The organism is Stenotrophomonas sp. C3(2023), assembly GCF_032911385.1.
Classification (GTDB): Bacteria; Pseudomonadota; Gammaproteobacteria; order Xanthomonadales; family Xanthomonadaceae; genus Stenotrophomonas.
In genome coordinates, this window is the sequence record NZ_JAWJLO010000001.1 from 1,495,752 (window position 1) to 1,553,422 (window position 57,671).

Consider the following 57,671-nt stretch of genomic DNA (forward strand, 5'->3'; position numbering starts at 1 on the left):
TTGAGGAAGGCGCCGCTGCCGAAGCGCTGTGCGATCGCCGGGTGGCGGTCGCGCAGGTGCACCAGGGTCAGCGGCCAGAAGATCACGAATGCACTGAACCCGGCCACTGCCACGCCGACAAAGCAGAGGGCAAAGAACAGGGTCATCGGCGCAGTGCCTCCGTGATCGGTGGAACGTGGTCGGCAGGAACGGCTTAGAACTCCGCGCTGCCCGGCGCACGCGGGTAGGGAATCGCATCGCGGATGTTGGACAGGCCGCAGACATAGACCACCAGGCGCTCGAAACCGAGACCGAAGCCAGCGTGTGGTACCGAGCCATAGCGGCGGAAGTCGCGGTACCAGCCGTAGTGCTCACGGTCCAGGCCGAACTGCGCCATGCGCGCGTCGAGTACGTCCAGGCGTTCCTCACGCTGGCTGCCGCCGATGATCTCGCCGATGCCCGGGGCCAGCACGTCCATCGCGGCCACGGTTTTGCCGTCGTCGTTCAGGCGCATGTAGAAGGCCTTGATGTGCTCGGGGTAGTTGGTCACCACCACCGGACGGCCGACGTGTTCCTCGGTCAGCCAGCGTTCGTGTTCGGTCTGCAGGTCCAGACCCCATTCCACCGGGAAGTCGAAGCTGCGACCGGCGTTCTGCAGCAGCTTCACCGCATCGGTGTAGTCGATCTGCTCGAACGGCGAGTTGATGAAACTCTCCAGCTTGGTGATCGCGTTCTTGTCCACGCGCTCGGCGATGAACGCCAGGTCGTCGCCGCGTTCGTCGAGCACCGCGCGGAACAGGTACTTGAGGAACTCTTCGGCAAGACGTGCGTCTTCGGCCAGATCGGCGAAGGCGATCTCAGGTTCGATCATCCAGAACTCGGCCAGATGGCGCGTGGTGTGGCTGTTCTCGGCGCGGAAGGTCGGCCCGAAGGTATACACCTTGCTCAGCGCAAGGCAGTAGGCCTCGACGTTGAGCTGGCCGGACACGGTAAGGAAGGTCTCCTTGCCGAAGAAATCGCGGCTGAAGTCGACCGCGCCCTTGTCGTCGCGCGGCAGGTTGACCATGTCCAGCGTGGACACACGGAACATCTGCCCGGCGCCTTCGGCATCGGAGGTGGTGATGATCGGCGTGCTGATCCAGTTGAAGCCGTTCTCGTGGAAGAAACGGTGTACGGCCTGGGCCAGGCAGTTGCGGATGCGGGTGACCGCGCCGAACAGATTGGTGCGCGGGCGCAGGTGGGCCACTTCGCGCAGGAACTCCGGCGTCATCGGCTTGGGCTGGATGGGATAGGTGAGGGGGTCTTCGACCCAGCCCACCACCTCGACCGCGCTGGCCTGGATCTCGAACGACTGGCCCTTGCCCTGCGACTTGACCAGGGTGCCGGTGGCGATCAGCGAGCAGCCGCTGCTGAGGCGCTTGATCTCGCCATGGTTGGCCAGCGCGTCGGTGGCCACCACCTGGATCGGGGCGAAGCAGGAGCCGTCAGAGACATTGATGAAGGCCAGGTTCGCCGAGCCGCGCACCGTGCGCACCCACCCGCGTACCGTGACTTCGCCGCCTTCCGGGATCTTCCCGGCAAGCGCATGTTCAACGCTGACCACCGTCATGACTTGAATCCTCTGCTGATCGACTCGATCTGTGAACACGGGAGTTTACCGGTTGCAGCGTTCCGCTTGCGAGGCATTTCTGTGGTGCCGGTGACCTTTATAATCGTTTGCCATGTTCCAAGGAGTTCTGCCATGGCTGTCAGCCTGACCCCTGTTGCCTTCGAGCGCGTCCAGCGTTTTGTCGCCCAGACCCCCGGCGCGTTGGGCCTGCGCTTTGGCGTGACCAGGACCGGCTGCTCGGGCTGGGGCCATGTGACCGACCTGGCGCGGGACCAGCGCGAGGGCGATGCGGTGTTCGAGCAGGACGGGGTACGCATCTACGTGGATGCGCAGAGCCTGCCGCTGGTGGATGGGACGGTGATCGACTTCGGCAAGCACGGGCTGAGCGAGACGTTCACATTCAGCAATCCGAATGCGACGGCCGAATGTGGCTGTGGCGAGAGCTTCACCACCGACGAAAACCACCGCTGAGGCCGGAGGGCCGGAACGGCCCTCCAGGCTGGGACGGAACAGGCTCTCGGTAGGTGACGACCGTTGGTCGTCACGCTTCTGATCCTGATCTGGACGCGACCGGGGCTGCCGCGCCCAGTCAACCCAGCCTCCGGCGTTTGCCCTGGCCAGCCGCGAGCAGCTAAGCCGTTGGCGGCCATCCTTAGCGGCACTGCGCCGCCAGCGGGCCCGCGTCACGGCGCTCCAGCGCGATCGAGATGCCCCACAGCAGCAGACCTGCAGCAGCGGTGGCGGCACCCACGTAGCCGGTGGATGCGTGACCGTAGCCGGCACCGATGGCCATGCCACCCAGCCACGGGCCGAGCGCATTGGCAGTGTTGAAGGCGGCATGGTTGGAGGCGGCTGCCAGTGTCTGGGCGTCCCCGGCCGCGTCCATCAGGCGGGTCTGCAGGGCCACGGCCAACGCGCCCATCGTGCCCACCGCGACGATCGCCGGGACCATCGCCCAGGCCGAATGGGCCGCCAGCGGGAACAGCAGCAGCACCACGATCGACCACAACAGCAGCACCCCGGCGGCGCGGAACTGCAGGCGGTCTACCAGCCAGCCACCGGCCATGTTGCCGATGATCGCGCCGATGCCGAAGAAGCCGACCGCCACCGGCATCCAACGCTCGGCCACGCCGGTGACGTTGACCAGCGTCGGCGCAAGATAGGTGAACACGCAGAACATCCCGGCAAAACCAATCGAGCCGATGGCCAGCGCCAGCCACACCTGTGGGCGGTTGAACGCGCGCAGTTCGCGCATCGGGGTGGTGCGCACCTCATGCGGGTCCGGCTGCAGGAAGCGCGCCACCATCACCACGGTGGCCAGCGCGAGCAGGCTGACCAGGGCGAAGGCCATGCGCCAGGTCATCTGCTGGCCCAGCCAGGTGGTCAACGGATTGCCGACCAGAATGGCGATGGACAGGCCCAGCAGCACCTTGGAAACCGCCGCGCCACGCTGTGCCGGCGGGCTGATGGACGCCGCCACCAGCATCGCCACGCCGAAGTAGGCGCCGTGCGGCAGCCCTGCGACGAAGCGGGCCAGCAGCATGCTGTGATAGGTCGGCGCCAGTGCGCTGGCCAGATTGCCCACGGCATAGAAGCCCATCAGGGACAGCAGCAGCGTCCGGCGGGTGAAGCTGGCGCCGGCAAAGGCGAGTATCGGCGCGCCCACCACGACACCGATCGCATAGGCGCTGATCAGATGGCCCACCTGGGCCTCGGTGATCGACAGGCCGCGGCTGATCTCCAGCATCAGGCCCATGCTGGCGAACTCGCTGGTGCCGATGGCGAAGCCGCCCAGTGACAGGGCCAATAGAATGAAAGTGCGCTGGCGCGGGCTCAGGGCCGAGGCCAGGGAGGGGGAGGGGCTCACGGGGGCGTGTCCATCAGGGGCGTGGTAACGGTTACATTCTACTGCTGCGGTGCAGCAATACCTAGCGTCGGCGCCCGCTGCGGGCTGAACGGCGTGTCCCGCGCGATGCCCTGCGGAGCCGGCGCGGCGGGTCCCCGCTTGCCCGGACGACGCCGGCGATGCATAATCGGCGGCTTCCTGCGCCCCCGGCGTGGGAACCCTTGCCCCACTGCTGCTTGACTGCGGGGGGCTGTCCGGCCCATTCGGGCCACATCCGAAAGGTATGAAAACATGAGTCGTCATTACGAAGTCGTGTTCCTGGTCCATCCGGACCAGAGCGAACAGGTCCCGGCCATGATCGAGCGCTACAAGTCGCTGGTCGAGAACGGCAACGGCACCATCCACCGTCTGGAAGACTGGGGCCGCCGTCAGCTGGCCTACCCGATCCAGAACCTGGTGAAGGCACATTACGTGCTGCTGAACATCGAAGCCGACCAGGCCGTGCTGAACGAGCTGGTCGAGAGCTTCCGCTTCAACGACGCCGTGCTGCGCAACCTGGTCATCAAGCGTGACGAGGCTGACACCGAGCAGTCGCTGATCATGAAGAGCAAGGACGAGAAGGGCGACAAGCCGGAGCGCGGTGAGCGCCGTCGTCGTGACGACGAAGAAGGCGAGTCCACCACCAACGCTGACAACGAAGCCGGCGACGACGCCGCTTCCGCTGCCTAAGGAGCCTTCCCATGTCCAAGTTCTTCCGTCGCCGCAAGTTCTGCAAGTTCACGGCTGAAGGTGTGAAGGAGATCGACTACAAGGATCTCAACACCCTGCGCCAGTACCTGACCGAGAACGGCAAGATCGTGCCGAGCCGCGTCACCGGTACCAAGTCGAAGTACCAGCGCCAGCTGGCAACGGCCGTCAAGCGCGCCCGTTTCCTGGCCCTGATCCCGTACACCGACAACCACGACGTCTGATGCACGGCGGGCGGCCCCGTGCCGCCCCCTGCGCCTGATATTCGGACAGCCAACCGCTGCGGGGCCGTGTGCCTCGCTAACGAATACTTATCTGGAGAAACACCATGCAGCTGATCCTCCTGCAGAAGGTCACCAACCTGGGCAACCTCGGCGACCTGGTCGACGTGAAGCCGGGCTACGGCCGTAACTTCCTGGTCCCGACCGGCAAGGCCGTTCCGGCCACCGCTACCAACAAGGCCGAGTTCGAAGCAAAGCGCGCCGAATACGAAGCCAAGGCCCAGTCCATCCACGCCGACGCTGAAGCCCGCAAGGCCAAGCTGGAAGGCCAGAGTGTGACCATCGCCGCCAACGCGTCGACCGAAGGCAAGCTGTACGGCTCGGTCGGCCCGCGCGACATCGCCGAAGCCTTCACCGCTGCCGGCCTGCCGCTGGAAAAGAGCGAAGTGATCCTCGGCGAAGGTGCCTTCCGCAACGTCGGCGAGTTCGACGTGCTGGTGCACCTGCACGCCGACGTCGAGACCTCCGTCAAGGTGGTCGTCGTCGCCGAAGCCTGATCCACGCCGCACGGTCTGGTATCAGAACAACGGGCGCCTTCGGGCGCCCGTTTTCGTTTGCCCGGGGGCGGGGCGGTTCCACGGCGATGGGTAGAAGCGCCGGGCCCCGGTATACTCGGGGCGTGACCCCTGTCCCGCCGTGTCTGATCCCTGTGGGATCAAGGGCCTGGGGGTGAAAGCAGGCCGCCCGGCGGCCCCGACCCGGAAACCCTATGCGTCTTTCCACCATCAAGCTGTCCGGCTTCAAGTCCTTCGTCGACCCGACCACCCTGCACCTGCCCACCAACATGACCGGTGTGGTCGGGCCCAACGGCTGCGGCAAGTCGAACATCATCGACGCCGTGCGCTGGGTGATGGGCGAAAGTTCCGCCAGCCGCCTGCGGGGTGATTCGCTCACCGACGTGATCTTCTCCGGTTCCTCGGCGCGCAAGCCGGTCTCGCAGGCGACCGTCGAGCTGATCTTCGACAACACGGACCACACCATCTCCGGCGAGTACGCCTCGTTCAACGAGATCTCGGTCAAGCGCACGGTCAGCCGCGACGGCAGCAGCAACTACTACCTCAATGGCACCAAGTGCCGTCGCCGCGACATCACCGACCTGTTCCTGGGGACCGGCCTGGGGCCGCGCAGCTACTCGATCATCGAGCAGGGGATGATCAGCCAGATCATCGAGGCCCGTCCCGAGGATCTGCGCGTCTATCTGGAAGAGGCCGCCGGCATCTCCAAGTACAAGGAACGGCGCAAGGAAACCGAGACGCGCATCCGCCACACCCGCGAGAATCTGGACCGGCTCAACGACCTGCGCGATGAAATCGGCAAGCAGCTGGAGCACCTCAAGCGCCAGGCCCGCCAGGCCGAGCAGTACCAGGCGCTGCAGGAAGAGCGCCGGATCAAGGACGCGCAGTGGAAGGCGCTGGAGTATCGCGGGCTGGACAGCCGCCTGGGCGCGTTGCGCGAGGGGTTGGCGCAGGAAGAGACCCGTCTGCAGCAGCTGATTGCCGAACAGCGCGACGCCGAAGCGCGCATCGAAACCTCCCGGGTGCGCCGTGAAGCGTCAGCCGAAGCGCTCAATGCCGCGCAGGCCGAGGTCTACCAGGTCGGCAGCACGCTGGCCCGGCTTGAACAGCAGATCCAGCATCAGCGTGAGCTGTCCCAGCGCCTGCACAAGGCCCGGGACGAAACCCAGCAGGCGCTGGCCGAGCTGGGCCAGCACATCAGTGGCGACGAAGCGCGGCTGGGGGTGCTGCGGGAAGCTGTGGAAACGGCCACGCCGCAGCTGGAACAGCTGCAGGAAGAAAACGAGATCAAGCAGGACGCTCTGCGCGAGGCCGAGGCACGGCTGGCCGATTGGCAGGCGCGCTGGGAACAGCACAACCGGCAGAGTTCGGAGGCCTCGCGCACCGGCGAGGTCGAGCGCACCCGCGTGGATTATCTGGACAAGCAGGTACTGGACGCCGACCGCCGACGGCAGTCGCTGCGGTCGGAGCTTTCCGGGCTCGATGTCGAAGCGCTGGAGCAGGCCTTCGAAGACCTGCACCTGCAGCAGGAAACGCACAAGAGCGCGCTGGATGAACTCAGCGAGCAGGTCGAGCTGCGCAAGCAGGAGGTCGCTGACGTGCAGGAACGCCAGCGGGGCAGCCAGGCCGAGCTGGCCGAGCTGCGCAAGCAGGCCAATGGCGTGCGGGGACGGCTGGCCTCGCTGGAAACGCTGCAGCAGGCCGCGCTGGGTCAGGAGCAGGGGGCTGCGGTGGCGTGGCTGCAGGCCCGTGGGCTGGATTCGGCCGCGCGCGTGGGCGAACGCCTGGTGGTCGAGCCGGGCTGGGAAAATGCCGTGGAAGCGGCGCTGGGCCAGCTGATCGAGGGTGTGCTGGTGCAGGCGCCCGAGCAGCTGGTCGAAGCGCTGGCCGAGCTGGGTGAGGGGCGCATCGCGCTGGTCGCCGACAGCGAAGACGCCCTGCAGGTAGCGTCCACCTCATTGGCTGCCAAGGTGCAGGGGCCGGTGGCGATCCGCCGCCTGCTGGCGCGCCTGCACGCCGCCGAAGACCTGGATGCTGCACGCCAGCTGCAGGCCGGGCTGGAAAACGGCGACTCGGTCATCACCCGCAACGGTGACCGGCTCGGACAGGGCTGGGTGCGGATGTCGCGCTCCGGCGCGGCCAAGCAGGGCGCGCTGCTGCGTGAGCGCGAGATTGTTGCCCTGCGCGAGGAGCTGGACACCCTGCAGGCACGCGACAACGAACTGGAAGCATCGCTGGCCGAGAGCCGCGACCAGCTGCGGGCCGCTGAGCAGCAGCGCGAAGACGTGCAGCGCGCCCTGTACCAGGCGCACCGCAGCGCATCGGAGCTGGCGGGCCAGCTTCAGAGCCAACAAGGCAGGGTTGAAGCCGCGCGCACCCGCATTGACCGGATTGAAGGCGAGCTGGCGCAGCTGCAGGAAGCGCTGGACGTCAATGCCGAGGCGGCCAGTGAAGCGCGCGCCCGGCTGGAAGACGCAGTAAGCAGCATGGGCGACCTCGAGTCGGTACGTGCAGCGCTGGAAAACGAACGTCGCCAGCTCACCGAGGCGCGTGATCGTGCACGGGACGCCGCCCGCGGGGTACGCGAAAGCGCCCATTCGCTGGCGCTGACGCTGGAGTCGCAGCGCGCCCAGATCGCTTCGCTCAGCCAGGCGCTGGAGCGCATGAGCAGCCAGCGTAGCCAGCTGGACTCGCGTCTGGGCGAGCTGCATGCCCAGCTCGACGATGGCCACTCGCCGGTAGAGGGTCTGCAGGCTGAGCACCAGCAGGCACTGGAGGCGCGGGTGCGTGCCGATGGCGTGCTGTCGCAGGCGCGTTCACTGCTTGATGGTATCGACGCGGAGCTGCGCGAGCTGGAGCAGACCCGGCATAAACGTGACGAACAGGCGCTTGCCCAGCGCGAGCGGATTTCGCAGCGGCGACTGGACCAGCAGGCGCTGGTGCTCAGTGCCGAAACCCTGGCTGCTGCGGTGGAAAAGGCGGGTTTCGTGCTGCAGGAGGTGGTGGCTGAACTGCCCGCCGACGCCCGGCTGGGCGACTGGGAGCAGGGCGTGCAGCAGATCGATGCACGCATGCGGCGTCTGGAGCCGGTCAACCTGGCGGCGATCCATGAGTATGGCGAGGCCTCGCAGCGCTCGGATTATCTCGAATCCCAGTTCGTCGACCTGACCACCGCGCTGGAAACCCTCGAGGACGCCATCCGCAAGATCGACCGCGAAACCCGCGGCCGCTTCAAGGACACCTTCGACCGCGTCAACGCAGGCGTGCAGTCGCTGTACCCGCGCCTGTTCGGCGGCGGCCACGCTTACCTTGAGCTCACCGGTGAGGACCTGCTGGACACGGGCGTCACCATCATGGCGCGGCCACCAGGCAAGCGCGTATCGAGCATCTCGCTGCTCTCTGGTGGCGAAAAGGCGATGACCGCCGTGGCGCTGGTGTTTGCGATCTTCCAGCTCAACCCGGCCCCGTTCTGCCTGCTCGACGAGGTCGACGCGCCCCTGGACGAAGCCAACGTCGGTCGTCTGGCCAACATGGTCAAGGAGATGAGCGAAAAGGTGCAGTTCCTGTTCGTCAGCCACAACAAGGCAACGATGGAGGCGGCCCACCAGCTGTCGGGAGTGACCATGCGCGAGCCGGGCGTCAGCCGTCTGGTCAGTGTGGATCTGGAAGAGGCGGCACGGCTGGCAGGCGCTGCCTGACCGGTGGCGCCTGGCCCGAGGGTGATGTCTTCACTGTCTGACTGTGCAAGACATGCGACAACATGCCATCCTTAACTGAACGAATTTAGCCGGAGACACCCTCAAATGACCGAAACCGCACTCCTGCGCATCGGCATCATGACCGCCGGCCTGCTGTTGATCGCCGCGATCTTCCTGTTTGGCCGTCCGAAGAAGAAAGCCCAAGGTCGTCGGCTCGACGACCAGGCCCCCGCCGCTGGCAAGGATGCCCGCCGTGAGCCGGTGCTGGCTGGTGAAGGTCCCGCTGCGGGCGAGGCCGACGGCGCTGCAGCCAGCGCCGAGGCAGCGGAGCAGGGAGATCCGGCGCTGGAAGGCACCGAGGCCGCTGCGGGCAGCGACCTGGGCAAGCGCACCACGCAGGATTTCGACAAGATCGTCTCGTTGTTCGTGGCCGCGCGGGCCGGCGAAACGCTGCGCGGCGAAGACATCGTGGTGGCCGCCGAAAAGACCGGCCTGGTCTTTGGCCACATGAACGTGTTCCACCGACTGGTGGAGGGCCACCCCGAGCGCGGGCCGATCTTCTCGATGGCCAGCATCATCAAGCCGGGCAGCTTCGACATGGCGACCATCCGCGAGCTGGAGACGCCAGCCATCGCCTTCTTCCTGACCCTGCCGGCGCCGCTGACCGCGCTGGATGCCTGGGAAAAGATGCTGCCCACCGTGCAGCGCATGGGTGAACTGCTTGATGGCGTGGTGTTGGACGATGGCCGCAACGCGCTCGGCCGCCAACGTATTGCCCACATCCGTGACGAGCTGCGCGCCTACGACCGCCAGCACCAGGCCCCGCCGCTGACCAAGCCCCCGCGCTGGTAAAGGTAATCACAGGCCATGCCCGTCACCGCACCAACGCCGGTAATGACGGGCCACGCCCGTCATCGCACCAACACCGGTAATGACGGACCATGCCCGTCACCGCACCAACGCCGGTAGTGACGGGCCATGCCCGTCATCGCACCAACGCCGGTAATGACGGACCATGCCCGTCACCGCACCAACACCGGTAGTGACGGACCATGCCCGTCACCGCACCAACACCGGTAGTGACGGGCCATGCCCGTCACCGCACCAACGCCGGTAGTGACGGGCCATGCCCGTCACCGCACCAACGCCGGTAGTGACGGGCCACGCCCGTCACCGCCTTCACCGTAATCCGCGACGCGCTGACGCCAGAGGCCTAAAGCGGCCACCTGCACCATCCGAAGCGATACTCTCCAACATGGCGGCAGAGTCCTGCCCGCAGTGGATTAGCCGCGATGTAACGCGCGTGCCGACGCACGCTGTCATCGTCGCGCAACGCGTGGTCGAAGTATCCCGCCTGCCAGAACGCACCCTGTACATTCATGCTCTGATGGATCATCCGGCCGCTGCGCGACTTCAGGCGCCCCACGCATCCGGCGAGGTCGCCACGGTCCAGGCGGAACAGCCAATGGAGATGGTCCGGCATCACCACCCAGGCCAGATTCAGGACGGCGCCATCACGTTCAGCCTCATCGATACATTGAACGACGACCTTTGCGTTCATGAGTTCAGCCAGCAGGGGCGTTCGTCCTGCTACCACCGTGGTGATCGCATAGATCTGGCCGCAAGCTGACAACCGGCCACGAGCGAGTCGCGAGCTGGACATGGGAACAGCGTGCTTGCGGTCTGTGCCTTTTCCTGTCCGCCGCAAGCCGAGCAACGTGCAGGAATACGGCGCGTTGCAGACCAGGGCATGGTCCGATGCTCGGCAATCCTGTCTGACTGCGCGCAGACGGCAGCGGGACACAGCCCCGCTCTACCCTGGCGCCATCGGCGCTAGAATCCCGGTCTGTCCACGAACCATCGGATCTGCATGACCACCCCCGCCGACCGCATCGAGGCGCTGCGCCGCCAGCTCACGCAGGCCAGCCAAGCCTACAACGAGCGCGATGAGCTGCTGATCCCGGACGCTGACTACGACGTGCTGATGCGGGAGCTGGAAGCGCTGGAACAGGCTCACCCCGAGCTCGCCAGTGCGGCATCGCCGACCGTGACGGTCGGCGGCCGGCCGTCCTCGCGCTTTGCCGAGGTGGTCCATGCCGTGCCCATGCTGTCGCTGGGCAACGCATTCAGTGATGAAGAAGTGGCAGACTTCGTCCGTCGCATCGATGAGCGTCTGGGCCGGGCCACGCTGGCGTTCTCGGCCGAGCCCAAGCTCGACGGTCTGGCCATCAGCCTGCGTTACGAGCAGGGCCGTTTCGTGCTCGGTGCCACGCGCGGTGACGGCAGCACCGGCGAAGATGTGAGCGCCAACCTTCGTCAGATTGCCGATATTCCGGACCAGCTGGCCGGCAGCGGCTGGCCGGCGGTGCTGGAGGTACGTGGTGAGGTCTACATGGCGCGCGCCGATTTCGAGGCCTACAACGAGCGTGCCCGCCTGCAGGGCGGCAAGGTGCTGGCGAACCCGCGCAATGGCGCGGCCGGCTCGCTGCGCCAGCTCGATCCGAAAATCAGCGCGCAGCGCCGCTTGAGCTTCTTCGCCTACGGTACCGGGCAGGTGGAGGGCGGCACGCTGCCCGACACCCATTCGGCTACCCTGGCGCAGCTTCGCCAGTGGGGCTTCCCGGTAAGTGACCTGTGCCAGGTCGTGCAGGACGTGACCGGGTTGCTGGCTTACTACCGTGACATCGGCGAGCGCCGCGATGGCCTGGCCTTTGACATCGACGGGGTGGTCTACAAACTGGACGATCGCGCGGGGCAGCAGGCCATGGGCTTTGTGGCACGCGCCCCGCGCTGGGCCATCGCGCACAAGTTCCCCGCGCAGGAACAAAGCACCACGGTCGAGGCCATCGAGATCCAGATCGGTCGCACCGGTGCGGCCACCCCGGTGGCGCGGCTTGCACCGGTCGCGGTGGCCGGAGTGATCGTCTCCAACGCGACCCTGCACAACGCCGACCAGATCCAGCGCCTGGACGTGCGCGTGGGCGATGCGGTGATCGTGCGCCGGGCCGGTGATGTCATTCCCGAGGTGGTCAGCGTCATCGCCGAGCGGCGTCCGCAAGGCACCACGCCGTGGCAGATGCCTACCCAGTGCCCTGTGTGCGGTGCCGAGATCGTGCGCGAAGAGGGCGCTGCGGTATGGCGCTGCTCGGGGGAACTGAGCTGCCCGGCGCAGCGCAAGGAAGCCATTGCGCACTTCGCTTCGCGCCGCGCCATGGATATCGACGGACTGGGCGGAAAGTACATCGAGACCCTGGTCGAGGCCGGCATCGTGCGTGGCGTGGCGGACCTGTACACCCTCAGCCGCGACACGCTGCTGCAGCTCAAGCTGGTACTGGATGCAGCAGATCCGTCGGCGCTGGCCGGCAGCTATGGCCCGCACCTGCCGCCGGAAGGCAGCGGCATCGTGCTCAACCGCGTGCTGGCGCTGGACGCCAACGAGGCCGGCTGGCGCGCAGCGGCGCTGGCGCAGCCGGTGCGCTTTGCATGGAATACAAAGAAGATCGCCACGCGCTGGGCCGACAACCTGATCGCGGCGATCGACAGCAGCCGTGAGGCACGCCTGGAGCGGGTGCTGTTCGCGCTCGGCATCGAGCACGTCGGTGAAAGCACGGCCAAAGCGCTGGCGCAGTGGTTTGGCAGCCTGGCGTTGATCCGTCGCCTGCCGTGGCCGCTGTTCAAGCGAGTACCGGACATCGGGGGCGAAGTGGCGCGCTCGCTGGGGCACTTCTTCGAGCAACCGGGCAACCAGCAGGCCATCGACGCGTTGATGGCCCAGATCCGGATCGGCGACGAGCATGCGCCCAGCGCGAAGCTGCGGCAGGGCCTGGACCGGGCGCAGCTGCTGGTGGACGCCGAGATTCCCGGCATCACCCGCCTGCGTGCGGAAAAGCTGGCCGCAGCGCTGCCCAGCGCGCAGGATCTGCTCGACGCCGAACATGGCCAGTTCGTCAATGCGGGTCTGCCCGACGACACCGCGCGCGGGCTGGCGCACTGGTTGGAGCAGGATCACCATGGCGCGCTGCTGCTGGCCAGCGAAGACGCGATGCGAACCCTGCTGGCGCAGGCGCCGGCACAGGCCGAGCAGGTCGGCGGCGTGCTCGAAGGGCAGACCGTGGTGCTCACCGGCACACTGACCGCCCTGACCCGCGATGTGGCCAAGGAGAAGCTGGAGGCGCTGGGCGCCAAAGTGGCTGGCAGCGTATCGAAGAAGACCTCGTTCGTGGTGGCCGGTGCCGAGGCCGGCTCCAAGCTCGACAAGGCGCAGGCGCTGGGCGTGGAAGTGTGGGATGAAGCACGCCTGCTGCAGTTTCTTGCCGACAACGACTGAATGAACCGTCGGGCGGCGCGCCCGGCGTTGGAACGACCTTGAGGACTGCCGATGCAGAATATACCGCTGGATTTCCGCGTTGCCACCGTGGCTGACCAATTGTTGCTGCTCACGCTGATGCGCGACTTCTACAGCGAAGATCAGATCGAGTTCGACCCGGCTCGGGTGCAGCGCGGCGTTGATGCGCTGCTGGCCGACCCACGCAATGGCGAGGCCCTGCTGTGGCTGGACCCGGATGGCCAGGTGATCGGCTATGCCGTGATCGCGATGGGCTTCAGTCTGGAGCAGGGCGGCCATTTCGTGCTGCTCGACGAGCTGTACCTGACCCCGGAAGGGCGCGGGCGGGGGCGCGGCAAACAGGCTCTGGCCCTGATCGAGCAGCGCGCGCGCGGCCGCGGCGTGAGTCGGCTGCGGCTGGAGGTGAACCATCACAACGCGCTGGCACGCCGTCTTTATCTGGCCACCGGCTACGTCGATGACACCCGCAGCCTGCTGACCCTGCCACTGGACCACGCGCAGGGCAGGCCGGCGTCGTGACTGCGGAACTGCACGACGCGCTGCGCCAGCGGGCCCAGCTCAATGCACTGATCCGCGCGTTTTTCAGCGAACGGGCCGTGCTTGAAGTGGAGACCCCGATCCTGTCGGCGGCCGGCAACACCGAGCCGAACATCGACAGCTTCCAGACCCGCTTCAGCGGCCACCGCGATGGCGGCGAGCCGTTGCGCTGGCTGCGGACCTCGCCGGAACACGCGCTCAAGCGTCTGCTGGCCGCCGGTGTCGGTGATTGCTACGAACTGGGCCGGGTGTTCCGCAATGGCGAGGCGGGCGGCCGCCACAACCCCGAGTTCACGATGCTGGAGTGGTACCGGGTCGGCTGGGACCACCACCGGCTGATCGAGGAAACCGCAGCGCTGGTCCAGCAGGCACTGGCGCTGGTGGGCCGGACAGCCACGCTGGACATCATCGACTACCGCAGTCTTTACCAGCGCCATCTCGGAATCGATCCATTCGCTGCCTCGTTGCCGGCGCTGCAGCAGGCGCTGGGCGAGGGCGTGGTTGACGGGGAGGGCCTGGGCCGTGATGACTGGCTGGATCTGCTGATGACCCATCACATCCAGCCGCAGTTTGATACGGCGGTGATGACCGTGGTGCACGACTGGCCGGCAAGTCAGGCGGCGCTGGCACGCGTGCGCCCGGGCGAGCCGCCGCTGGCCGAGCGCTTCGAGCTGTATCTGGGCGCGGTGGAGCTGGCCAACGGCTACCACGAGCTCAACGATGCGGCCGAGCAGCGCGCGCGTTTCGCGCATGACCTTCAACGGCGGCGCGCGCGCGGGCAGGTTTTGCCGCCGATCGACGAAGCGCTGCTGCAGGCGTTGCCGCAGCTGCCGGCATGTGCCGGCGTGGCCGTGGGCGTGGACCGACTGCTGATGGCGATGAACCATACCGGCCGCATCGCCGACGTGCTGGCGTTCGAATTCGCCTGTTCCTGAACGACGCACCCCGCGCTTGCGCTCGTACTGACGATGATGCTCTTATCACGTCCGGTGCCACATGCTGGTGCCGAGCGTCCAGGTAGCGGGTGGGGTTGTCCTTGAACAAGGTGGTGGCAGGCTGGGTGCCGGGTGCGGGGGCCCTGTTGCTTTGGGCAGCGCTGGCCGTGCCCGCGGCTGCGCAGGACGACGATGCCTACGCCGCGGACGTGGTGCGCTGTCAGTCCAGGGGGCTGGAGTGGAATCACTGTGAGGTTGATGTCACCCGTGGCGTGGAGCTGGTACGGCAGCTGTCTGAAGCCTCGTGCGTGCGCGGCAGCCAGTGGGGCACCGATCGCACCGGCATCTGGGTCAGCCTGGGCTGCCGTGCCGAATTCCGTGTACGCAGCGCGCCGCCCGAGTCTGCAAAAGCCCGTCTGGTGCGGCGCGTGGTGCGCTGCGAATCCAATGGCCGCCCGCAGAGCTGCCCGGTGCGGCTGGACGGCGCCGAGGTGCGCCTGCTTCGGCAGACCGGCGTGATGCCATGCCGCCAGGAGCAGACCTGGGGTTACCGGCGCAATGAGATCTGGACCACGCGCGGCTGCCAGGGCGAGTTCGAGGTGGCCGCTGCCGACGGCAGTGGCTTCGTCGACGTGCCGCGCCGCCTGTCATGCGATTCGAAGGATCGCCGCCGGCGCTTCTGCGGCGCAACCATCACCCAGGGCGCTACGCTGCTGAAGCAGCGTTCGGGGAGCGCGTGCGTGGAAGGCAGCGGCTGGGGCTGGGACCGCTTCGGGGTCTGGGTGGACAACGGTTGCCGCGCGGATTTCTCGGTGAACTGAGCCGGCCTTACAATGGGGCCATGAACGCTACCGATACCCTCGATTACGCCCGTTACGACCACATCCGCCCGATCCTGTGGACCGGCACTGATCTGCAGCTGCTGGACCAGCGCAAGCTGCCGTTCGTTGTCGAGCATGTCAGCTGCAGCAGCAGCGACGATGTGGCAGCGGCCATCCATGCACTGACCGTGCGTGGTGCGCCCGCCATCGGCATTGCCGCCGCCTGGGGCGTGGTGCTGGCCGGCCGTCAGGTGCAGGCAGACGACGGTGCGCAGGCGTTGGCACAGCTCGAACCGGCGCTGCAGCGCCTGAACGCTTCGCGGCCGACCGCGGTCAATCTGGCCTGGGCGTTGGCCCGCATGCGTGGAGTGCTGGCCGACGCCGGTGCAGACTGGCAGCAGCGTCTTGAGGCGCAGGCGCAGGCCATCGCCGAGGAAGACCTGGCGGCCAACCGCCACATGGGCGCGCTGGGTGCTGGGCTGATCGAAGCCGGCAGCGGCGTGCTGACCCATTGCAACACCGGGTCACTGGCCACCGCAGGGTTTGGCACCGCGCTGGGCGTGATCCGCGCTGGCATGGCCCAGCAGCGCATTGCCAGGGTGTTTGCCGGTGAGACCCGGCCGTGGCTGCAGGGCGCGCGGTTGACGGTGTGGGAGCTGCAGCAGGACGGCATCGATGCCACCTTGATCGCCGACTCCGCGGCAGCGCACCTGATGAAGACCGGCGCGGTGCAATGGGTGATCGTCGGCGCCGACCGGATCTGCGCCAACGGGGACACCGCCAACAAGATAGGCACCTATCAGCTGGCCATCGCCGCCCGTCATCATGGCGTTCGCTTCATGGTGGTGGCGCCGTCCTCCACGGTGGACATGGACACCGCCGACGGCCAGCAGATCGAGATCGAGCAGCGCGACCCGGGTGAACTGCATGGCGTGGGCGGGACGCGCACGGTGGCCGAGGGCATCGCGGCCTGGAACCCGGTGTTCGACGTCACCCCCGGCGAGCTGATCGATGCGATCGTGACCGAGCGCGGGGTGATCCTCAGCCCGACCGTGGACAGCATGCGCGCCGCCTTCGGCGCCTGATCCGGGGCCATCGGCACGTGCCGATGCCGGGCGTCGCCCGGTATCGGCCACAAAACAGCCTGACGGCAGCCTAAGTGCCTGATTTGCGCCAGTAAAAAGCCTGCCGGCATGAGCGGAAAACGCCCCCGTGTGGTAAACTCCAGCGGTTAATCGAGATTCCGTCGCGGCCTCCCTGAACCGGCTGGCGCGACGGACTGGACCGCTACCAGACAACGGAACCCGAATGGCAGAAACCGCCAAGGAAATCATCCAGGTCAACCTGGAAGACGAGATGCGCAAGAGCTACCTCGATTACGCCATGAGCGTGATCGTGGGCCGCGCCCTGCCAGACGCGCGCGACGGCCTCAAGCCGGTGCATCGCCGCGTGCTGTACGCGATGAACGAACTGAACGCGCACAGCAACAAGCCTTACTTCAAGTCGGCGCGTATCGTCGGTGACGTCATCGGTAAGTACCATCCGCATGGCGATCAGTCGGTGTACGACACGCTGGTGCGCATGGCGCAGCCGTTCTCGCTGCGCTACATGCTGGTGGACGGGCAGGGCAACTTCGGTTCGATCGACGGCGACTCGGCCGCGGCGATGCGTTACACCGAGGCGCGCATGTCGCGCCTGACGCATGAGCTGATGGCCGACATCGACAAGGAAACCGTCGATTTCCAGCCCAACTACGATGAGAAGGAGCTGGAGCCGACGGTCATGCCGACGCGGTTCCCGAACCTTCTGGTCAATGGCTCGGCCGGTATCGCGGTGGGCATGGCCACCAACATTCCGCCGCACAATCTGAGTGAGTCGATCAACGCGTGCATCGCACTGATCGACAATCCGCAGATCGACGTGGACGGGCTGATGGAGTACATCCCCGGTCCGGACTTCCCGACCGCCGGCATCATCAACGGCACCGCCGGCATCATCGCCGGCTACCGCACCGGCCGTGGCCGCGTGCGTATCCGGGCCAAGGCGGATGTGGAAGTGGCCGACAATGGCCGCGAGTCGATCATCGTCACCGAGATTCCTTACCAGGTGAACAAGGCGCGGCTGATCGAGAAGATCGCCGAGCTGGTCAAGGAAAAGAAGATCGAAGGCATCAGCGAGCTGCGCGATGAGTCCGACAAGGACGGCATGCGCATCTACATCGAAATCAAGCGCGGCGAGTCGGCCGAGGTTGTGCTCAACAACCTTTACCAGCAGACGCAGATGGAGTCGGTGTTCGGCATCAACATGGTGGCGCTGGTCGATGGCCGTCCGCAGTTGATGAACCTCAAGCAGATGCTTGAGGCGTTCGTGCGCCACCGCCGCGAAGTGGTCACCCGCCGCACCGTGTTCGAGCTGCGCAAGGCGCGCGCCCGCGCCCATGTGCTGGAAGGTCTGACCGTCGCGCTGGCCAACATCGACGAGATGATCGAGCTGATCAAGACCTCGTCCAACCCCAACGAAGCCCGCGAGCGCATGCTCGGCCGGCTGTGGGAACCGGGTCTGGTCGGCTCGATGCTGGGCGCGGCCGGTGCCGAAGCATCGCGCCCGGAAGACCTGCCCAAGGGGGTTGGCCTGATCGAGGGCGGCTACCAGCTGACCGAGATCCAGGCCACGCAGATCCTGGAAATGCGCCTGCACCGCCTGACCGGGCTGGAACAGGACCGCCTGACCGACGAATACAAGCAGCTGCTGGAAGTCATTGCCGGGCTGATCCACATCCTGGAAGATCCCGACCGCCTGCTGCAGGTGATCCGCGAGGAACTGATCAGCGTCAAGGCCGAGTTCGGCGACGAGCGTCGTACCGAAATCCGCCACAGCGAAGAAGATCTGGACATTCTCGATCTGATCGCCCCGGAAGACGTGGTGGTCACCGTATCGCACGCTGGCTACGTCAAGCGCCAGCCGGTGAGCGTGTATCGCGCGCAGCGCCGTGGTGGCCGTGGCCGCAGCGCGGCAGCGACCAAGGAAGAGGATTTCATCGAGCAGTTGTGGCTGGTCAACACGCACGACACGCTGCTGACCTTCACCAGTTCGGGCAAGGTGTTCTGGCTGCCGGTCTACCAGTTGCCCGAGGCCGGTTCCAATGCCCGTGGCCGACCGATCATCAACTGGATTCCGCTTGAACCCGGCGAGCGCGTACAGGCGGTGTTGCCGGTACGCGAATATGCCGAGGGCCAGTTCGTGTTCTTCGCCACCCGCAACGGCACGGTGAAGAAAACCCCGCTCAGCGAGTTTGCATTCCGCCTCGCGCGCGGCAAGATCGCCATCAATCTTGATGAGGGTGACGCGCTGGTCGGCGTCGGCCTGACCGACGGCGAGCGTGACATCCTGTTGTTTGCCTCCAACGGCAAGACCGTGCGCTTTGGCGAAGACAAGGTGCGCTCGATGGGCCGTACCGCCACCGGCGTGCGCGGCATCAGGATGCCGCCGGGCGAGGAGGTGGTGAGCCTGATCGTGGCAGAGAGCGCCGGCGGCAGCGAGGACGAGAACGAGGACGACAACGGTATCGAGGACGCCGTCGCCGCAGGTGATGGAGTGATCGACGGCGCCGACGATGCCAGCGTGCAGTACATCCTCACCGCTACCGAGAACGGCTATGGCAAGCGTACGCCGCTGCCGGACTACCCGCGCAAGGGGCGTGGCACCCAGGGTGTGATCGGCATCCAGACCAGCGAGCGCAATGGCAAGCTGGTGTCGGCCGTGCTCATGGGATCCAGCGACGAAGTGCTGCTGATCTCCGACGGTGGCACCCTGGTGCGCACCCGCGGTTCGGAAATCAGCCGTGTGGGTCGCAACACCCAGGGCGTCACCCTGATCCGCCTGTCCAAGGACGAAAAGCTGCAGGCGGTGGAGCGGATGGATGCTTCGATCGTTGCCGACGACGACGAAACGGCGGCTGTCGCCGGGCCGGTGACCGATGCAGCCGTCGAGCCGGCAGGTGAGACGCCGCAGGATTAAGCAGGTTCCTGCCCGTTACGTTCCAGGACAACGCCGGCCCCGTGCCGGCGTTGTCCGTTGCCAGGCCCGTAGTGCCGGGCTCTGCCCGGCAGGACGCATCGCAGGCCCTTCAGCCGGGCAGAGCCCGGCTCTACGTCGGCTTCCCACACCGTAATCATCGGTGCCCTGCTATCGAAATGCATCGCTGCATGCCACGCTCGCCCCATGGCAAGCCCTGCACTCCAGCGCGGACGCTTTTCGTCCATCGGTTGCTGCTACGTGGTAACCACCGTTACGCACAAACGCCACCGCCATCTGGCAGATCCTCGCGCAGCGACGGAACTGCAGCACTGGATCGCACACGCCGATACCCAAGACCTGACCCGGACACACGCGTGGGTAATCATGCCTGACCACCTGCACTGGATGTTCACCCTCAGAACCGGTGCCTTGGAGCAGGCCGTGCGTACCGTGAAATCACGCACCGCCAAAGCGATCAATCAGCGATGCGGCTTACACGGCGCGTTCTGGCAGGCAGGCTATTACGACCAGTTGCAGCGTGACGAACGACAGTGGCGCCAACAGGCGCTCTACATTGTGAACAACCCTGTTCGCGCGGGCCTGGTCAGCGCGTTGAACGATTACCCCTACCTCTGGTGCCGTTGGACCCCGTAGTGCCGGGCTCTGCCCGGCAGGAGACATCGCGGCGCCTTCAGCCCGTAGTGCCGGGCTCTGCCCGGCAGGAGACATCGCGGCGCCTTCAGCCTGTAGTGCCGGGCTCTGCCCGGCAGGAGACATCGCGGCGCCTTCAGCCGGGCAGAGCCCGGCGCTACTCGTTCCGTTGCGGGATGATCCGGGGCTGGGCGTCGTACCAGTCGCGGGCGCCAGCAAGGTGCCAATGGCGCTGGTTGCCGTCCAGCTCGATACCGGCACCCAGCACACCCCAGCGCAGATACAGGTCGCCCCGTCGACCAGCCTTGCCCAGGTCCAGCCTGCCGCGCAGCGAAAGACGGTCGTTCTCTGCCTGCAGGTCATCGATCTGCAGCTGTCCCTGCTGCTGCCATCGCAGCTGGCCGGTGGCGGCCACCTCGCCGGAGTCGATCAGGCCCAGCACCCAGCGCGGGGCCTTGCTGCGCTCGCCGAACACATCGAGCACCGGGCCCGCGTCCCGCAGGCGGATGTCGGCCTGCGCACTGGCGTGCAGCGGGGCGGCGGCCGAGAGCTGACCGCTGCGGATATCGACCTCACCCCACCAGCCCGCATCGTCTCCATCACCCACCTGCACGTCCTGCAGCCGCAACGTCGTGCCTGCCAGATCAAACTGCTTCTGCTCGAAGTCGGCCCGCGCCAGCCGTGCCTGCAGCCGCGCGTCCGCCCTGACGGGCAGCCCGGCGACCTCCAGGCGGGCGCCTTGTCCGCGCAGGTCGGCGCGGCCGTTGGCCACCGCCCCCGAGGTGTCCAGTGCCATATCACCGCTCAGCAGGCCGGTGCCTCCCAGCAGCTGTACCTGCGCATTGCCCAGATAACGGTTGTAACGGGCCAGGTCCGGCACGCGCGCATCGCGGAAACGCAAGCTGACCTCACCGCCTTCCTTGAGCTGCTGCAGGCGCGCATCACCACGGAAGCGCAGGGCTAGATCCTTGCCGTCAAACAGGATCTGACGCGGCGCATCGTGCGGCGCGGCCTGGAAGCGGGCGATGTCCACATCCAGCTGCACCTGCGGCGTGCGCCCTTCGATGATCCGTCCAGACGCCTGCGCATCGCCCTGCATGCGCACCTGCGCCACTTCGGCGACGGCGGCAACGCGGGGAATCCGCGCGCTGCTGCCGGGCATCAGCTGGCCGCGTTCCAGGCGTACATCAGCCTGCACCTGGCCACCCCCTTGCAGCGCAAACCAGGGCTTGCGAACGATCAGATCGCTGATCCAGTTCAGTGAATCGAAGTGCCAGGCCGCCTGCACCTGACCTGAGGTACGCGGCAGCAGTTCGGACAGCGCCGTGAACGGAATCTCCCGGCCAGCCACGCGCAGGTCCGCTTGCACCCGGTTGGCATCGGCGTTTCGACCGGGCAGGCGTGCCTGCAGCCGGATGTCCTCGGCGACATTCATCTGCACCGCCAACAGGCCCTGCGCCGGCGCATCGTCGCCGGCCTGCAAGGGCAGGCGCCAGGTCAGCGCGCTGCCCGGCCGCAGCGCGCCATGGTCCATCGCCAGATCTGCCTGCAGGCGGGCCGTGGAGGGCACGGTGGCCACCGAGGCCTGGTCGCCACTGGTATCGATGCGCAGCGCCTGGCTGCGGCCGTCGATCTTCAACGTCGCTGTGAGCAGTTCCAGCTTGGCGATACCCGGTGCCTGGTCGCGGAAATGTCGCGGGTAACGGGCACTGGCCTGCAGGTCCGCCTCATCCAGCAGCGTGGTGCCATCCCAGCTGATGCGCGCATGCTGGAAGTGCGCCTGGGACGGCAGCAGTTCGGAAGGGCCGCCGCGGATCTGTTTGACGAAGCCGACCGTCGCGCTGGCCGGTCCGGTCACCAGCAGCTTGCCGAACTCGCCGCTGCGGACGCTGTCGCTGTGGATCTCGTCCATCCGTACCGTCCACCCTTCGGTGCTCTGCGGTGGCGGCTCGATACGCTGGTCCACCCGCTTGATCACGGCGCGCGCGCCATAGGCATCGGTGCGGGGAATGCGCAGCTCCCGGCGCAGCAGTGCCGGCAGTGACAGCCGTGCGCTCGCGCGCTCTGCGCTGTAGATCATCAGCGTGTTGCCGGCATGCACACGCACATGCACGTTCCACACCACCGCGTGACCAGGCACCAGGGTGATAGCAGGGCCCGTGCGCAGCTGGAATTTCTCCGGCTTGCGGTTGGTCGCCATGTCGAACAATGGCGTATTGAGGAAGATGTTGCCCGCCAGCAGATACAGCAGGTAGAGCGCCAGCAGCGCCACCACGGTCCAGCGCAGCGGCCGCGGCCAGGTGCGTACACGGGCCCGCAGTCGGGCGGGCGGGAAGCCACGCAGGGAAAACCGGGGCATGGGCGAGGAGGTCGACGACGAAGATATACACACTATCGTCAGCGTGACGGCGCGGGGGCGTGAAGGCTGGCCATATCCTGTGCAGCCGCCCAGGCATGACGTCCCGCCCGTGTGCAACCCGCGCTGAGCAGCTAAGCTGGACCGTCCAATACATGACCGTGGAGCTTTCCATGTCTCACCGTACCGTGCCGGCTCGCGCCCTCGCACTCGGCATCTCGCTGGCGCTGGCCGGCACCGTCGCCGCTGCGCCCCCGGCAAGCAACCCGCTGCTCACGCGCACACCGGAGGCATTGGAGCCGGCCCAGGTGAAGCAGCTGCAGGGGCTGGCAGCCGATTATGGTCAGCTCGGTTTTTACCAGCAGGCCAATGCGGCCCTGCCGCAGGTCGGTCCGGGTGAGCAGCGCGTGGTGTTCTTCGGCGACTCGATTACCCAGGGCTGGGGCGAGCATGACAGCAGCGCATTCTTCCCCGGCAAGGGCTACCTCAACCGCGGCATTTCCGGGCAGACAACCGCGCAGATGCTGGTGCGCTTCCGCCAGGATGTGATCGACCTGAAACCCGCTGCGGTGGTCATTCTGGCCGGCACCAACGACATCGCCGGCAATACCGGCGCGGTGACCCCGGCGCAGATCGCGGCCAATCTGCAGTCGATGGCCGACCTGGCCCGTGCCCACGGCATCGCGGTCGTGCTGTGCTCGGTGTTGCCGGTCAGCGACTATCCCTGGCAGCCGGGCATTGCGCCCGCCCAGACCGTGGTCGATCTCAACGCGATGCTGCAGCAGTATGCCGACGCCGAGGGCCTCACCTACGTCGACTACCACGCCGCGATGCGCAACGCGCAGGGCGGTCTGGATGCCGCGTTGGCCGCTGACGGCGTGCACCCTACCGCCAGCGGCTATGCGCTGATGGCACCGCTGGCCGAAGCGGGACTGAGGCAGGCACTGCGCCCCCGCTGATGTGCCGCCGCGCGGCGGGCAGGGCGAGCGCCGGCTGTGTTACCGTCGGCGCGTCGCAGTACAGCTGCAGCGCCTGGCAGCGCATCGCGCTGGCAGGTCGGACAACAGGTGTTGAACCGGTGTCTCTACAGAGGATGTAGCCCATGGGTCTGCTCGCAAAGCAAACCGCGTTGACCGCGCTGGCGATTGCCGCACTGATGTCACCGCAGGCCGACGCCTGCACCCGCCTGGTCTATTCGGGCCACGACGGCGATGTCATCACCGCGCGCTCGATGGACTGGAAAAGCGACATCGCCACCAACCTGTGGATCTTCCCCCGGGGCATGGCCCGCAATGGCGAGGTCGGCACGAACTCCCTGCGCTGGACTTCCAAATACGGCAGCGTGATTGCCAGCGGTTACGATATTTCCTCTACCGACGGCATGAACGAGCGCGGGCTGGCCGCCAATCTGCTGTGGCTGGTCGAGTCGCAGTACCCGGCAGCGGACAGGCGCAAGCCCGGCCTGGCCATTTCGTTGTGGGCGCAGTACGTGCTGGACAACTTCGCCACCGTCGACGAAGCAGTGACGGCGCTGCGCGCCGAGCCCTATGCGCTGGTGACCGACAAACTGCCCGGCGAATCCCGGCTCGCCACGTTGCATCTGTCTCTGTCCGATGCCAGCGGTGACAGCGCCATCATCGAGTACATCGACGGCCGGCAGGTCATCCACCATGACCGCCGTTACCAGGTGATGACCAACTCGCCCACCTTCGATCAGCAGCTGGCACTGAATACCTATTGGCAGCAGATCGGTGGGACCACGATGCTGCCGGGCACCAACCGCTCGGCCGATCGCTTCGCGCGTGCCAGCTTCTACGTCAATGCCATCCCGAAAAGCGAAGACCCGGTGGTGGCGCTGGCCAGTGTGTTCAGCGTCATCCGCAACGTGTCGGTGCCGTTTGGCATCACCACCGAGGGCGAACCGAACATCTCCTCCACGCGCTGGCGCACGGTGGCTGACCACAAGCGCAGGCTGTACTTCTTCGAGTCGGCGCTGACGCCCAATACGTTCTGGGTTGATCTCAACCAGGTCGATTTTGCCGCCGACACCGGCAAGGTGCTGAAGCTGGATCTGGGCCGTGACCAGCGCAACACCTATTCGGGCAACGCGCTGGCCAGTTTCGTTGCAAGCCAGCCGTTCGCGTTTCTGGGCACCACGCGCTGATGCAGCCGCCCGCTGGGGCGGTTATGCTGGTGTTCGATTGCAAGGGAGCTGGACAGATGGACAGAAAACACGCCGACGCGATGGCCGACGCCGTGCTGGCGGAGCCGACCGCGCAGCAGCGCGCACGCCAGCAGCGGCTGCAGCAGCAACGCGCGGCCGCGGCCGAGCAGTTGGCGCGCAAGCGCGTGGTGGCCTGGCTCAGTCTGGCTGGCATGGTCACCGGCGCCGGTCTGGCCTGGGCCGCCGCCGAGCCGGTGGTGACCGGCCTGCTCTGGGGCGGGTTGGGCAGTGCCAGTCTGGGGTGGTTGATCGTCGGTCTGTCCGCGCCGCGCGGCAGGTGACGACCGTCGCTCTTCACGTTCGATCCGGCAGGTGACGACCGTTGGTCGTCACGCGGGGCGTTGCCGCGGGGCAGAGCCCCGCTCTACAGATGCACGCGCAGCCCGGCGTAGAGGCCAAACCCTTCGCCCGGCGTTGAGCGCGCCACATCGCGCCCCGCATCGTCATAGCCGGGGGTCACGGTGGCAGCGTAGCGACGATCGCCGAGGTTGCGCAGTTCCAGCCAGCCCTGCCAGCGGCCGCCGGGAGCGTCAAAGCCGAACCGGCCACCAAAGATCAGATGCCCCTCGGCGCGGTAGCTGTTGGCGTAGTCGACAAACATCGACGAGCCGTACCCGCTGTTGAGCGCGGCATACAGCCCCGAACCGTGGTCGTAGCGCACCTCGCCCTGATAGTAGTGACGCGGAAGCCCGGGCAGTACGCTGCTGCCAAATCGCGCATCGTGACGGTAGCGGAAATCACTAAAGGTGTAAGCCTGACGTAGCGAGACGCGGCTGCGGCCACCTTGCCACAGCGTGCTGTCCAGTGCCGCCTCGATCCCACGGTGCACCGTGGGGCTGGCGTTGTTCTCGGCGATGAACAGGTTCGGCGCTGGCACCAGCTCCACGCTCAGCAGTTCATGGCGCACGTGTGCGTAATAGCCGGTCAGTTCCCAGCGTCCCCATGCAGCATCGCCGCGCGCGCCCAGTTCAAGCGTGCCTGCGGTCTGGTTGTCCAGTTCGACAGGTGCACGCTGGCGTCCGCCCGAAGCGCCAGTGCCGGCGGCGAAGTACTGGTTCGAGCCCCAGATCATCGACCACGGATGTGCAGCTTCGACCGAACGGCTGAGGTTGCCGAACCACTGCAGGTCCGGCCGCTGCTGCCAGGTGAAGCCGACCCGCGGCGCGTAGTCCCAGTCCAGTCGACGCAGGCGCGGCTGGCCGCCTGGCCAAGTGACCTGCACATCGCGTCGGGTCTGGATCAGGGCCAGACCGGTCTGGAGCTGCAGCGCATCGCTCAACGAAAGCGTGTTGCCCACGTGCAGCACACTGTCGCTGCCGTGATGGGAAAAGCGGCGGGTGAGCGTGCCGGCTGCGTAACCGTTGCTGGCAAAGCGCAGCGTCTCGCGCGCATCGGCCTGCAGGTCGTGGGTGATGCGCAGCCCTGCGGTGCTCACCGCCGGCAGGCCGAACAACCGGTGCCGGCGGCTGTAGTCCAGTGTGGCGTTGAGGTTGGCGTAGTCCAGCTGCTGGCGGTACAGGCTTTCCTGCAGGTCCATCGGATAGCGGTGATAGGCCACCCCGGCCTGCAGCGAGGCGTCCGCATCGATCTGCCAGGTGGTCAGGCTGCCGAGCCACAGGCTGCCGGGCTGCGGTCGCCGGGCATCGATGGCAAGGTTGGCCGGGTTGGCCTGGCGCGGGCTGCTGCGGATCTGTGCGCGGGTCAGCCGCCCCGGCGTCTGGTGGTTGGTCTCACGGTAGCGCAGCAACAGCCGCGTCTGCAGCGCAGGGGAGAGCTGCCACCCCAGATTGGCCATCGCGCCTTTGCCGTCGCCGGCGCCGTGCTGCTGGTACCCGTCAAACAGGTTCTGCGTATAGGCAAGATAATAGTCGAGTGCGCCGTCGGTGCCGCCGTAGCCGACACCTGCCTTCTGATAGCCGTAGCTGCCAGCCTCGTAGTGCAGCTCCAGCCCGGGCGACTGTTGGCCTGTGCGGCTGACGTAGTTGATGGCCCCGCCCAGCGCCAGCGCGCCGCGCTCCATTCCGTTGGCTCCGCGCAGCACCTCGACCCGGCTCAGCCACAGCGGCTCAAGCAGCTCGTAAGGTGTGCCGCCCGGGCCGGTCAGTGGCAGTCCGTCGAGCGAAACCGCAATGCCTGACGCATGCGCGCCGGGACCACGGTTGATGCCCGAGCCGCGGATGGACACCTTGGCGCCTTCGTTGCCCGGCGACTGTGCATTGATGCCGGCCTGGTAGGCGAGCACGTCGGCACTGCCGCCGACACGGCCACGTGCCACCTGCTGCAGATCGATCACATTGCCCGCACCGGGGACACGGGCCAGCGCTTTGCGTGCCTGATCGGTGGAGTCGGGGGCGACCACGTGGACCGCGTCGAGGGTGGTAGCCGGATCGCTCTGGGCCGCTTGGGCGGCGATGGAAATCAAGACGCTGGAGAGGGCGAGCGTGAGACGGGCAGGGCGGGACATCGGCTGTAACATCGCTGTAAACCAAAAAGTAGGCGCGAAAGTTAACAGGGAGGGCGCGCGCCTGCAATCCGGTCCTGCCGGGATATGCCCGGCAGCTTCACGTGCAGCGGGGCAGAGCCCCGCTCTACGTCGGGGCAAATTCAAACGCAGCGGGGCAGAGCCCCGCCCTACGCCGATGCGTTACAGAATGCCTGGCAGGTCCAGGCCTTTCTCTTTCGCGCACTCGCGGGCGATGGCGTAGCCCGCGTCGGCATGGCGCATCACTCCGGTGGCCGGGTCGTTCCACAGTACCCGGGCAATGCGCTTGGCCGCCGCTTCGCTGCCGTCGCAGACAATGACCATGCCCGCGTGCTGCGAGAAGCCCATGCCGACGCCGCCGCCATGATGCAGCGAGACCCAGGTCGCGCCGCTGGCCGTGTTGAGCAGCGCGTTGAGCAGCGGCCAGTCGGACACCGCGTCGGAGCCGTCGGCCATCGCCTCGGTCTCGCGGTTGGGCGAGGCCACGCTGCCACTGTCCAGATGGTCACGCCCGATGACCACCGGCGCTTTCAGTTCGCCGTTGGCCACCATCTCGTTGAAGGCCAGCCCCAAGCGGTCGCGGTCGCCCAGCCCCACCCAGCAGATGCGTGCGGGCAGACCCTGGAACTTGATCTTCTCGGCGGCCATGTCCAGCCAGCGATGCAGATGCGGGTTGTCCGGGATGAGCTCCTTGACCTTGGCATCGGTCCTGGCGATGTCCTCCGGGTCACCGCTGAGCGCGGCCCAGCGGAACGGGCCGATGCCGCGGCAGAACAGTGGACGGATGTAGGCAGGGACGAATCCGGGGAAGTCAAAGGCATTGGCCACGCCTTCCTCCAGTGCCATCTGGCGCAGGTTGTTGCCGTAGTCCACGGTCGGCACGCCCAGCGCGTGGAAGCCGAGCATCGCGCGGATGTGGTTGGCCATCGAGGCACGCGCGGCTTTTTCCACTTCCTTGGGCGCGCGCACGCGCTTGTCGTCCCATTGCGCCACGCTCCAGCCCTGCGGCAGGTACCCGTTGACCGGATCGTGCGCGGAGGTCTGGTCGGTCAGCAGGTCCGGCTTGACCCCGCGCGCCAGCAGTTCGGTCAGCACATCGGCCACGTTGCCCAGCAGGCCCACCGACAGGGGCTTGCGGGTGTGGCAGCTTTCCTCGATCAGGCGCAGCGCCTCGTCCAGGTTGTCGGTCCAGGTATCCAGGTAGCCGGTGCGCAGACGCATGTCGATGCTGCTCTGGCGGCATTCCACGGCCAGGCAGGACGCGCCGGCCATCACTGCAGCCAGCGGCTGAGCGCCGCCCATGCCGCCCAGCCCGCCGGTGAACAGCCACTTGCCGGCCAGGCTGCCACCGAAGTGCTGGCGGCCCATTTCCACGAAGGTCTCATAGGTGCCCTGCACGATGCCTTGGGCGCCGATGTAGATCCAGCTGCCGGCGGTCATCTGGCCGTACATGGCCAGCCCCTTGCGATCCAGTTCGTTGAAATGATCCCAGTTGGCCCAGCGCGGCACCAGGTTGGAGTTGGCGATCAGCACGCGCGGCGCATCGGCATGGGTGCGGAACACACCGACCGGCTTGCCCGACTGCACCAGCAGGGTCTGGTCGTCATCGAGCCGCTTGAGTGTGTCCACGATGCGGTCGAAGCTCTCCCAGTCACGCGCCGCGCGCCCGATGCCGCCATACACCACCAGTTCCTCGGGACGTTCGGCGACATCGGGGTGCAGATTGTTCATCAGCATCCGCAGCGGCGCTTCGGTCAGCCAGCTGCGGGCGGTAAGCGCGCTGCCGGTGGGCGCGGCGATGGTGCGGGAAGGGTCGTTGCGGTTCATGCGGCACTCCGGGTCCGTGCGAATTCGAGGCAGGCGTCCAGCACCTGGGCCAGGGTATGGCGCAGCGGTGTGGCGTGGTCAGGGTCCAGCGGCGAAGGCCAGCTGTGCTCGTCAAGCTGGTCGGCGGCAGGCTCGTGCATGTAGCCACGGCAGGCCAGCTCCATCTGCAGGCTGTGCACGCCGTCGGCGGTGTTGCTGTAGTGGCGCGTGATCCAGCCGCCCTTGAAGCGCCCATTGCGCACGTGGCTCATGCCGCTGAGCGCGCACAGGTTTTCCACGACGTCGGCCAGCGCGTTGTCGCAGGACGTGTCCGGCGTGCCGTCGGGGCCGGCCGTGCCGAGATTGAACTGCGGCAGCTGGCCGTCGAACAGGTGCGGAATCTGCGAGCGGATCGAATGGGCGTCGTAGACCACCACGCAGCCATGGTGCTGGCGCAGGCGCGCGATCTGCGCAGCCAGTGCATCGTGGTAGGGCTGGAAGTAGTGCAGCCGCCTGCGCTGGATTTCGTCAGCGTCCGGCTCGCGTCCAGCACGGTACAGCGGCTGGTTGTCGAACGTGGTCAACGGGCACAGCCCGGTGGTGTTCTGGCCCGGGTAGAGTGACACGCCACTCGGGTCGCGGTTGAGGTCGATGACCGAGCGCGAGATCGCCGAGCGCACGGTGGTGGCGCCCATCTGCTGGGCAAACGCATACAGCTCGTGCACCCACCAGTCGGCGTCACGGCGGGCCAGCCATGGGCTCAGAAAGTCTTTGGCCAACTCGGCCGGCAGCGCACTGCCCGTGTGCGGGAAGCTCAGCACCAGCGGTGCATCGCCTTCGTGGACTTCCAGCCAGTCGGGAGGCAGGCTCATGCACGCGCCTCGACGTTGGGCAGCAGCTGCCCAAGGCCTTCGGCGAGTGCGCCGCTGCGGACCAGGTCGGTGGCCGCCTGCATGTCCGGGTGGAAGTAACGGTCTTCCTGCAGCGTGGGCACCTGCGCGCGAAGGCGACCGCGCACGCGCTCGAGCATGCCGCTGGACTGCAGCGGGGCATGGAAATCACAGCCCTGGGCGGCCGCGAGCAGTTCGATGCCGACCACATTGGCGGCATTCTCGGCCATCTGCAGCAGGCGTCGGGCGCCGTGCGCGGCCATCGAGACATGGTCTTCCTGATTGGCCGAGGTCGGAATGGAATCGACACTGGCCGGGTAGGCGCGCTGCTTGTTTTCCGATACCAGGGCGGCGGCAGTCACCTGCGGAATCATGAAGCCCGAGTTGAGGCCCGGCTGCGGGGTCAGGAACGCGGGCAGGCCGGACAGGGCCGGGTCCACCAGCATGGCGGTGCGGCGTTCACTGATCGAGCCGATCTCGCATACCGCCATGGCCAGCATGTCGGCGGCGAATGCCACCGGTTCGGCATGGAAATTGCCGCCGGACAGCGCTTCGCCCGTGTCGGTGAACACCAGCGGGTTGTCCGACACTCCGTTGGCCTCGATCTCCAGCGTGGTCGCGGCCTGGCGCATGATGTCCAGCGCCGCGCCCATCACCTGTGGCTGGCAGCGCAGGCAGTACGGATCCTGCACGCGTACGTCGTTGTCGCGGTGCGATTCGCGGATCGACGAGTCCTGCATCAGGGCACGCAGCGCTGCCGCCGTGGCGATCTGCCCGGGCTGGCCGCGGATGGCGTGGATGCGCGGATCAAACGGGGTGTCCGAGCCCTTGGCCGCTTCGACCGACAGCGCGCCGGTGACCAATGCGGCCTGGAAGACGCGCTCGATCTCGAACAGCCCGGCCAGCGCGTAGGCGGTGGAGTACTGCGTACCGTTGAGCAGGGCCAGACCTTCCTTCGCGCCCAGCTCCACCGGCTGCAGGCCGGCGCGCGCCAACGCGTCGGCAGCCGGCAGCCGCTCACCGGCGTGGAACGCTTCGCCCACCCCGATCATCACCCCGGCCAGATGCGAGAGCGGGGCCAGGTCGCCGGATGCGCCGACCGAGCCTTGTGCCGGCACCAGCGGGATCACCTCGTTGACCAGCATCGCTTCAAGCAGCGCCAACGTCGGTTCAGCGATGCCCGAGGCCCCCTGGGCCAGGCTGACCAGCTTCAGCGCCATCATCAGGCGCACCACCGGAAGCGGCATCGGTTCGCCAACCCCGGCAGCGTGGGAGAGCACGATGTTCCGCTGCAGCGTGGCCAGTTCATGGGCGGCCACGCGCACACTGGCCAGCTTGCCAAAGCCGGTGTTGATGCCATACACCGGTTCACCCTTGGCCACGATCGCCGCCACCGTGGTCGCGCTGGCGCGCACGGCGGGCAGCGCAGCGGGGTCGAGCCGCGCCGTGGCGCCGCGGTAAAGCTGCCGCCACTGCGCCAGCGTCACGCGACCGGGCTGAAGAACCAGGGAAGTGCTCATGTGTTGCTCCATCAAGCGGGGTCGAGCTGACCGCGCACCACGCGCGAATGCAGCGGATTGAAACCAATGCGGTAGACCAGATCTGCCGGGGCGTCGATGTCCCAGATCGCCAGATCGCAGTCCATGCCCACCGCGAGCTGGCCGATGCGATCGGCGCGTCCCAGGGCGCGGGCGGCGTTGCGGGTGAAGCCAGCGATGCACTCGGCCACGGTCAGCCGGAACAGCGTGGCGCCCATGTTCATCGCCAGCAGCGGACTGGTCAGTGGTGAGGTGCCGGGGTTGCAGTCGGTGGCCAGGGCCAGCGGCACTCCCGCCGTGCGCAGCGCCTGCACCGGAGGCAGGGTGGTGTCGCGGGTGAAGTAGAACGCGCCCGGCAGCAGCACGGCGGTGGTGCCTGCAGCCGCCATCGCGGCGATGCCGGCCGCATCCAGATGTTCGATGTGGTCGGCCGAGAGCGCGCCGAAGCTGGCTGCGAGTTCCGCACCCCGCTGGTTGCTCAACTGTTCGGCATGGATCTTCACCGCCAGCCCGTGCGCGCACGCGGCTTCAAACACCTGGCGCGCCTGCGCTGGCGAGAAGGCGATGTTCTCGCAGAACACATCCACCGCTTCGGCCAGGCCCTCGGCGGCGATGGTGGGGATCATCCGGGCGCAGACCTCGTCGATGTATTCCTGCGCCTGGCGGCCCGGCGGGACCGCGTGCGCGCCGAGGAAGGTCGGCACCACGTTGACCGCCATTTCCCTGCCCAGCGACCGGGCGACCTGCAGCTGTTTGCGCTCATCGTCCAGCGTCAGCCCGTAACCGGACTTTATCTCCACTGTGGTCACGCCTTCGGCGCGCATCGCGCGCAGGCGCGGACGGCTCTGTGCGGCCAGCTGCTCGGCCGTTGCCTGCCGCGTGGCGTGCACGGTGGACACAATGCCACCGCCGGCGCGGGCGATCTCGGCGTAGCTCACACCCTGCAGGCGCTGCTCGAACTCATTGGCCCGGTTGCCGGCGTAGACCAGGTGGGTATGGCAGTCGATCAGGCCCGGCGAGACCCACCGGCCCTGACCGTCGATGCGCTGTGCGGCCCGCAGGTGGTCGGCGCTGCCGGCCTGGCCGACATGCACGATCCGGCCCTGATCAGCGGCCAGTACGCCGTCCTCGATGACGCCGAGGGCTTCACCCTGCAGGGTCATCAGGCGGACGTTGAACCACAGGGTGTCGCAGTGCATGGCAGGAACCCGACGCGTGTGCTTATATGTCTATACAATATAGGCCGCACTTTCGAGTTGTCCAGATGACCAGCGCACCTGCATCGACCTTCACCCTGCATGCCGACCACGCCCTGCTTCCCTCAGGGTGGGCGCGCAAGGTGCGCATCACGGTTGCGCAGGGGCGGATCGCGGCAGTCGACGCCGGCCACGCGGCTGCACACGGGGATATCGCCACCGACGTGCTGGTGCCGGGCCTGCCCAATCTGCACAGTCACGCGTTCCAGCGCGGCATGGCCGGGCTCACCGAGATCGGCGGCGGACAAGGCGACAGCTTCTGGAGCTGGCGTGAGCTGATGTACCGGTTCCTTGCCACCCTGCGGCCCGAGGCGATGGAGGCCATCGCCGCCCAGGCTTTCATGGAGATGCTGGAAACCGGCTCGACCCGGGTCGGTGAGTTCCACTATCTGCACCACGATGCCGACGGCGCACCGTACGTACAGCGCGCGCAGATGTGTGAGCGGCTGGCGGCGGCCGCCGCGCAGACCGGCATCGGCCTGACCCTGCTGCCGGTGTTCTATGCGCACGCCGACTTCGGTGGTGCGCCGCCGAACCCGGCGCAGCGGCGATTGATCCATGACGTAGAGGGTTTTGCGCGGTTGCTGGAGGGTGCGCGCGCTGCGCTGGCGCCGCTGCCCGACGCGGTGCTCGGCATCGCGCCGCACAGCCTGCGCGCGGTGACCGGGCAGGAGCTGGCCGCGTTGCTGCCGCTCAACGACGGTCCGGTGCACATCCATATCGCCGAGCAGGTGCGCGAAGTCGAGTCCTGTGTGGCCTGGAGCGGCCTGCGCCCGGTGCAGTGGCTGTACGAACACGTCGCTGTGGATGCGCGCTGGTGCCTGGTGCATGCCACCCATATCGACCAAGCCGAGCGCGCCCGGATGGTGGCCAGCGGTGCGGTGGCCGGGCTTTGTCCGATCACCGAGGCCAACCTCGGCGACGGCCTGTTTCCCATGCAGGCGTTCGCGCGCGAGGGCGGCCGATTCGGGGTGGGCTCGGATTCGAACGTGCTGATCGATGCGGCGCAGGAGCTGCGCCTGCTCGAGTATGGCCAGCGGCTGACCCTGCGGGGGCGCAACGTGCTGGCACCGGATGCCACGCGCAGCAGCGGCCGTTTCCTGTTCGAGGGCGCACTCAATGGTGGGGCGCAGGCGCTGGGCGTGGCGGCCGGCCTTCAGGTCGGCGCGAGCGCCGACCTGCTCGAGCTTGATGCCGGACACCCCGCGATGCTGGGCCGACAGGGCGACGCGCTGCTTGACAGCTGGGTATTCGCCGCACGTAATGGCGCACTGCGCACGGTCTGGCGCCACGGTCAGTGCTGGGTGAGCGAAGGCCGCCATATCCAGCGCGACACCATCACCGCCCGGTTTGCCCAGGCACTGCATGGCCTGCTGGCCTGACCGGGCACTACCGATCACTGCAAGGAGTCTGCCGCGTTGTGACTGCACGCAAGTCCGCCACGCTCAACCAGCGCATCCGTAGCGACCTGGAGCACCGCATCCTCAGTGGTCAGTGGGCGCCGGGCTTCCGCATTCCGTATGAGCACGAGCTGATGGAGCAGTACGGCTGCTCGCGGATGACGGTGAACAAGGTGCTCACTGCGTTGGCCGAAAGCGGGATGATCGAACGCCGCCGCCGTGCCGGATCCTTCGTGGCGCGGCAGTCGCCGCATCTGGAGCAGGTGGCACTGGAGATTCCGGACATCGCCCTGCAGGTGGCAGCCACCGGGCATGCTTATGCCTACCGACTGCTGCAGCGCGAGCTGCGTGCGGCCAGGGCCGACGATGCGGGCGAGCAGGAGCTGGCCGGCAGCGGCGAAGTGCTGGCGATGCGCTGCCTGCACCTGGCCGACGCGCGTCCACTGGCACTGGAACATCGGCTGATCAGCCCGGCCGGTGTGCCTCAGGTGCTGGAGGTGGACTTCGCCGCGACCGCACCGGGCAGCTGGCTGCTGCAGAACGTGTCATGGACGCGCGCGCAGCACCGCATCAGCGCCTGGGGGGCCGATGCAGCCAGCGCCGCGTTGCTGGAAGTGGCCCCGGGAACCGCCTGTCTGGTGATCGAGCGGCACACCTGGCGCGGCGAACAGGCCATCACCCGGGTCAGGCAGATATTTCTCGGCGACGCCTGGGACCTGGTCGCCCGCTTCGCACCGGGCCGCTGAGCCGGCACCGCACCCGCCGGCCCTGGTAGGTGACGACCGTTGGTCGTCACGCCATTGCCCGGGCCTTGGTAGGTGACGACCGTTGGTCGTCACGCCGTTGCACCAGACGGTTCAGAGCGTGGCGCACTGCCGCCAGCGCACCGGCTCATCCACACCCGGACGCGCATTGAGCTGGATGCGCACCGTGCGCAGTGCAGGGTAGCGCAGCACTTCGGCACAGATCAGCGGCCAGATGCGTTCGATATCGCCAGTGCGGTTGATCGCCAGCGTCTGCCGCGTCTGCCAGATACCACTGGCCACGCCGGGAAGCCGCGTGAGCGCCCGCGATAATTCATGCTGGTAGCGCTCCAGCGTCTGCGGATCAGGGTTGAAGTCTTCGCGCGCCGAGGGCGCCTCGTTCGCCCGTGGCACAGGCGTTGCCTCAAGCGGCGCAGCCACCACCGGCGCCTGAACCGCTGCCGCGGCGCGAGCGGTCACCGGCGTCGCCACCGCTGCGCTCGAGGCCCTGCCGCTCACCATCGTCTGATAACCCACGCCCGCCAGCAGGCCCAGCGTACTGGCGGCCAGCGCGGCGATCAGCGTGCGGCGGGTCGCCTCATGGCGTGCCGTGCGCCGCACCTGCGACTCGATGTCACCGGGCAGATACGGTTGCAGCAGCTGCCAAAGCGGGGGGCCATCGATGATCTCCACGCCCTGCTTGACCGCGTTGGACTGGCCATCACCTTCCACCCGCCCTTCGGTGATCAGGATCCCGCCGCGCGCGCCACTGAGCCGGGCCGCAGCACCGAGTTCGTTGATGGCCGCCGTACCGATGCGGTAGGCCAACCCATGCTTGCACGACACCAGCCAGCTGCCCTGTGCGTCGGCGAGCATGAAGTCCGTCTGCGGCCCCAAGGGCGCTCCCGGTTCGGCATCGGTTTCCTGCAGCCCGCGCTGCTCGCGCAGGGCGCGGGTCACCAGTTCGGAAAACTCACGCCAGCGCAGACCTGCCAGCGCCTGCAGGCCCAGCGACATTTCCTTGCGGCGACGCTTGACCAGCCAGAGATAGGCGGCAGCCAGGGAAAAGGCGATCAACGCCAGCGACAGGGCCAGAATCCAGGAGAGCATGCAGACGGGAAGGGGAACGACCGGATGTTGATGACAGTGTAAATGCGGGCGCAGTCGCGGGTTGCGCGTTTCACGCGCTGTTTTGTGACCCGGTGCGGAAAACCACGCACGAAAAACCCGCCGCTGCCAGAACCGTGAGGGGAGGGAACAAACGGCGGAGCAGGGCGGGTTGTGTTCGATTGTGCCCGGGCGTTTGCTGCGTTGCAATACGCTGCACTTGCCGGATAACGCCTCTGCGCCGGTTCGGCACCGGCGCAGCGCCGCCGCCTTACTGCGACTGATGGCTGCCCGGGGTGGGCTCCCCACTGGCCGGGCTGGCCGCATGACTCTCCAGACGGTTCAGGCGCACATTGAGCGCATCGATACGCGCATTGAGGGCGTCGACGTCGGTGGCGCTGGGGACGTGCAGGCGCTTGAGCACACCCTGCACCTTGTCATCAAAGGCCTTCTCGACCTTGTCCCAGGTGCCCGATGCCTTCTGACGCGCTTCGCCGAGCTGCTCTTCGACGTTGTCGCGCCAGTTCGGGCCCTGCTCGCCACCGCGCTCACGACGACGCGCATCCCAGGCCTCGCCTTCCTTCACCAGGCCATCGAAGAAGCGGCTGCCCTCGGCCTGCGCGCGCCCGAAGGCACCCAGGCCAGCCAGCCAGATCTGCTGGGCCGAATCGCTGAAACGACGGGAGAACCGCTCGGCCTGGTCCTGGAAGGAGGCCTTGTCATCGCCATCGCGGGGATCGTGCTCGTCGTACTGGTTCATTGCCGGCTCCTTGTGGGGAATCATGCGGGCAAGCCTACCGGCCCCGGCGATTGCAGCATGTGATGGAGCGCGCGTGGCAGCAGTGGGATTCAGCCCAGCTTTTCCTTCAGTACGCGCTGGATCTCGCTTTCCACCATGCCTTTCATGGCCGAGAGCAGAAAGCCGAGCTTGGCCGTCACCCGCACCGCCCCCTGCTCCAGCGCAATCGCGCCATCGACGCCGCTGCCGTTGAAGTCCAGAACGTCGCCGCGCCAAGTCGACTGCAGGCCAAAACGCTCGGACAGTTTGTCGGCAACCTGCTCGATGGCCTGTCGCGCCTGGTCGTGGGGCAGGGCATGGGCGTGGCGGACATCGATGTTGGACATGGGGGTTCCTGTCTGGCGGTAGTTGGCGTGAGGGTCTGCATTGTGCGCATGCGCGCTGCAAAGGCCAAGCGAATGCGGGTGCTGCTTCTGCACCGGCAGACAACCTGCTAGTCTGCGCCGGTGTATACCCTGCAGCTTCATTTCAGCCCCCCTTCCCAACCCGACTGGCCGCTCAAGGTCGGCGTGCAGCGCATCGTGCGCCTGGCAAACGGCAGCATTGCGGTGGTCGACAGCAGCCACGGCAGCCTGCTGTTGGCCCAGCTCAGTCTCGACGATCGCGGTCTGTGGTTGCAGGTGGCTGCCGGTGTACGTGGCATTCATGTAAACGCGCGGCCGGTACGACGCATGGCGCTGTTGCGCGCCGGCGATGCGATCCATGTGGAGGGCGTGCAGCTGCTGGTGCTGGGCCAGGCCGAGGGTGTGGCACACGCACCTGCGCCGGTGGAATCGGCAGCCGTCGATGACGGCAGCCTGCTGCGCGGTGTGGGCGGGCATCATCATGGTCGCAGCTTCACGCTGCAGCGTCCGCGCATTGTGGGTCGCGGAGCGGATGCGGATATCGACATCGACGAGCCGACCTTCGCTGTACAGCATGCGCGCATCGAGCGGCATGGCGCGCGCGTACTGCTGCGTGATCTGGGCAGCAGTGACGGCAGCCGGGTCAATGGCGTGGCGGTCCGCCACTGTTGGCTGCATGCTGGTGACCAAGTGGTGTTCGAGGGCCAGCATCGGTATGTGCTGGAGGCGCCCAACGATCCGCGGCATCGTCAGCGCCTGCTCGACGCGGGAGCCGAGGTCGAGGCGATTGCCGAGGCGGCTGAGCCCATCGTGCGGCGACGGGTGCGTCGTTGGCCGTGGTTGTTGGCCAGCGCGCTGTTCTTGGCAGGGGTGCTGAGTCTGCTGTTGTGGTTCGGCGCCCGGTGATGAGGTAGGGCCGGGCGCTGCCCGGCACCCGCGCCTGCGGCGGGCCTGGAGCCGGAGCCAGAGCGACGGCAACAGCAACGGCAACAGCGACGGCAACAGCAACAGCAACAGCAACAGCAACGGCGTGTCGTTGTCGTTGGGATGGCGGGCCAGGGTGGACTTGCGGGGGACGGCAAAAACTGCCCCTCCGGGGTCCGGCCCAGCCGCTGGGCGGCTGGGCGTTCGGGCGCTTGCGAAGCGGTGCTTCGCAAGCAAAGCGCCCTCACCCTGCGTGCCTTGTTTCGCGCCTTGCTCGTATGCGCTGTCCTGCGCATACGGCAAGACCGGGGTTAGGCTCCTGCCCAACCCGCCGGACGCATGCGTCCGGCCCATGGCGCTCGACACCCCCGCAAGCCCACCCCGGCCCGCCTCCGACACCGCCCGGCCGCCGCTTTGGTCCGGCCGTCGCTTTGGTAGGTGACGACCGTTGGTCGTCACGCTTCGATTTGGCGGGTCACGGAGCCTCGCCTTCGTGCGGGCCGATGGATACGGATGCAACCAAATTTCCCTGCAAATCAAGGGCCGCAGGCTGGTGCGGTGCGGCATACTAGGGGACTGCTCCCACAGGTGTGACATGACGCGCGCTTACAACTTCAGTGCCGGCCCTGCGACATTGCCGGAATCGGTCCTGCGCCAGGCGCAGGCGGAAATGCTGGAATGGCAGGGTGCTGGCGCCTCCATCGTGGAGATGAGCCATCGCGGTGCCGAGTTCATGGCGGTGGCCGCGCAGGCCGAGGCCGATCTGCGCACGCTGCTGGAGGTGCCGGACGACTATGCCGTGCTGTTTCTTTCCGGCGGCGCCACGACGCAGCAGGCGCTGATTCCGCTCAACCTGGCCAGCGCCGGGCAGCGGGCCGACTATGTGCTCAGCGGCCACTGGGGCAAGACGGCGGTCAAGCAGGCCAGCCCCTACGTCGATGTCCACATCGCCGCCAGCAGCGAAGCGACCGGGTTCCGTGACGTGCCGCCGCCCGCTGATTGGCAGCTGTCGACCGATGCGGCCTATGTGCACATCACCGCCAACGAAACCATCCACGGTGTCCAATACCGTACGGTGCCCGACACGGGTGCGGTCCCGCTGGTGGCCGATTTCAGCTCGTCCATCGCCAGCGAGCCGCTGGATGTGCGCCGCTATGGGGTGATCTACGCCGGTGCGCAGAAAAACCTTGGGCCGGTCGGGCTGACCGTGGTGCTGATCCGCCGCGATCTGCTTGAGCGCAGCGGGCAGGCACGTGCGGACATCTTCGATTACCGCTCCCACGCCGCGCGCGATTCCATGCTCAACACCCCCCCCACCTGGAACTGGTACCTGGCCGGGCTGATGTTCAAATGGATGCTGGACGAGGGCGGCGTGCAGGTGTTTGCCGCGCGCAATGCCATCAAGGCCGGCCTGGTCTATGGCGCCATTGACACCTCTGGCGGCTTCTACCGAAACGAGGTGGTGCCCTCGGCACGTTCGCGGATGAACATTCCGTTCTTCCTGGCCGATGCCACGCTGGAGGCGCGCTTCGTTGCCGAGGCCAAGGCGGGCGGGCTGCTGGCGCTGAAGGGCCACAAAGCGGTCGGCGGTATCCGTGCGTCGCTGTACAACGCCATGCCGGTGGCCGGGGCGCAGGCGCTGGTTGCCTTCATGGCCGATTTCCAGCAGCGTCACGGTTGAGTATTTCCGGCGCGCGCCGCTCGCGCGTGCCTTCGCAGCAAGGATCATCAATGGCAAGCAAACCCGCCAGGCCGGCTTCGAAAGCCGCCACGTCCAAGACCCGGTCTGCTACCGCGCCGGCACCTGCCGCCAGCACCAAACCGGTGCTGTCGGATGTGCGCGCCAAGATCGACCAGATCGACCGTGACATCCAGGCGTTGATCGCCGAGCGCGCCCGCTTTGCCCATCAGGTCGGCAAGGCCAAGGGCAAGCTGGCCGCTGCAGTGGACTATTACCGCCCCGAGCGTGAGGCGCAGGTGCTGCGCATGGTGGTGGACCGCAACGAGGGCCCGCTCAGCGACGAGCTGCTGGTGCATGTCTACCGCGAGATCATGTCAGCCTGTCTTGCCCAGCAGGAACCGTTGAAGATCGGTTTCCTCGGCCCCGAGGGCACCTTCAGCCAGCAGGCCGTGCTCAAGCACTTTGGCCGCTCGGCACTGGGCCTGCCGATGGCCAGCATCGAGGAGGTGTTCCAGGAAGTTGAAGCGGGCAATGCCGACTTCGGCGTGGTGCCAGTGGAGAACTCCGGGCAGGGCACGATCCAGATCACCCTGGACATGTTCCTGACCTCCAACCTGAAAATCTGCGGCGAGGTGGAACTGCGCGTGCAGCAGTTCCTGATGTCGCGCAGCGGCCGGCTGGAAGACATCGAGCGCGTCTACGCGCATCCGCAGTCGTTCATGCAGACCTCGGCCTGGCTGCGCGCCAACCTGCCCAACGCCGAGAAGATCCCGGTTTCCAGCAATGCCGAAGGCGCGCGCCGGGCACGCAATGCCGATGATGCGGCCGCCATTGGCGGCGAGAGCGCAGGGCATGTGTACGGGCTGAAGAAGGTGGTGACCAGGCCCATCCAGAACGATGCCGACAACACCACCCGCTTCCTCGTGGTGGGCCGCACCATCTTCCCGACCTCTGGCCACGACCGCACCTCGGTGCTGGTGTTCATCCATGACAAGCCCGGTGCGCTGTTCGATGTGCTCAGCCCGTTCGCCCGCCACGGCATCAGCATGAACCGCATCGAGTCGCGTCCTTCGCATCACGGCAAGTGGGAATACGGCTTTTTCATCGACCTGGCCGGCCATATCGACGATGCGCCGATGCAGGCCGCGCTGGCCGAACTGGAAGCGCACTCGGCACAGATCAAGGTGCTCGGCTCCTATCCGGTGGCTGTGCCCTGATGGCCGAGACGGTCATGCGCCGTCTCCTTTGCAGCACCGCCGGCACGCCGGCGTCCATGGAACGATCAAGACGATGAGCAACGCGCAACACTGGATCGCCCGTAAGGGCACGCCGCTGCAGGGCAGCCTGACCATCCCGGGCGACAAGTCGGTTTCGCACCGGGCGGTGATGTTTGCCGCGCTGGCAGATGGCACCTCCACCATTGAAGGCTTCCTCGAAGGCGAAGACACCCGGGCCACGGCCCGTATCTTCAGCCAGCTCGGTGTGCGCATCGAAACGCCGTCGGCTTCGCGTCGGGTGGTGCATGGGGTGGGCATCGACGGCCTGCAGGCCCCGAGCGCGCCGCTGGACTGCGGTAACGCCGGTACCGGCATGCGGTTGCTGGCCGGGCTGCTGGCTGGCCAACGCTTTGACAGCACACTGGTCGGCGATGAGTCCCTCTCCGGGCGCCCGATGCGCCGCGTGACCGGCCCGCTGGCCCAGATGGGCGCACAGATCGACACGCAGGACGACGGCACCCCGCCGCTGCATGTGCATGGCGGCCAGCCGCTGCGCGGGATCGCGTTCGCCTCACCGGTGGCCAGTGCCCAGGTGAAGTCGGCGGTGCTGCTGGCCGGGCTGTACGCGCAGGGCGAAACGTCGGTGAGCGAACCGCATCCCACCCGCGACTACACCGAGCGCATGCTCGCCGCGTTCGGCGTGGATATCACGTTCTCTCCCGGCCAGGCGCGCCTGCGCGGCGGCCAGCGTCTGCACGCCACCGATATCGTGGTGCCGGCCGATTTTTCCTCGGCGGCCTTCTATCTGGTGGCCGCCAGCATCATCCCAGGCTCGGTGCTGCGCCTGAAGCAGGTGGGGCTCAATCCCCGTCGTACCGGCCTGCTGCACGCCCTGCGCCTGATGGGCGCGGACATCACCGAGGAAAACGCGGCCGAGCAGGGCGGTGAGCCGGTGGCCGATCTGGTCGTACGTCACGCGCCATTGAAGGGGGCGCGTATTCCCGAAGCGCTGGTGCCGGACATGATCGACGAGTTCCCGGCGCTGTTCGTGGCCGCCGCGGCCGCGCAGGGACATACCGTGGTCAGCGGCGCGGCCGAGCTGAGGGTCAAGGAATCCGATAGGCTCGCGGCGATGGCCACCGGCCTGCGCGCACTTGGCATGCGCGTGGATGAAACCGAAGACGGTGCCACGCTGCACGGCGGCGCCAACCTGGGCAGCGGCACCATCGAAAGCCATGGGGATCATCGCATCGCGATGGCCTTCGCCATTGCCGGCCAGATCAGCAGCGGTCAGGTGCGGATCAATGATGTCGCCAACGTAGCGACTTCATTCCCCGGCTTCGATGACCTCGCCAGGGGTGCCGGTTTCGCGCTGGAAAGCGCGCCCTGAATTACAGGGATACGCTGCCTGTGAGCCGCACGGAACGCTGATGAAAACGGGCCGACCCAAAGGCCGGCCCGTCGATAGTATCGGCGTTATAGCGGTTGCTTAGCGCGCGGTGCGGAAGTCGACCGGCACTCGGACCACGCTGGCCACTGCCTTGCCATCCTTCATCGCTGGCTCGAAGCGCCACTGATTCACCGCGCTGAGAACAGCACGATCCAGCTCGCGGCTGCGCTCGCCGCTGCGCGACACGATGGAGGCCTCATCAACCCGGCCATCCACACCGACCTTCAGGCTGGCCACCACACTGCCCTGCACGCCGTTGCGCAGGGCGATGGCGGGGTAGTCAGGCTTGGCGTTTGAGGCCAGCGGCTGGGCCTGACGGTCACGTACCGGTGCGGCCGCGCGCTGTGTGGGAGCCGTTGCACGTGGCTGGCTCGTCACTGCGCGTTCGGCAGCCGCGGCCGGCGCGGCGGGCAGCATGCGCTCGCTGGTCGGTGCCGCAGCAGTCGGCGCAGTGTTGTGGGTGCGCAGCCAGAGCAGTGCAGCGGCGAACATCGCCACGATCAAGGCAATCCACAGCAGGGGCGGGCTGCCACGGCGGCGTTGGGCGTCGTGAGCTTCGATATGTGAGGTACCCGCCATGTGCGGGGCTTGTGTAATGGGCATGGCCATACTCCTCTGGTTCAAGCGACGGCGACGCGTCGTTGGCCGGAAGTGTTGCCTGCGCGGGCTGTCTGGGGCGTAAGCGCCGCGTCAACGCAGCGCATAGGATTCAGGTTGGCGCAAAGCCAGGATTCAGGCTTCCGCCGCAAGAGCGCACTACTGGGCGGGCTTGAAATCAAACGGCACTTCGATGGTGCCGGGCGCCGGCTGACCGTTGCTCATCGCGGGGGTGAACCGCCACTGGCGTACCGCATCGGTGGCGGCACGATCCAGCTCGCGCGAACCGCTGCGCTCGATTACCGCCACGTTATACGGGCGGCCGGTCGCATCCACGTCCACCCGCAGCACCACCGTGCCCGCATCCCCCCGGCGCAAGGCGGCCGGCGGATACCGCGGCGGGGGCGACTGGCCGGCGATCGGCAGCGGGCGGTCATTGTTGACCGGCGAAGGCGTGCTTTCCGAAGGCAGGGGGGTAGCGTCCACCGTCGGCGGGGGCGGGGTGGCCTCCACCAGCTTGGGAACCTCTTCGTCGGCTGCCGGCGGGCGCGCATCGGGCATGTCGCTGGAACCGGCTGCGGCGGCGAGCGGCTCGGGCAGCGGCGCCAGGTCAACTGCATGCTCGGGCGCCGTGGCGGCCGGGTCGGCCTTGTAGAACCCCTTGTCGCGGTTTGCCAGCCAGACGGCACCAAACAGCAACAGGCCGGCGCCAAAGGCGATCCCGGCGATCTTCAGGCTGTTGCGGGGAATCTCCAGGGTGAACGACTTGCCGGACGATGAGCGGGAAGCAGGCATGGGGCTGACCAGTACGGAACACCACGATTCTGGCACAGCGCAAATGAACCAGCGGCAGAAATCGGCATAACAGGCGATAATCAGGCTCCCGTTACAGAACCGACCTTTCCCATGCTCGATCCAGCCCTGCTTCGCCAACAGCCCGCCGACCTTGCCGAGCGCCTGCGCTCCAGCCGCGGTTTCGAGCTGGACGTGTCCGCGCTGGAGTCGCTGGAAGCCGACCGCAAGCGCATCCAGGTGCGCACCCAGGAACTGCAGAGCCTGCGCAACAGCCGCTCCAAGGCGATCGGCCAGGCCAAGGCCAAGGGCGAAGATGTCTCGGCGATCATGGCCGAAGTCGCTGCCTTCGCTGACGAATTGAAGGCCTCGGAAGTGGCGCTGGACGAACTGCGCGAGAAGATCGACGCACTCGCCATGGTCATCCCGAACCTGCCTGCTGATGATGTGCCCGCCGGCGCTGATGAAAATGACAACGTCGAGCAGGCGCGCTGGGGTACCCCGCGCAGCTTCGACTTCAAGGTGCTGGACCATGTCGAGCTGGGCGCGCGCAATGGCTGGCTGGATGCTGAAACGGCAGCCAAGCTGTCCGGCTCGCGCTTCACCGTGCTGCGCGGGCCGATCGCCCGCCTGCACCGCGCGCTGGCCCAGTTCATGCTGGACCTGCACGTGGGCGAGCACGGCTATGAAGAAACCAACGTGCCGCTGCTGGTGAACGCCGAGTCGCTGCGCGGCACCGGCCAGCTGCCCAAGTTCGAGGACGACCTGTTCCAGACCGCCGTGGGTGACTCCCCGCGCTACCTGATTCCCACCTCAGAAGTGCCGCTGACCAACATCGTGCGCGAGGAGATCATCGACGCCGAGCGTCTGCCGCTGCGCATGACCGCCCACTCGATGTGCTTCCGCGCCGAGGCCGGCAGCGGCGGGCGCGACGTACGCGGGATGATCCGCCAGCATCAGTTCGAGAAGGTCGAGCTGGTCACCGCCTGCCGTGCCGAAGACAGCGAGGCCGAACATCAGCGCATGACCCGTTGCGCCGAAGTGGTGCTGGAAAAGCTGGGGCTGCCGTACCGCAAGGTGCTGCTGTGCACCGGTGACATGGGCTTCTCGGCGGTGAAGACCTACGACCTGGAAGTGTGGCTGCCCTCACAGGACACCTACCGCGAGATTTCCTCGTGCTCCAACACCGGCGATTTCCAGGCCCGGCGCATGCAGGCGCGCTGGCGCAATCCGGCCACCGGCAAGCCGGAGCTGCTGCACACGCTCAACGGCTCCGGTGTGGCGGTAGGCCGCGCCATGATCGCGGTGATGGAGAACTACCAGAACGCCGACGGCTCGGTCACCGTGCCGGACGTACTGCGCCCGTACATGGGCGGCCTGCAGACCATCGCCTGAGCGGCGCGCCGGCCGCCGCGCCCTGTCGTCTGCCTGACATACGTCGTAACAGAAACGGCCCTGCAGAGCAGGGCCGTGGGCGGGCTGGAACCTCGATGAAACGGGGGAGGGGAGAGGTCCAGCCCGGGCCGCCGGCCGACGAGGATCCGCCGACTGCCCTTGAACGTGCCCGACGCGATCAGGCCGCGGCCAGCTCCGCGTCCGGCAGCGATGCCAGCGCCGCGGCAATGGCGTCTTCGCGGTGCTTGGGCGAGAAGGCGATGCCTTCAGCGCGCACGTACTCGATCTCGTTGATGCCCATGAAGGCAAACAACTGGCGCAGCAACGGTTCCTGGAAGTCGGCCGGCGAGTCGGTGTAGATGCCGCCACGGCTGCTGACCACGATGACCCGCTTGCCACCGGCCAGGCCCACGGCGCCCGCCTCGGTGTACTTGAACGTGCGACCGGCCACGGCCACCCGGTCGATCCAGGCCTTGAGCGTGGAAGGAATGGTGAAGTTGTACATCGGCGCACCGATGACCAGCACGTCGGCGGCAAGGAACTCCTCCATCACCTTCTCCGCCTCGGTCGCCTCGGCCGCGTCAAGCTGTGCCAGCGAACCACTGCGCAGGTGCGGCAGCGGGTTGGCATCCAGGTCGCGATAGGTCACCTGCACGTCATCGGCCTGCGCCTGGAAGCGTGCCACCACCGCGGCGGTGAGCTGGCGGGACACCGAGTTTTCGCCAAGGACGCTGGCATCGAGATGGAGAAGCTTCATGGCAATCACCTGTTGTAGGGAGGGGCGGGATGTCCGCCGACAGGAGCCACGATAGAATGTTGCCAATTTAGGATAAAGGTGCTTGAATGCCACGTATTGTTCTACCCATGGAACTCGGGCATGCACGACCTCAACGATCTCTATTACTTTGCCATGGTCGTGGACCACGGCGGTTTCGCCGCAGCCGAACGCGCGCTGGGCATCCCCAAGTCCCGTCTGAGCCGACGCATCAGCCAGCTGGAGACGGATCTGGGCGTGCGCCTGTTGCAGCGCTCCACGCGCCGCTTCGCAGTGACCGACGTGGGCATGAGCGTACACCGTCATGCGCAGACCATGCTCGCCGAAGCGCAGGCCGCGCGCGAAGTGGTGGACCGCCTCAGCGCCGAACCGCGCGGCGTGGTGCGCGCCAGCGTGCCGGTGTCGCTGGCGCAGATGCAGCTGCCCAAGCTGCTGCCGAAGTTCCTTGAGCAGTATCCGAAGGTGCGCCTGCAGCTGAACATCAGCAACCGCCGCGTGGACATCATCAACGAAGGCTACGACGTCGCGCTGCGCGTGCGTTCGCGGCTGGACGACGACGGCAGCCTGGTGATGCGCAGCTTCGGCCAGGTGCAGGAGCTGCTGGTGGCCAGTCCCAAATACCTGGACCGTGCCGGGCGCCCGAAGGACCCGGACGAACTGACCAGCCACGTGACCCTGAGCATCAGCGAGGACGAAGCGCGCCAGCGCTGGGAGCTGCACGGGCCCGAGGGCGCCGTTCGCCGCGTGGACCTGCAGCCGCGTGTGGCCGGATTTGATTTTCCGCTGCTGCAGAGCATGGTCAAGGACGGTTTCGGCATCACCATGCTGCCAGAAACCGTCTGCGCCGAAGCCGTGCGCAACGGCGAGCTGGAAGTGGTGCTGCCCGACTGGTCGCTGCCGCAGGGCATCTGCCACGCCGTATTTGCCTCGCGTCGCGGCCTGCTTCCGGCGGTGCGGGTGTTCATCGACTTCCTGGCCGAGCACCTTCCCCCGCAGCTGGAAGCCTCCCGGCTGGACTGCGGCGGCGCCTGCGAGCGCGCCAAAGAGAAGATCAAGGCCAGCGCCCTGGGCGCCCTGGCCGTCGACGCCGGCTGACCGGCGCCGATGGTCTTGGGAAACCCGCGCTGACATGCGAGAATGCGCACCCGGCCCCGTGCCGGACCGCACAGGGAGAGATGGCCGAGCGGTTTAAGGCACCGGTCTTGAAAACCGGCGAAGGGTCAAACCTTCCGTGGGTTCGAATCCCACTCTCTCCGCCAGATACGCAAAGCGCCCCGGAAGGGGCGTTTTGCGTATCTGGCGGAGAGAGTGGCTGCCGAAGCTGTGCGGGTTCGACGGATTCGCCCGGAGCGAATCCGGACAGCCGCATGGCTGGCCCTGCAGCGCGTGCGCTGCAGGGTTGTGCCCATGGATGGGCACAACAATCCCACGCGGCGTATCCGGTCGCTGTTTGCCGCTCTCGCGCAAAGCGCCCCGGAAGGGGCGTTTTGCGTATATGTCGGAGAGAGTGGCTGCCGAAGCTGCGCGGGTTCGACGTGTGCCTCATACGGAAGTTCTACTGGTCAGACGTCAGCTCTTGATCAAAGACGCCCCTGAGGTTGGAAAACGCGATTCGCCCGATCGATCGCACTGTCTTCAGTCGGTTTCAGCTCGATTTCTCATCGGCGATGGCTCGTGATCATCCGTCAAAACGACCATGAAGAGCGAGCACCGTCACGCATCCAGATGCACATCGTTGAAGGGTGTGGTTGAAGTGCCGATAGTCGCGCACCCCATGACATCGGAAGTGCGCTGTGTCTTTGATAATTTGGCTGCGTGGATTGCCACCACTAACACTTGTGGCATCAATCTGCTTGACGCCTGATGCAGTCTTCGCGGAAGAAATAGGGCCGCGTTGGATAGTTGAAAATAGCGGCCGGTCCTACAGCTCCGAACGTGCGGCGCAGTCTGCGATTATTGGCGAGTTTGAGAAAGGCGGCGGTGCGCTTGCGTGGGGCCTTAGTCAGCAGAAATCGATAAAAGACGGAACACGTTATTACTACACGCCGCAACCTATGGCAGCCAGCTATTCTGAATGGGGTTTCTATGGGAAATCCGAGGCCGAGCTTGTTGAAGAGATGCGTAGAAAAAATGCCAGTGACGCAGGCTGCCCTGCAGCATCTGTAGAATACAAGTGGCCACCGGATGAACATGCCACAAGCAAGTGGACATCCGCCCGGATCACGCGCTACAGCTCGCCCCCCCGATGCGTGGCGCACAGAGTCCAGGAGCAGCTCTATGTTACCCGTGAGCGGTACTGCCCAAAGCAACGTTACGTGTGGAACGATCAACAACGGGCCTGCGTTCTTCACGCAAGCGTGTGGCTGGGCCAGTTCACCTATATAGGCGAGCGCCTCACCTCCGGCTGTACGGTGGGAAACCCATGTAATCCTGCCAACGGCGACAAGCACCAGACGGAGACGGATCTGGCGCTGTCCTGGCTGGCGTTCCGTCGCGATTACCACTCTGCCAATTCAACTGCCAACAGTGCCCTGGGGCCAGGCTGGACGCACCAGCACAATCTGCGACTTTCCTTCGACTGGAAAACGCCGGCGACCCTTACTGCCGCAGACGGCAGCCAGCGGGGCATCAGTAAGCGGGGAGACCTGTTCGTTCTCGATGACGAAAGTGGCGAAGTGCTACACCGTGAAGGCGACGACGTGCTTCTTCTGCGTGCCGATGACGTCCTGCGCTTCAATCGGGAAGGCTTGTTAACCGAGCGCCGCCATCGCAACGGCAGCGTGCTGGCGTACCGGTACAACGCGTCACAACAATTGGTTTCAATTACCGACTCAAGCGCAAGGTCCCTCGAGGTCACCTACGGAGCCGGTAGTGAGCGAAACCTCATCACCGCGCTTAGCGTGGATGGAAACGTACTGGTGCGCTATGGTTACACTGAAGGCCTGCTGGCCACCGTAACCTATGCCGATGGTAGCACTCGTCGGTATCACTACGAAAACCCCGATTTCCCCACTCATCTCACCGGCATCACCGCCGAGGACGGCCAGCGATTTAGCTGGTACGGCTACGACGCGAAGGGACGTGTGACCTGCAGCCAGCACTCGCCAGGCTGCGCCGACCTAGCGCTGGGCACCGCCGGCGTTCGCCTAGAGTACCCGGCCGATGGCTCCAGTATTGTCACCGATGCGCTGGGAAACAGAACGGTTTTCGGCTGGACTGGCGGAAGGACCGGTGTGCCGCGGCAGTTGTCCAGCATCATCGATGACGCAGGCACACAGAGCCGCCAGTACGAGGCCCAAGGCCAGCGACGGCTGCGCAGTGCAGTGGACCGCAACGGCGTCCGTACCCGCTACGACTACGCACAATCCAGCACCCAACGCAGCACCACGATCACCCAAGCTGACGACACCGCACACCAGCGCGTCACAACCCTGACATACGACCTAGCCAGCAACCGGCTTGCACATGTAGTACGTGCTGGCCGCAGGACGAAACATCTCTATAACGCCGCCCTGCAACCGACGCGGACCGAGACCCGGGACAGCAATGGCGTGCTGCTGCGCGCCTCGCAGATGGATTACTGCGAGGCCGCCAGCGCCGACTGTGGCTATGCCGGGCAGCTGCACCAGTACACCGACCCCAACGGCAACATCACGCGCTGGACCTACTACGGCAAGGATGATGCTGGCTGCAGCCCCGACGGCGACGGCAATCGCGGACGCTGTAACTATCGCATGGGCGATCTGCACCAGAGCATCAACGCGCTCGGGCAGGTCACCACCAACGAGGCATATGATGCGCTGGGGCGCGTACAGCGCCAACGCGATGCCAACGGTGTGCTCACCGAGTTCACGTATCACCCGCGCGGCTGGCTGGCCAGCGTGACTGTGCGTGGCGCATCAGCCGAGCAGGATCGCACGACCACGTTGGACTGGACCCCGTTCGGCAAGCTGCGGCGCGTGACCCGGCCTGAGGGCGGCAGCGTAACCTGGCTCTATAACAGCGCCCAGCAGTTGACCGATGTGGTCGACGGCGCCGGCAACAGCATCAGCTACACCCTGGACAAGCAGGGTAACCGCATCGGTGAGAGCTTCTTCGATCCCCAGGATCAGTTGCGATACGCCCTGGGCCGTACCTTCAACACGCTTGGGCTGATGGACAGCAGTGCCGATGCGGCCGGTAACATCACCCGCTACGCGTACGATCCTCAGGGCAACCTGGAGGAGATCGCCGATCCACTCGGACGCGTCACACGAACCCACTACGACGCGCTGGACCGCCCGGATCACATCACCGCCGACGCCACCGGTTTGAGCGCCATCGTCGCGATGGACCACACCGCAGACGACGCATTGCGCAGCTTTACCGACCCCAAGCGCCTGGTCACCCGATACGCGCATGATGCGTTGGGCCAAGCAAGTGGACTGCAGAGCCCGGACAGCGGCAATGCCGCGCTCAAGCGCGATGCCAATGGCAACGTCACCGAGCGCACCGACGCACGCGGTGTCACCACGACCTATCGCTACGATGCACTCGACCGCCTCACCTCCAGCAGCGGCCCCGATCCTGCGTTGGATGTGGCCTACCGCTACGATGTGGCAAACAGCGGCTGCCCGACGGAGGAGCGCTTTGCGGTGGGTCGGCTCAGCGAGGTCATTCATGCCCGCGGCAGCACAGTGTACTGCCATGATCGCTTCGGCCAGGTGACACGGAAGATTCAGACCGTGGACGGCCACAGTCTGCAGCTGCACTATGCGTACAACAAGGATGGGCAACGCATTGCCGTGGAGTTGCCCGATGGCAGCCGAGCAGAGTACCAACGGGCAACGCAGGGGGAGATCAGCGGGATCACCCTTCAGCGGCCGGGCGCGCAGCGCCAGACGCTGGTGCAGCAGGTGGAATATGCACTCTTCGGGCCAGTGACTGGCTGGACCTACGGCAATGGACGTCGCCTGCGGCGCCCACTGGACGCCAGCTACCGCGTGCAGGGCGTTGTAGATGCACGCCCGGGTGGCCTAGCGCTGGGCTACACCTACGACGCTGCCGGACAGTTGCAGACCCTGCACGAAGGCCCAGCCGGGCGCGTGCTGGCCAGCTACCAGTACGACGGGCTCGGTCGCCTCACGCAGGCCAGCAATGGCAAGGGCGAACCCCTGCAGCAGTACCGTTGGGATGGCACCGGCAACCGGATATCATCGGCCAATGACGACGGGACGCTGGCGTATCACTATCCAGCTACCAGCCACCGTCTGCAGAGTGCCGGGCAGGACGAGCGCAGCTACGACGCGAACGGCAACACCTTGTCCATGGGCAGCCATCGGATGACCTACAACGCGGCCAACCGCATGGAGGCGGTGTACCAAGGCGACACCTTGCAGGAGCGCTACAGCTACAACCACGTGGGCGAGCGCATTCTGCGCGAGCCCACCGACGGCGCGCCGGTGCAGACGCTGTATGACGAGCAGGGCCACTGGGTGGGCGACTACGCCGCCGACGGTAGCCCAATCAAGCAGGCAATCTGGCTCGACGATTACCCGGTAGCACTGCTCGGCCCGCAGACGCAGGCGGCATCACTGGCGTATGTCGAGCCCGACCACCTGGGCACACCCCGGGTGGTGATTGACAGCGAGCGCGACGTGGCGATCTGGCGCTGGCCGCTGGAACGGGATGCGTTTGGCGCGCATGCGCCAGAGGAAGATCCGGACGGCGACGGTGTGGCGTACGTACTGAACCTGCGCTTCCCGGGCCAGCAGTACACGCAGGCGACAGGGCTGTACTACAACTATCAGCGTGATCTGGATGCCACCACGGGGCGGTATGTGCAGAGTGATCCGATCGGGCTGGCGGGCGGGATCAGCACGTATGGGTATGTTGGGGGAAATCCGCTAGCGACCATGGACCCCGAGGGATTGGAGGGGATTGGACCGTGGTCATTTCCACCCGGGCCGGCGCGCGATAATTACATGAAGAGTTTGCAAGGGCCCCGAGGGCCGGACTTCATTGAAGCGTCTGCTTCCCTGTACTTCTTTCAATTGAGCTTTGCCATGAGTCGTAGTGGGCGTGTGTTCTATTCGAAAGGACTGGCGAGAGGATATCCAAACCCGGTTCGGGGCTTTGGTATCTCATTGGACGCGGGCTATCTTTTAAACTCATGTGCAGACGTGGATGACATGCGCGCTGCGTCGGACAGATTTCTAACGGGCCTTGGGTACTCAGTGTCTGCGGGCTATGGGTTAAGCCTCGGTGGCGCCTACTCGCCAGGCAACGGCGGGGCCGTGAAGTTGGGACTTGGGATGGGGGTCCAAGCATCGCCGGGGTCTTTCGCAGAAGCGACGGAATGGTCGGTGCCGGGATGGTGAGTCCAAGAGTAAGATTTGTATTGATGTGCATTGGTTTGTGTATGTTTGTGTGGGTAAACTCGCAATCCTACAAACATCAAAAGTACCTTGACTCGATTCCTTTCTATACCGAGACGCAGATGAAATTCGAACTGAAAAGATTCGTCTATGCTGCGAGCGGTGTCGAGGCAGGTGAGATCAGGCATTGGCAGAAATATAGGTCATATGCCTATGTGGCCTCTAAGGTTAACTCAATAAACCCTGTAGTCATCGACGACAACCGATTGCGGGATATTCGTTGGGAGCGCGTTTCGTCTGCAACGACGCGGGCAGGTACGCTTTACTGCAAGCCCCCGTTGGTTGCGGAGGTCACGGCGGATTCTTTGCGCACGCGTATGAATGTGTCAATGCGATGGGGGGATGCTGATTCAGTATGTGGAAGATAGCGTCTGTCCGGCAAAGCAGCTGGGCAATGGCTGCGTGGCCAGCTGGGCTCGTAAAGTGTTTTGAACTCTGCCTTGGCTCACTAGGGGAGTAACTTGAATGATCGATGTCGGCGTTGTTAAGAAACCAAAAGTCAGATTGCTCCTGACAATAGTCGCCTTGACCATGGTGGTGTCCGCAAACGTGGCGGGATACAGGCATCAAAAGTACTTGAACTCGATACCATTCTATAGCGAGGCGCAGCTGCGGTCTGAGCTTGAAAGGTTCGTCCACGCTGCGGTCGGCTCTGACGTCGCGATAGGCCGGGTCAGGCATGCACAAAAGTACAGGTCATACGCCTATCTTTACGCTGAGATTGAGCTGGCGCATCCCATCGTTATCAAGGAAGACGACCTCGCTGGAATCAGTTGGAAGCGTGCCTCATCACTCGCGGAGGGAACGAAGGCGGTGTACTGCAAGCCGCCTCTCGTCGCAGAGATAGCACTGGACCCGTCGCGCAGGCGGGCAGACGTTTCACTGCGCTGGGGAGATGCGGACTCAGCCCGGTGCTAGCGCGGGTGCACCAGGCGGACGCGGCTTGCTGGAATCTGCAAGCGCTCAATACTGTGAGAAAAGATGCGTGTGAAATGAGGCGTACAGCTATCGATGGGAGAATGAAGCGGGATATCGCAGCATTTTTGCTCGCGTTTATTGGCTTCGCGATGCTCGTGCTGCTCAGGAAGTTGCAGATATGGTCGGCTCCCTTGTACTTCATGTTTGCAATCTGGTTGCTGGGCGCAGCAGCTGTTGCTGATTTCTAGGGTCGCACTTGGGAAAAGCTTCGTGAGTCACGTGGCAAATGATTCAGGACACGGTTCGCCCATCGACAGCGAGAGTAACGGCGCTGTGGCGATCTCGCTTTGGCCACTGAAACGGTAGCCGTTTGGCGCCGATGTGCCGGAGGAACGCGCCGCGCTGTCTACGGCGTTGCAGGTCCTGTTCGACAGACAGGCGATGTCGGCGCGACGCTATCCGCACTCACAACTCAAGCGCCATGTCCCACCGATCCAGCCCCGCGCCATAACCATCCGGCGTCACCGCCGTTGCCACAAACCCAAAGCGCGCATAGAACCCCTGCGTGTGCTGGCTGGTATCCAGGACGATCCGCTCGACGCCGGGTGTCAGGCGCACAGCGTCCAGCCGCGCCAACAGCAGCTTCGTTCCCAGCCCCTGTCCATGCAGCGCTGGATCCACCATGCCCCAGCCCAGGCTGGCAGTTCGTCCATCCAGGCTGATCGAATGGCCTGCGCAGCCCACCACCTCACCGCACCGCTCAACAACGCAGTAGTGCCACTGGGCGGCGTGGTGGAGCAGAAAACGGACGAAATCAGGCCGTTCACTGGCGCCGAAGAACGTCGGCACATTGCGGTCGAACACGGCCAGGCACGCATCGCTGTCCTCAGGACGATACGGGCGAACCACGCGCTCGACTGCAGGCTGCATCACACGCACGGCGCGCTAGCGCCCGCCCTGGAACCGGAAGCTGAAGCGCGCCTGGGGTGCCGCGTCGCTGCCGTCGATGTGAGCCGGCGTCGCCTCCACCAGCGTCAACATGCCATCGGCAACAGGCACCGGCGTGCCGAGGGTGAGATCCATTTCCCTGGACCAACCGCCGCCCAATGCGGTCGCGCGGATGATCAATCGGCCGGCATGAACGCACTGGACGTCGGCAGGGCAGCGGCTGTCTTCGATGATCCGGTCAGGGCGGACCTGCAGACCATCGACGGCAGCCAGCTGACCCAGGCCCACGGGACCTTCGACCGGTGCGTGTGCAACGCGGCCCTTTGCCGCACAGCCGCCGAGCAACAGGGCGACGAGCGTGGGAAGCATCAGTGAGCGCATTGAGGTGTGTCCTTCTGAAACTGGCATGTCGTTGATCGGGCAATTGAACCACAGCTGGCCAGTCGTGTAGCAGGACAGGTTGCATCACCAGCACAGTCCGGCCCGGCGGATGCATGCGGTTGGATGCTCCCTGACACACCCACGTAACATGGCCCGCGCAGGCTACCGCGTTTGACGCCTCGCGGTAGCTGCCAAGCGGTGAACAGCCAACGCATCTGGGAAAAGAGCTTCGATCTGCGCCGCCGCTTGCTGCGCGGGTTCTTTGTCCGCCGCGGTGCGGCCCACGCTGACGCCGAGGACCTTGCGCAGGAGGTGTACCTGCGGCTGCTACGCACCACCGGCGAGCATGCCGCGGCCATCGAGAATCCGGAGGCCTATCTGTTCACTGTCGCGGCCAATCTGGCGCGTGAGCAGGCGCGCACCCGGGCCGCGCTGCCTGCACTGGACGATGTGGACCTGTTGGCTGAGGTGTTGGAGAGTGAACAGGACATCGAGGGCGAGTTCGAGCGCGCCCAGCGCTGGAGCGCGATCAGCGCGGCCATCGCTCGACTGCCGCTCACCACCCGACGCGTGATGGAGCTCCATTACCGCGAGGGCCTGGACTGCATGCGGATCAGTACGCAGCTTGATGTCTCGGTGCACATGATCCGCAAGCATGTCGGCAAAGGCCTCGCGGCCTGCCGCAGTGCGCTTGACTCCAGGGACGCGCCATGAACGCCCAGCAGGGTGCGCCTGCTTGCGCTGATCTTGCAGCGCAGGCCACTGCATGGTTTGTGCGCAACCGGCAGGGGCCGCTGAGCGCGCAGGAGAAGGCGGACCTGTTGATGTGGCTGCAGGGCTCGCCTGAGCATGTTCGAGCCTACCTGCGGGTGCTGCAACTGCACGGCGATGTCGGCGCGGCGATGGCGCGACCCGTGCGGGCCCTTGCTTCTGCCACGCAAGTACCCGCCGCGCGCGGCAAGGTTGTGTCCCTGTTCGGCGAAGCGCCAGCGCCCAGCGTGCCTTATCCGGTGCATCGGTATCGCCGCCGCGTGGTGGGAATGGCCGCCGCTGCCGGCCTTGTGGCCATCGGCATCGTGACGCTGCCTGTGCTCTGGCCGCAGACGCAGGTCTACAGCGCTGCGCATGGGCAGGTGCGCGAGCTGCGGCTGGCCGACAACACGCAGCTGCGGCTCAACGCTGACACTGAGGTACGGGTGCGCATGGGATGGCTGGCGCGACGGGTGGAACTGTTGCGCGGCGAAGCCAGCTTCGATATCGCCGCCGGTCGCCGTCCGTTCCGGGTCCAGGTGGACGGCCTGGAAATCCGGGATATCGGCACGGTGTTTGATGTATCGCGTCGCCTGCAGGACACCCGCGTCGGTGTGGTGTCCGGTGCGGTCGAGGTATGGAGTGGTATCCAGGGGCAGCGCCTGGCCCAGCTCACGGCTGGGGAAGTGGTGAAGGTAAGCCACGGCAGTCACGCCGTGCATGCGCTCGACGTGTCCGCCGAACAGCTGTTGGACTGGCAGCGTGGAAAGATCAGTTTCACCGACGAGCGGCTCGACGAGGTGGCAGCCGCATTCAACCGGCACAACCGGATCCAGGTCGTTGTGGAGGACGAGACGGCGGCAGCGGCGCGCCTCTCCGGCAGCCTCGATGCCAACCACATCGGTGCGCTGCACGCGGTTCTCGTACGCGATCCACGTTTTATCGTGCGCCGTAGCGACGAGCAGATACGCATTGCCGCTCGCTGAAGCGTCAAGGCGAAGGTTGTCAGAAAAAATTCATCGAATCTGCGTTCTCCACTTCGGCGCTCGGGCGCTCTTACTTGGCAGATGCTGCCGTCGATCACCGGCGTGGCCAGGCTTGCCCTTCCCAAGGAACCCAGATGCGCAACAAGCTCTACGTGTCGATGATGTTTGCTCTTTCACTGTGTGCGGCCAGCCCGGCCATGGCGGCGCCGGCTTCGCCACTGGATGCCACGCTGGCCGAGCCCATCGCGGCGCAGCCGCTGGCACGGGCGCTGGGTCAACTCTCGCGCAGCGCGGGCGTGCAGTTCCTCTACTCCCCCAGCGGTGCCGTGCCGATGGCCGCTGCGGTGCCGCAGGGCGCCACCGTCAAGCAGGCGCTGACCGCGTTGCTGGCAGGAACGGGACTGAGCTGGTCGGTGGTGGAGGGCAAGGTCATCGCGATTGATCCTGCGCCTGCGGTTCCAAAGGCGCCTGCAGCGTCCGCGCCGGTGCCGCGCCCGACCGCTGAGCACGGGCGGACAGCGCCAACACTTGACGCAGTACAGGTCATCGCCGCGCACGAAGTCATTGATCAGAAGCGGCAAGCGTCGGTGATCAAGGACTCGGTCATCTACGATGAGATGGACAGCTACGGCGATGAGACGCTGGCCGAGAGCCTGATGGCTGCTCCGGGTATCAGCGCTGTGGAGGACGCCGGCGAGCCGCGTTTCGTGACTGTTCGTGGCGTGCAGGCAAACCTCAACTACACCACCCTGGACGGCATTGCCATCGCCAGCGTCGGCAACAGCGGTTCGGGCGAGCGTCGCAACAACCTGCAGCTGATCCCCAGCGACATCGGCACGCGTACCGATATCTACAAGAGCTTCAGCGCCGAGCAGGCGCCAGATGCGATTGGTGGCGTCATCGACATCATCAGCCGCAGTGCGTTCGATCGCTCCGGCAGGTATGTCTTCGCCGACGTGGCGGGCATCTACTCGACGGCCGACACCGACGTAGGCCGCAGCGCCGGCGGAGATCACAAGACGCTGGGGCACTTCGGCAAGAGCGCCAAGGGCGTTTACTCCAACCAGTTCGGTGCCGACGACCAGTTTGGCGTGGTCGCGGTGGCGCGGTATGAGCAGCGCTCGCGCAACAGCATCAAGCGCTGGGTTGAAACCAATTACTACTTCGACGACAACGGCAAGTATCTCACCGACGGCAGCACGGACCCGGGCACGCTTGCAGGCTGGAATGGACTGCGTGCGCCTGGGAACTTCAGTACCGGCACCTACACCAACTACATCACCACCTTCGGCGGTTCGGCCAAGCTGGAGTGGCGACCGTCGGAGGACCCCTTCTACGCATCGCTGCTGCTGTACTCGTACCGGTTCTATGAGAACTCGACGATGAACAAGACCGACCTGTACTCCAACGCGAAGTTCCCATTGCGGGGCCAGACCGGGGACAGCGGAACCACACAGATCAACAGCATCTACATCAAGAACCGCCACGACCGGTGGGACCGCGCCAACCGTGGAG

47 protein-coding genes, 1 tRNA gene and 1 pseudogene (2 of these 49 cut by a window edge) are annotated in these 57,671 nt (G+C 66.2%); 31 read left to right on the plus strand and 18 right to left on the minus strand.

What is annotated here, in order from left to right; translation table 11 throughout:
* A protein-coding gene (locus tag RZA67_RS06510; protein WP_317211847.1) for a hypothetical protein crosses the window boundary here: on the minus strand, window positions 1-146 show its 5' end (the start). 154 nt of this gene lie to the left of the window's left edge; only the first 146 of its 300 coding nucleotides appear in the window; it begins with the start codon at window positions 144-146; its stop codon lies off the left edge, out of view.
* A 47-nt stretch (window positions 147-193) separates the two neighbouring features.
* Window positions 194-1,588, minus strand: coding sequence for an asparagine--tRNA ligase (gene asnS / locus RZA67_RS06515; RefSeq protein WP_317211850.1), 1,395 nt, complete (start codon window positions 1,586-1,588; stop codon window positions 194-196).
* Window positions 1,589-1,720: 132 nt separating this feature from the next.
* Here asnS and RZA67_RS06520 point away from each other — a divergent pair, with 132 nt between their 5' ends.
* Complete coding sequence (locus RZA67_RS06520) at window positions 1,721-2,059, plus strand: iron-sulfur cluster assembly accessory protein (protein ID WP_317211853.1); 339 nt, start codon at window positions 1,721-1,723, stop codon at window positions 2,057-2,059.
* A 181-nt stretch (window positions 2,060-2,240) separates the two neighbouring features.
* Here RZA67_RS06520 and RZA67_RS06525 read toward each other — a convergent pair whose 3' ends face one another.
* Window positions 2,241-3,455 (minus strand): MFS transporter, encoded by a 1,215-nt coding sequence (locus RZA67_RS06525; protein ID WP_317211854.1) that lies wholly within the window; start codon window positions 3,453-3,455, stop codon window positions 2,241-2,243.
* Between the two features lie 270 nt (window positions 3,456-3,725).
* Between RZA67_RS06525 and rpsF the strand changes: the two genes are divergently transcribed.
* The 5 genes from rpsF (at window position 3,726) to zipA (ending at window position 9,527) form a co-directional block, all read left to right on the plus strand.
* Complete coding sequence (gene rpsF, locus RZA67_RS06530) at window positions 3,726-4,163, plus strand: 30S ribosomal protein S6 (protein ID WP_317211856.1); 438 nt, start codon at window positions 3,726-3,728, stop codon at window positions 4,161-4,163.
* Window positions 4,164-4,174: 11 nt separating this feature from the next.
* A complete protein-coding gene (rpsR, locus tag RZA67_RS06535; RefSeq protein WP_002804494.1) occupies window positions 4,175-4,405 on the plus strand; it encodes a 30S ribosomal protein S18 in 231 nt (76 codons plus the stop codon).
* 104 nt (window positions 4,406-4,509) lie between these two features.
* Window positions 4,510-4,959, plus strand: coding sequence for a 50S ribosomal protein L9 (rplI, locus tag RZA67_RS06540; RefSeq protein ID WP_317211888.1), 450 nt, complete (start codon window positions 4,510-4,512; stop codon window positions 4,957-4,959).
* 212 nt (window positions 4,960-5,171) lie between these two features.
* Window positions 5,172-8,675: a chromosome segregation protein SMC gene (smc, locus tag RZA67_RS06545; protein ID WP_317211889.1), complete on the plus strand. Its 3,504-nt coding sequence runs from the start codon at window positions 5,172-5,174 to the stop codon at window positions 8,673-8,675.
* A gap of 105 nt (window positions 8,676-8,780) precedes the next feature.
* Complete coding sequence (gene zipA, locus RZA67_RS06550) at window positions 8,781-9,527, plus strand: cell division protein ZipA (RefSeq protein ID WP_317211890.1); 747 nt, start codon at window positions 8,781-8,783, stop codon at window positions 9,525-9,527.
* Between the two features lie 361 nt (window positions 9,528-9,888).
* On the opposite strand, the gene RZA67_RS06555 is transcribed toward zipA, so the two are convergent.
* Window positions 9,889-10,338, minus strand: a complete 450-nt coding sequence (locus RZA67_RS06555) for a transposase (RefSeq protein ID WP_317211891.1) — start codon at window positions 10,336-10,338, stop codon at window positions 9,889-9,891.
* Window positions 10,339-10,545: 207 nt separating this feature from the next.
* Between RZA67_RS06555 and ligA the strand changes: the two genes are divergently transcribed.
* From ligA to RZA67_RS06590, 7 genes are all read left to right on the plus strand, one after another.
* Window positions 10,546-13,002: an NAD-dependent DNA ligase LigA gene (gene ligA, locus RZA67_RS06560; protein ID WP_317211892.1), complete on the plus strand. Its 2,457-nt coding sequence runs from the start codon at window positions 10,546-10,548 to the stop codon at window positions 13,000-13,002.
* 51 nt (window positions 13,003-13,053) lie between these two features.
* Entirely contained in the window at window positions 13,054-13,539 is a 486-nt protein-coding gene (locus tag RZA67_RS06565) for a GNAT family N-acetyltransferase (protein ID WP_317211893.1), read from the plus strand.
* Entirely contained in the window at window positions 13,536-14,492 is a 957-nt protein-coding gene (gene epmA / locus RZA67_RS06570; protein WP_317211894.1) for an EF-P lysine aminoacylase EpmA, read from the plus strand. Before RZA67_RS06565 ends, epmA begins: the two co-directional genes overlap by 4 nt.
* A gap of 167 nt (window positions 14,493-14,659) precedes the next feature.
* Window positions 14,660-15,313, plus strand: a complete 654-nt coding sequence (locus RZA67_RS06575; RefSeq protein ID WP_317213927.1) for a DUF3011 domain-containing protein — start codon at window positions 14,660-14,662, stop codon at window positions 15,311-15,313.
* A 20-nt stretch (window positions 15,314-15,333) separates the two neighbouring features.
* The gene (gene mtnA / locus RZA67_RS06580) at window positions 15,334-16,398 is read left to right on the plus strand and encodes an S-methyl-5-thioribose-1-phosphate isomerase (protein WP_317211895.1); all 1,065 of its coding nucleotides are present in this window, start codon (window positions 15,334-15,336) and stop codon (window positions 16,396-16,398) included.
* Between the two features lie 223 nt (window positions 16,399-16,621).
* A complete protein-coding gene (gene gyrA / locus RZA67_RS06585; RefSeq protein WP_317211896.1) occupies window positions 16,622-19,330 on the plus strand; it encodes a DNA gyrase subunit A in 2,709 nt (902 codons plus the stop codon).
* A 204-nt stretch (window positions 19,331-19,534) separates the two neighbouring features.
* The gene (locus tag RZA67_RS06590) at window positions 19,535-19,984 is read left to right on the plus strand and encodes a transposase (protein WP_317211897.1); all 450 of its coding nucleotides are present in this window, start codon (window positions 19,535-19,537) and stop codon (window positions 19,982-19,984) included.
* Between the two features lie 154 nt (window positions 19,985-20,138).
* On the opposite strand, the gene RZA67_RS06595 is transcribed toward RZA67_RS06590, so the two are convergent.
* Window positions 20,139-22,340 carry a hypothetical protein gene (locus RZA67_RS06595; RefSeq protein ID WP_317211898.1) on the minus strand — a complete coding sequence of 734 codons (2,202 nt, stop codon included), beginning with the start codon at window positions 22,338-22,340 and terminating at the stop codon, window positions 20,139-20,141.
* A 170-nt stretch (window positions 22,341-22,510) separates the two neighbouring features.
* Between RZA67_RS06595 and RZA67_RS06600 the strand changes: the two genes are divergently transcribed.
* From RZA67_RS06600 to RZA67_RS06610, 3 genes are all read left to right on the plus strand, one after another.
* The gene (locus tag RZA67_RS06600) at window positions 22,511-23,296 is read left to right on the plus strand and encodes an SGNH/GDSL hydrolase family protein (RefSeq protein WP_317211899.1); all 786 of its coding nucleotides are present in this window, start codon (window positions 22,511-22,513) and stop codon (window positions 23,294-23,296) included.
* Between the two features lie 143 nt (window positions 23,297-23,439).
* Entirely contained in the window at window positions 23,440-24,501 is a 1,062-nt protein-coding gene (locus RZA67_RS06605; RefSeq protein WP_317211900.1) for a linear amide C-N hydrolase, read from the plus strand.
* 56 nt (window positions 24,502-24,557) lie between these two features.
* A complete protein-coding gene (locus RZA67_RS06610) occupies window positions 24,558-24,842 on the plus strand; it encodes a hypothetical protein (RefSeq protein ID WP_317211901.1) in 285 nt (94 codons plus the stop codon).
* Window positions 24,843-24,925: 83 nt separating this feature from the next.
* Here the strand turns inward: RZA67_RS06610 and RZA67_RS06615 are convergent, their stop codons facing one another.
* The 5 genes from RZA67_RS06615 to hutI form a co-directional block, all read right to left on the minus strand.
* The gene (locus RZA67_RS06615; protein ID WP_317211902.1) at window positions 24,926-27,025 is read right to left on the minus strand and encodes a TonB-dependent receptor; all 2,100 of its coding nucleotides are present in this window, start codon (window positions 27,023-27,025) and stop codon (window positions 24,926-24,928) included.
* 180 nt (window positions 27,026-27,205) lie between these two features.
* Window positions 27,206-28,870: a urocanate hydratase gene (hutU, locus tag RZA67_RS06620; protein WP_317211903.1), complete on the minus strand. Its 1,665-nt coding sequence runs from the start codon at window positions 28,868-28,870 to the stop codon at window positions 27,206-27,208.
* Window positions 28,867-29,721 (minus strand): N-formylglutamate deformylase, encoded by an 855-nt coding sequence (gene hutG, locus RZA67_RS06625; RefSeq protein ID WP_317211904.1) that lies wholly within the window; start codon window positions 29,719-29,721, stop codon window positions 28,867-28,869. Before hutG ends, hutU begins: the two co-directional genes overlap by 4 nt.
* Complete coding sequence (gene hutH, locus RZA67_RS06630; RefSeq protein ID WP_317211905.1) at window positions 29,718-31,259, minus strand: histidine ammonia-lyase; 1,542 nt, start codon at window positions 31,257-31,259, stop codon at window positions 29,718-29,720. The genes hutG and hutH overlap by 4 nt, the downstream gene beginning before the upstream one ends.
* Window positions 31,260-31,270: 11 nt before the next feature.
* Window positions 31,271-32,476: an imidazolonepropionase gene (hutI, locus tag RZA67_RS06635; RefSeq protein ID WP_317211906.1), complete on the minus strand. Its 1,206-nt coding sequence runs from the start codon at window positions 32,474-32,476 to the stop codon at window positions 31,271-31,273.
* Between the two features lie 65 nt (window positions 32,477-32,541).
* Between hutI and RZA67_RS06640 the strand changes: the two genes are divergently transcribed.
* Together RZA67_RS06640 and hutC are read left to right on the plus strand one after the other, a co-directional pair.
* The gene (locus tag RZA67_RS06640; RefSeq protein ID WP_317211907.1) at window positions 32,542-33,915 is read left to right on the plus strand and encodes a formimidoylglutamate deiminase; all 1,374 of its coding nucleotides are present in this window, start codon (window positions 32,542-32,544) and stop codon (window positions 33,913-33,915) included.
* Window positions 33,899-34,679, plus strand: a pseudogene (gene hutC / locus RZA67_RS06645) (histidine utilization repressor). The gene RZA67_RS06640 and the pseudogene hutC overlap by 17 nt, the downstream one beginning before the upstream one ends.
* A gap of 111 nt (window positions 34,680-34,790) precedes the next feature.
* Here hutC and RZA67_RS06650 read toward each other — a convergent pair.
* The 3 genes from RZA67_RS06650 to RZA67_RS06660 all read right to left on the minus strand — a co-directional run bounded on the left by RZA67_RS06650 (window position 34,791) and on the right by RZA67_RS06660 (window position 36,908).
* Complete coding sequence (locus RZA67_RS06650; protein ID WP_317211908.1) at window positions 34,791-35,786, minus strand: restriction endonuclease; 996 nt, start codon at window positions 35,784-35,786, stop codon at window positions 34,791-34,793.
* A 268-nt stretch (window positions 35,787-36,054) separates the two neighbouring features.
* Complete coding sequence (locus RZA67_RS06655; protein ID WP_317211909.1) at window positions 36,055-36,543, minus strand: phasin family protein; 489 nt, start codon at window positions 36,541-36,543, stop codon at window positions 36,055-36,057.
* 89 nt (window positions 36,544-36,632) lie between these two features.
* The gene (locus tag RZA67_RS06660) at window positions 36,633-36,908 is read right to left on the minus strand and encodes a polyhydroxyalkanoic acid system family protein (protein WP_317211910.1); all 276 of its coding nucleotides are present in this window, start codon (window positions 36,906-36,908) and stop codon (window positions 36,633-36,635) included.
* 120 nt (window positions 36,909-37,028) lie between these two features.
* Here RZA67_RS06660 and RZA67_RS06665 point away from each other — a divergent pair, with 120 nt between their 5' ends.
* The 4 genes from RZA67_RS06665 to aroA all read left to right on the plus strand — a co-directional run bounded on the left by RZA67_RS06665 (window position 37,029) and on the right by aroA (window position 42,138).
* Window positions 37,029-37,832 (plus strand): FHA domain-containing protein, encoded by an 804-nt coding sequence (locus RZA67_RS06665; RefSeq protein ID WP_317211911.1) that lies wholly within the window; start codon window positions 37,029-37,031, stop codon window positions 37,830-37,832.
* Window positions 37,833-38,445: 613 nt separating this feature from the next.
* Window positions 38,446-39,531, plus strand: coding sequence for a 3-phosphoserine/phosphohydroxythreonine transaminase (gene serC / locus RZA67_RS06670; protein ID WP_317211912.1), 1,086 nt, complete (start codon window positions 38,446-38,448; stop codon window positions 39,529-39,531).
* A 50-nt stretch (window positions 39,532-39,581) separates the two neighbouring features.
* Window positions 39,582-40,748: a prephenate dehydratase gene (pheA, locus tag RZA67_RS06675; protein ID WP_317211913.1), complete on the plus strand. Its 1,167-nt coding sequence runs from the start codon at window positions 39,582-39,584 to the stop codon at window positions 40,746-40,748.
* Between the two features lie 73 nt (window positions 40,749-40,821).
* The gene (gene aroA / locus RZA67_RS06680; protein WP_317211914.1) at window positions 40,822-42,138 is read left to right on the plus strand and encodes a 3-phosphoshikimate 1-carboxyvinyltransferase; all 1,317 of its coding nucleotides are present in this window, start codon (window positions 40,822-40,824) and stop codon (window positions 42,136-42,138) included.
* Between the two features lie 99 nt (window positions 42,139-42,237).
* On the opposite strand, the gene RZA67_RS06685 is transcribed toward aroA, so the two are convergent.
* Together RZA67_RS06685 and RZA67_RS06690 are read right to left on the minus strand one after the other, a co-directional pair.
* Complete coding sequence (locus RZA67_RS06685; RefSeq protein WP_317211915.1) at window positions 42,238-42,801, minus strand: energy transducer TonB; 564 nt, start codon at window positions 42,799-42,801, stop codon at window positions 42,238-42,240.
* 153 nt (window positions 42,802-42,954) lie between these two features.
* Window positions 42,955-43,590: a TonB family protein gene (locus RZA67_RS06690; protein ID WP_317211916.1), complete on the minus strand. Its 636-nt coding sequence runs from the start codon at window positions 43,588-43,590 to the stop codon at window positions 42,955-42,957.
* 111 nt (window positions 43,591-43,701) lie between these two features.
* Between RZA67_RS06690 and serS the strand changes: the two genes are divergently transcribed.
* A complete protein-coding gene (serS, locus tag RZA67_RS06695) occupies window positions 43,702-44,982 on the plus strand; it encodes a serine--tRNA ligase (RefSeq protein ID WP_317211917.1) in 1,281 nt (426 codons plus the stop codon).
* Window positions 44,983-45,160: 178 nt separating this feature from the next.
* Here serS and RZA67_RS06700 read toward each other — a convergent pair whose 3' ends face one another.
* Entirely contained in the window at window positions 45,161-45,739 is a 579-nt protein-coding gene (locus tag RZA67_RS06700) for an NAD(P)H-dependent oxidoreductase (RefSeq protein WP_317211918.1), read from the minus strand.
* A gap of 120 nt (window positions 45,740-45,859) precedes the next feature.
* Here RZA67_RS06700 and RZA67_RS06705 point away from each other — a divergent pair, with 120 nt between their 5' ends.
* The 5 genes from RZA67_RS06705 (at window position 45,860) to RZA67_RS06725 (ending at window position 53,339) form a co-directional block, all read left to right on the plus strand.
* Window positions 45,860-46,852, plus strand: a complete 993-nt coding sequence (locus RZA67_RS06705) for a LysR family transcriptional regulator (protein WP_317211919.1) — start codon at window positions 45,860-45,862, stop codon at window positions 46,850-46,852.
* Window positions 46,853-46,926: 74 nt separating this feature from the next.
* Window positions 46,927-47,016: transfer RNA gene (locus tag RZA67_RS06710), tRNA-Ser, on the plus strand.
* Between the two features lie 594 nt (window positions 47,017-47,610).
* A complete protein-coding gene (locus RZA67_RS06715) occupies window positions 47,611-52,116 on the plus strand; it encodes an RHS repeat-associated core domain-containing protein (RefSeq protein ID WP_317211920.1) in 4,506 nt (1,501 codons plus the stop codon).
* Window positions 52,117-52,638: 522 nt separating this feature from the next.
* Complete coding sequence (locus RZA67_RS06720; protein ID WP_317211921.1) at window positions 52,639-53,091, plus strand: hypothetical protein; 453 nt, start codon at window positions 52,639-52,641, stop codon at window positions 53,089-53,091.
* Window positions 53,092-53,192: 101 nt separating this feature from the next.
* Window positions 53,193-53,339, plus strand: a complete 147-nt coding sequence (locus RZA67_RS06725) for a hypothetical protein (protein ID WP_317211922.1) — start codon at window positions 53,193-53,195, stop codon at window positions 53,337-53,339.
* Between the two features lie 217 nt (window positions 53,340-53,556).
* Here RZA67_RS06725 and RZA67_RS06730 read toward each other — a convergent pair whose 3' ends face one another.
* Both RZA67_RS06730 and RZA67_RS06735 read right to left on the minus strand, forming a co-directional pair.
* The gene (locus tag RZA67_RS06730) at window positions 53,557-54,021 is read right to left on the minus strand and encodes a GNAT family N-acetyltransferase (protein WP_317213928.1); all 465 of its coding nucleotides are present in this window, start codon (window positions 54,019-54,021) and stop codon (window positions 53,557-53,559) included.
* Between the two features lie 15 nt (window positions 54,022-54,036).
* On the minus strand, window positions 54,037-54,420 hold the full coding sequence (locus RZA67_RS06735; RefSeq protein WP_317211923.1) for a hypothetical protein: 384 nt from the start codon (window positions 54,418-54,420) through the stop codon (window positions 54,037-54,039).
* 198 nt (window positions 54,421-54,618) lie between these two features.
* On the opposite strand from RZA67_RS06735, the gene RZA67_RS06740 reads away from it, so the two are divergent.
* The 3 genes from RZA67_RS06740 to RZA67_RS06750 all read left to right on the plus strand — a co-directional run.
* Window positions 54,619-55,134 carry a sigma-70 family RNA polymerase sigma factor gene (locus RZA67_RS06740; RefSeq protein WP_317211925.1) on the plus strand — a complete coding sequence of 172 codons (516 nt, stop codon included), beginning with the start codon at window positions 54,619-54,621 and terminating at the stop codon, window positions 55,132-55,134.
* Entirely contained in the window at window positions 55,131-56,156 is a 1,026-nt protein-coding gene (locus RZA67_RS06745) for a FecR domain-containing protein (protein ID WP_317211926.1), read from the plus strand. The genes RZA67_RS06740 and RZA67_RS06745 overlap by 4 nt, the downstream gene beginning before the upstream one ends.
* A gap of 134 nt (window positions 56,157-56,290) precedes the next feature.
* Window positions 56,291-57,671 carry the 5' end (the start) of a TonB-dependent receptor gene (locus RZA67_RS06750; RefSeq protein WP_317211927.1) on the plus strand. It continues 1,565 nt past the right edge of the window, so only the first 1,381 of its 2,946 coding nucleotides appear in the window; its start codon is at window positions 56,291-56,293; the stop codon falls past the right edge of the window.

Coding starts and splice junctions, on each gene's coding strand:
- RZA67_RS06745 (WP_317211926.1), top strand. CDS start 55,131: ATGAACGCCCAGCAGGGTGCGCCTGCTTGCGCTGATCTTGCAGCGCAG.
- rpsF (WP_317211856.1), top strand. CDS start 3,726: ATGAGTCGTCATTACGAAGTCGTGTTCCTGGTCCATCCGGACCAGAGC.
- hutU (WP_317211903.1), bottom strand. CDS start 28,870: ATGAACCGCAACGACCCTTCCCGCACCATCGCCGCGCCCACCGGCAGC.
- RZA67_RS06610 (WP_317211901.1), top strand. CDS start 24,558: ATGGACAGAAAACACGCCGACGCGATGGCCGACGCCGTGCTGGCGGAG.
- RZA67_RS06685 (WP_317211915.1), bottom strand. CDS start 42,801: ATGCCCATTACACAAGCCCCGCACATGGCGGGTACCTCACATATCGAA.
- hutG (WP_317211904.1), bottom strand. CDS start 29,721: ATGAGCCTGCCTCCCGACTGGCTGGAAGTCCACGAAGGCGATGCACCG.
- RZA67_RS06660 (WP_317211910.1), bottom strand. CDS start 36,908: ATGTCCAACATCGATGTCCGCCACGCCCATGCCCTGCCCCACGACCAG.
- RZA67_RS06650 (WP_317211908.1), bottom strand. CDS start 35,786: ATGCTCTCCTGGATTCTGGCCCTGTCGCTGGCGTTGATCGCCTTTTCC.
- zipA (WP_317211890.1), top strand. CDS start 8,781: ATGACCGAAACCGCACTCCTGCGCATCGGCATCATGACCGCCGGCCTG.
- mtnA (WP_317211895.1), top strand. CDS start 15,334: ATGAACGCTACCGATACCCTCGATTACGCCCGTTACGACCACATCCGC.
- rplI (WP_317211888.1), top strand. CDS start 4,510: ATGCAGCTGATCCTCCTGCAGAAGGTCACCAACCTGGGCAACCTCGGC.
- RZA67_RS06615 (WP_317211902.1), bottom strand. CDS start 27,025: ATGTCCCGCCCTGCCCGTCTCACGCTCGCCCTCTCCAGCGTCTTGATT.
- RZA67_RS06605 (WP_317211900.1), top strand. CDS start 23,440: ATGGGTCTGCTCGCAAAGCAAACCGCGTTGACCGCGCTGGCGATTGCC.
- RZA67_RS06590 (WP_317211897.1), top strand. CDS start 19,535: ATGGCAAGCCCTGCACTCCAGCGCGGACGCTTTTCGTCCATCGGTTGC.
- RZA67_RS06690 (WP_317211916.1), bottom strand. CDS start 43,590: ATGCCTGCTTCCCGCTCATCGTCCGGCAAGTCGTTCACCCTGGAGATT.
- RZA67_RS06730 (WP_317213928.1), bottom strand. CDS start 54,021: ATGCAGCCTGCAGTCGAGCGCGTGGTTCGCCCGTATCGTCCTGAGGAC.
- smc (WP_317211889.1), top strand. CDS start 5,172: ATGCGTCTTTCCACCATCAAGCTGTCCGGCTTCAAGTCCTTCGTCGAC.
- RZA67_RS06705 (WP_317211919.1), top strand. CDS start 45,860: ATGCACGACCTCAACGATCTCTATTACTTTGCCATGGTCGTGGACCAC.
- rpsR (WP_002804494.1), top strand. CDS start 4,175: ATGTCCAAGTTCTTCCGTCGCCGCAAGTTCTGCAAGTTCACGGCTGAA.
- RZA67_RS06595 (WP_317211898.1), bottom strand. CDS start 22,340: ATGCCCCGGTTTTCCCTGCGTGGCTTCCCGCCCGCCCGACTGCGGGCC.
- RZA67_RS06565 (WP_317211893.1), top strand. CDS start 13,054: ATGCAGAATATACCGCTGGATTTCCGCGTTGCCACCGTGGCTGACCAA.
- pheA (WP_317211913.1), top strand. CDS start 39,582: ATGGCAAGCAAACCCGCCAGGCCGGCTTCGAAAGCCGCCACGTCCAAG.
- serS (WP_317211917.1), top strand. CDS start 43,702: ATGCTCGATCCAGCCCTGCTTCGCCAACAGCCCGCCGACCTTGCCGAG.
- RZA67_RS06700 (WP_317211918.1), bottom strand. CDS start 45,739: ATGAAGCTTCTCCATCTCGATGCCAGCGTCCTTGGCGAAAACTCGGTG.
- hutH (WP_317211905.1), bottom strand. CDS start 31,259: ATGAGCACTTCCCTGGTTCTTCAGCCCGGTCGCGTGACGCTGGCGCAG.
- RZA67_RS06600 (WP_317211899.1), top strand. CDS start 22,511: ATGTCTCACCGTACCGTGCCGGCTCGCGCCCTCGCACTCGGCATCTCG.
- RZA67_RS06640 (WP_317211907.1), top strand. CDS start 32,542: ATGACCAGCGCACCTGCATCGACCTTCACCCTGCATGCCGACCACGCC.
- RZA67_RS06555 (WP_317211891.1), bottom strand. CDS start 10,338: ATGTCCAGCTCGCGACTCGCTCGTGGCCGGTTGTCAGCTTGCGGCCAG.
- ligA (WP_317211892.1), top strand. CDS start 10,546: ATGACCACCCCCGCCGACCGCATCGAGGCGCTGCGCCGCCAGCTCACG.
- serC (WP_317211912.1), top strand. CDS start 38,446: ATGACGCGCGCTTACAACTTCAGTGCCGGCCCTGCGACATTGCCGGAA.
- hutI (WP_317211906.1), bottom strand. CDS start 32,476: ATGCACTGCGACACCCTGTGGTTCAACGTCCGCCTGATGACCCTGCAG.
- RZA67_RS06655 (WP_317211909.1), bottom strand. CDS start 36,543: ATGAACCAGTACGACGAGCACGATCCCCGCGATGGCGATGACAAGGCC.
- RZA67_RS06520 (WP_317211853.1), top strand. CDS start 1,721: ATGGCTGTCAGCCTGACCCCTGTTGCCTTCGAGCGCGTCCAGCGTTTT.
- asnS (WP_317211850.1), bottom strand. CDS start 1,588: ATGACGGTGGTCAGCGTTGAACATGCGCTTGCCGGGAAGATCCCGGAA.
- gyrA (WP_317211896.1), top strand. CDS start 16,622: ATGGCAGAAACCGCCAAGGAAATCATCCAGGTCAACCTGGAAGACGAG.
- RZA67_RS06735 (WP_317211923.1), bottom strand. CDS start 54,420: ATGCGCTCACTGATGCTTCCCACGCTCGTCGCCCTGTTGCTCGGCGGC.
- RZA67_RS06720 (WP_317211921.1), top strand. CDS start 52,639: ATGATCGATGTCGGCGTTGTTAAGAAACCAAAAGTCAGATTGCTCCTG.
- aroA (WP_317211914.1), top strand. CDS start 40,822: ATGAGCAACGCGCAACACTGGATCGCCCGTAAGGGCACGCCGCTGCAG.
- RZA67_RS06725 (WP_317211922.1), top strand. CDS start 53,193: ATGAAGCGGGATATCGCAGCATTTTTGCTCGCGTTTATTGGCTTCGCG.